General features: G+C 47.4%; 47 protein-coding genes and 1 pseudogene (1 of these 48 running past the window's edge). 24 read left to right on the top strand and 24 right to left on the bottom strand.

Annotated features, from left to right (window positions below; genetic code table 11):
* Positions 1-735 carry the 5' portion of a hypothetical protein gene (locus tag H8K36_RS09660; RefSeq protein WP_186915868.1) on the bottom strand. It extends 96 nt beyond the left edge of the window, so the window shows 735 of its 831 coding nt (coding positions 1-735); its start codon is at positions 733-735; its stop codon lies off the left edge, out of view.
* Between the two features lie 315 nt (positions 736-1,050).
* Here H8K36_RS09660 and proB point away from each other — a divergent pair, with 315 nt between their 5' ends.
* Positions 1,051-2,172 carry a glutamate 5-kinase gene (gene proB, locus H8K36_RS09655; protein WP_186916291.1) on the top strand — a complete coding sequence of 374 codons (1,122 nt, stop codon included), beginning with the start codon at positions 1,051-1,053 and terminating at the stop codon, positions 2,170-2,172.
* 75 nt (positions 2,173-2,247) lie between these two features.
* Here the strand turns inward: proB and rocF are convergent, their stop codons facing one another.
* Positions 2,248-3,168, bottom strand: coding sequence for an arginase (gene rocF, locus H8K36_RS09650; protein WP_186915869.1), 921 nt, complete (start codon positions 3,166-3,168; stop codon positions 2,248-2,250).
* 337 nt (positions 3,169-3,505) lie between these two features.
* Between rocF and H8K36_RS09645 the strand changes: the two genes are divergently transcribed.
* The 7 genes from H8K36_RS09645 to H8K36_RS09615 all read left to right on the top strand — a co-directional run bounded on the left by H8K36_RS09645 (position 3,506) and on the right by H8K36_RS09615 (position 10,106).
* Entirely contained in the window at positions 3,506-3,976 is a 471-nt protein-coding gene (locus H8K36_RS09645) for an Lrp/AsnC family transcriptional regulator (protein ID WP_186915870.1), read from the top strand.
* 153 nt (positions 3,977-4,129) lie between these two features.
* Complete coding sequence (locus H8K36_RS09640) at positions 4,130-4,699, top strand: outer membrane beta-barrel protein (protein ID WP_186915871.1); 570 nt, start codon at positions 4,130-4,132, stop codon at positions 4,697-4,699.
* 265 nt (positions 4,700-4,964) lie between these two features.
* Positions 4,965-6,608, top strand: a complete 1,644-nt coding sequence (locus H8K36_RS09635; protein WP_186915872.1) for an OFA family MFS transporter — start codon at positions 4,965-4,967, stop codon at positions 6,606-6,608.
* A gap of 200 nt (positions 6,609-6,808) precedes the next feature.
* Positions 6,809-7,792: an ABC transporter substrate-binding protein gene (locus H8K36_RS09630; RefSeq protein WP_186915873.1), complete on the top strand. Its 984-nt coding sequence runs from the start codon at positions 6,809-6,811 to the stop codon at positions 7,790-7,792.
* Between the two features lie 87 nt (positions 7,793-7,879).
* A complete protein-coding gene (locus H8K36_RS09625) occupies positions 7,880-8,695 on the top strand; it encodes an ABC transporter permease (protein WP_230404468.1) in 816 nt (271 codons plus the stop codon).
* Position 8,696: 1 nt separating this feature from the next.
* Positions 8,697-9,494: an ABC transporter ATP-binding protein gene (locus H8K36_RS09620; protein ID WP_186915874.1), complete on the top strand. Its 798-nt coding sequence runs from the start codon at positions 8,697-8,699 to the stop codon at positions 9,492-9,494.
* A 15-nt stretch (positions 9,495-9,509) separates the two neighbouring features.
* Positions 9,510-10,106: a carboxymuconolactone decarboxylase family protein gene (locus H8K36_RS09615; RefSeq protein ID WP_186915875.1), complete on the top strand. Its 597-nt coding sequence runs from the start codon at positions 9,510-9,512 to the stop codon at positions 10,104-10,106.
* 9 nt (positions 10,107-10,115) lie between these two features.
* Here H8K36_RS09615 and H8K36_RS09610 read toward each other — a convergent pair whose 3' ends face one another.
* From H8K36_RS09610 to H8K36_RS09580, 7 genes are all read right to left on the bottom strand, one after another.
* Positions 10,116-10,808 (bottom strand): methylamine utilization protein, encoded by a 693-nt coding sequence (locus H8K36_RS09610; protein ID WP_186915876.1) that lies wholly within the window; start codon positions 10,806-10,808, stop codon positions 10,116-10,118.
* A gap of 13 nt (positions 10,809-10,821) precedes the next feature.
* Positions 10,822-11,703, bottom strand: coding sequence for a hypothetical protein (locus H8K36_RS09605; protein WP_186915877.1), 882 nt, complete (start codon positions 11,701-11,703; stop codon positions 10,822-10,824).
* Positions 11,696-14,080 (bottom strand): bifunctional diguanylate cyclase/phosphodiesterase, encoded by a 2,385-nt coding sequence (locus H8K36_RS09600; RefSeq protein WP_186915878.1) that lies wholly within the window; start codon positions 14,078-14,080, stop codon positions 11,696-11,698. The genes H8K36_RS09605 and H8K36_RS09600 overlap by 8 nt, the downstream gene beginning before the upstream one ends.
* Positions 14,081-14,328: 248 nt before the next feature.
* The gene (locus tag H8K36_RS09595) at positions 14,329-15,171 is read right to left on the bottom strand and encodes an SDR family NAD(P)-dependent oxidoreductase (protein ID WP_186915879.1); all 843 of its coding nucleotides are present in this window, start codon (positions 15,169-15,171) and stop codon (positions 14,329-14,331) included.
* Between the two features lie 34 nt (positions 15,172-15,205).
* Positions 15,206-15,907: a histidine phosphatase family protein gene (locus tag H8K36_RS09590; protein ID WP_186915880.1), complete on the bottom strand. Its 702-nt coding sequence runs from the start codon at positions 15,905-15,907 to the stop codon at positions 15,206-15,208.
* Between the two features lie 15 nt (positions 15,908-15,922).
* Positions 15,923-16,993, bottom strand: a complete 1,071-nt coding sequence (locus tag H8K36_RS09585; RefSeq protein WP_186915881.1) for a phosphotransferase family protein — start codon at positions 16,991-16,993, stop codon at positions 15,923-15,925.
* Positions 16,994-17,033: 40 nt separating this feature from the next.
* Positions 17,034-18,287, bottom strand: a complete 1,254-nt coding sequence (locus H8K36_RS09580; RefSeq protein ID WP_186915882.1) for an acyl-CoA dehydrogenase family protein — start codon at positions 18,285-18,287, stop codon at positions 17,034-17,036.
* 130 nt (positions 18,288-18,417) lie between these two features.
* On the opposite strand from H8K36_RS09580, the gene H8K36_RS09575 reads away from it, so the two are divergent.
* The 4 genes from H8K36_RS09575 (at position 18,418) to H8K36_RS09560 (ending at position 25,382) form a co-directional block, all read left to right on the top strand.
* Entirely contained in the window at positions 18,418-19,341 is a 924-nt protein-coding gene (locus H8K36_RS09575) for a LysR family transcriptional regulator (protein ID WP_186915883.1), read from the top strand.
* 180 nt (positions 19,342-19,521) lie between these two features.
* Positions 19,522-21,168 carry a DUF4214 domain-containing protein gene (locus tag H8K36_RS09570; protein WP_186915884.1) on the top strand — a complete coding sequence of 549 codons (1,647 nt, stop codon included), beginning with the start codon at positions 19,522-19,524 and terminating at the stop codon, positions 21,166-21,168.
* Positions 21,169-21,333: 165 nt separating this feature from the next.
* Entirely contained in the window at positions 21,334-23,064 is a 1,731-nt protein-coding gene (locus H8K36_RS09565; RefSeq protein WP_230404463.1) for a VRR-NUC domain-containing protein, read from the top strand.
* Positions 23,061-25,382, top strand: coding sequence for an ATP-dependent DNA helicase (locus H8K36_RS09560; RefSeq protein ID WP_329604220.1), 2,322 nt, complete (start codon positions 23,061-23,063; stop codon positions 25,380-25,382). Before H8K36_RS09565 ends, H8K36_RS09560 begins: the two co-directional genes overlap by 4 nt.
* A 151-nt stretch (positions 25,383-25,533) precedes the next feature.
* On the opposite strand, the gene H8K36_RS09555 is transcribed toward H8K36_RS09560, so the two are convergent.
* Positions 25,534-25,953 carry a hypothetical protein gene (locus tag H8K36_RS09555; protein ID WP_186915886.1) on the bottom strand — a complete coding sequence of 140 codons (420 nt, stop codon included), beginning with the start codon at positions 25,951-25,953 and terminating at the stop codon, positions 25,534-25,536.
* A 389-nt stretch (positions 25,954-26,342) separates the two neighbouring features.
* Here H8K36_RS09555 and H8K36_RS09550 point away from each other — a divergent pair, with 389 nt between their 5' ends.
* Positions 26,343-27,590 (top strand): exonuclease/endonuclease/phosphatase family protein, encoded by a 1,248-nt coding sequence (locus H8K36_RS09550; RefSeq protein ID WP_186915887.1) that lies wholly within the window; start codon positions 26,343-26,345, stop codon positions 27,588-27,590.
* Positions 27,591-27,677: 87 nt separating this feature from the next.
* On the opposite strand, the gene H8K36_RS09545 is transcribed toward H8K36_RS09550, so the two are convergent.
* A complete protein-coding gene (locus H8K36_RS09545; RefSeq protein ID WP_186915888.1) occupies positions 27,678-28,436 on the bottom strand; it encodes an alpha/beta fold hydrolase in 759 nt (252 codons plus the stop codon).
* 14 nt (positions 28,437-28,450) lie between these two features.
* Positions 28,451-29,497 carry a M14 family zinc carboxypeptidase gene (locus H8K36_RS09540; RefSeq protein WP_186915889.1) on the bottom strand — a complete coding sequence of 349 codons (1,047 nt, stop codon included), beginning with the start codon at positions 29,495-29,497 and terminating at the stop codon, positions 28,451-28,453.
* 1,227 nt (positions 29,498-30,724) lie between these two features.
* Between H8K36_RS09540 and H8K36_RS09535 the strand changes: the two genes are divergently transcribed.
* The 6 genes from H8K36_RS09535 to H8K36_RS09510 all read left to right on the top strand — a co-directional run bounded on the left by H8K36_RS09535 (position 30,725) and on the right by H8K36_RS09510 (position 41,397).
* The gene (locus H8K36_RS09535; protein WP_186915890.1) at positions 30,725-32,149 is read left to right on the top strand and encodes a circularly permuted type 2 ATP-grasp protein; all 1,425 of its coding nucleotides are present in this window, start codon (positions 30,725-30,727) and stop codon (positions 32,147-32,149) included.
* A 1-nt stretch (position 32,150) separates the two neighbouring features.
* Positions 32,151-33,101 carry an alpha-E domain-containing protein gene (locus tag H8K36_RS09530; protein WP_186915891.1) on the top strand — a complete coding sequence of 317 codons (951 nt, stop codon included), beginning with the start codon at positions 32,151-32,153 and terminating at the stop codon, positions 33,099-33,101.
* Between the two features lie 102 nt (positions 33,102-33,203).
* Positions 33,204-36,611 (top strand): transglutaminase family protein, encoded by a 3,408-nt coding sequence (locus tag H8K36_RS09525; RefSeq protein ID WP_186915892.1) that lies wholly within the window; start codon positions 33,204-33,206, stop codon positions 36,609-36,611.
* Between the two features lie 43 nt (positions 36,612-36,654).
* Complete coding sequence (locus H8K36_RS09520; RefSeq protein ID WP_230404458.1) at positions 36,655-39,378, top strand: circularly permuted type 2 ATP-grasp protein; 2,724 nt, start codon at positions 36,655-36,657, stop codon at positions 39,376-39,378.
* Positions 39,375-40,286 (top strand): transglutaminase family protein, encoded by a 912-nt coding sequence (locus tag H8K36_RS09515; protein ID WP_186915893.1) that lies wholly within the window; start codon positions 39,375-39,377, stop codon positions 40,284-40,286. The genes H8K36_RS09520 and H8K36_RS09515 overlap by 4 nt, the downstream gene beginning before the upstream one ends.
* 235 nt (positions 40,287-40,521) lie before the next feature.
* Entirely contained in the window at positions 40,522-41,397 is an 876-nt protein-coding gene (locus H8K36_RS09510) for a proteasome-type protease (RefSeq protein ID WP_186915894.1), read from the top strand.
* A gap of 93 nt (positions 41,398-41,490) precedes the next feature.
* On the opposite strand, the gene H8K36_RS09505 is transcribed toward H8K36_RS09510, so the two are convergent.
* The 3 genes from H8K36_RS09505 to H8K36_RS09495 form a co-directional block, all read right to left on the bottom strand.
* Positions 41,491-41,916 (bottom strand): lysozyme inhibitor LprI family protein, encoded by a 426-nt coding sequence (locus H8K36_RS09505; protein WP_186915895.1) that lies wholly within the window; start codon positions 41,914-41,916, stop codon positions 41,491-41,493.
* A gap of 74 nt (positions 41,917-41,990) precedes the next feature.
* Complete coding sequence (locus tag H8K36_RS09500; RefSeq protein WP_186915896.1) at positions 41,991-42,632, bottom strand: response regulator; 642 nt, start codon at positions 42,630-42,632, stop codon at positions 41,991-41,993.
* Positions 42,632-46,429, bottom strand: coding sequence for a two-component regulator propeller domain-containing protein (locus H8K36_RS09495; RefSeq protein ID WP_186915897.1), 3,798 nt, complete (start codon positions 46,427-46,429; stop codon positions 42,632-42,634). The genes H8K36_RS09500 and H8K36_RS09495 overlap by 1 nt, the downstream gene beginning before the upstream one ends.
* Before the next feature lie 364 nt (positions 46,430-46,793).
* On the opposite strand from H8K36_RS09495, the gene H8K36_RS09490 reads away from it, so the two are divergent.
* The 5 genes and pseudogenes from H8K36_RS09490 (at position 46,794) to H8K36_RS09480 (ending at position 52,261) form a co-directional block, all read left to right on the top strand.
* Positions 46,794-47,123, top strand: a complete 330-nt coding sequence (locus tag H8K36_RS09490; RefSeq protein WP_186915898.1) for a hypothetical protein — start codon at positions 46,794-46,796, stop codon at positions 47,121-47,123.
* A 1,337-nt stretch (positions 47,124-48,460) separates the two neighbouring features.
* The gene (locus tag H8K36_RS19490; protein ID WP_255423125.1) at positions 48,461-48,583 is read left to right on the top strand and encodes a hypothetical protein; all 123 of its coding nucleotides are present in this window, start codon (positions 48,461-48,463) and stop codon (positions 48,581-48,583) included.
* 738 nt (positions 48,584-49,321) lie between these two features.
* Positions 49,322-49,724, top strand: a pseudogene (locus H8K36_RS19325) (IS3 family transposase); the annotation flags it as partial.
* Positions 49,725-50,446: 722 nt separating this feature from the next.
* Positions 50,447-50,899 (top strand): helix-turn-helix transcriptional regulator, encoded by a 453-nt coding sequence (locus H8K36_RS09485; RefSeq protein ID WP_186915899.1) that lies wholly within the window; start codon positions 50,447-50,449, stop codon positions 50,897-50,899.
* A gap of 3 nt (positions 50,900-50,902) precedes the next feature.
* Positions 50,903-52,261 carry a type II toxin-antitoxin system HipA family toxin gene (locus tag H8K36_RS09480; RefSeq protein WP_186915900.1) on the top strand — a complete coding sequence of 453 codons (1,359 nt, stop codon included), beginning with the start codon at positions 50,903-50,905 and terminating at the stop codon, positions 52,259-52,261.
* 197 nt (positions 52,262-52,458) lie between these two features.
* On the opposite strand, the gene H8K36_RS09475 is transcribed toward H8K36_RS09480, so the two are convergent.
* The 9 genes from H8K36_RS09475 to H8K36_RS09435 form a co-directional block, all read right to left on the bottom strand.
* Positions 52,459-52,827, bottom strand: a complete 369-nt coding sequence (locus H8K36_RS09475) for a hypothetical protein (RefSeq protein ID WP_186915901.1) — start codon at positions 52,825-52,827, stop codon at positions 52,459-52,461.
* Positions 52,828-52,881: 54 nt separating this feature from the next.
* Positions 52,882-53,223: an immunity protein Imm33 domain-containing protein gene (locus tag H8K36_RS09470; protein ID WP_222611184.1), complete on the bottom strand. Its 342-nt coding sequence runs from the start codon at positions 53,221-53,223 to the stop codon at positions 52,882-52,884.
* Between the two features lie 107 nt (positions 53,224-53,330).
* Positions 53,331-54,026: a DUF1963 domain-containing protein gene (locus H8K36_RS09465; protein WP_186915902.1), complete on the bottom strand. Its 696-nt coding sequence runs from the start codon at positions 54,024-54,026 to the stop codon at positions 53,331-53,333.
* 81 nt (positions 54,027-54,107) lie between these two features.
* Positions 54,108-54,506 (bottom strand): hypothetical protein, encoded by a 399-nt coding sequence (locus H8K36_RS09460; RefSeq protein ID WP_186915903.1) that lies wholly within the window; start codon positions 54,504-54,506, stop codon positions 54,108-54,110.
* Positions 54,507-54,595: 89 nt separating this feature from the next.
* Positions 54,596-54,865, bottom strand: a complete 270-nt coding sequence (locus H8K36_RS09455) for a hypothetical protein (protein ID WP_186915904.1) — start codon at positions 54,863-54,865, stop codon at positions 54,596-54,598.
* A gap of 113 nt (positions 54,866-54,978) precedes the next feature.
* Positions 54,979-55,479, bottom strand: a complete 501-nt coding sequence (locus H8K36_RS09450) for an HAD family hydrolase (RefSeq protein WP_186915905.1) — start codon at positions 55,477-55,479, stop codon at positions 54,979-54,981.
* A gap of 101 nt (positions 55,480-55,580) precedes the next feature.
* Positions 55,581-55,931 carry an Imm8 family immunity protein gene (locus H8K36_RS09445; RefSeq protein ID WP_186915906.1) on the bottom strand — a complete coding sequence of 117 codons (351 nt, stop codon included), beginning with the start codon at positions 55,929-55,931 and terminating at the stop codon, positions 55,581-55,583.
* Between the two features lie 724 nt (positions 55,932-56,655).
* A complete protein-coding gene (locus H8K36_RS09440; protein ID WP_186915908.1) occupies positions 56,656-57,261 on the bottom strand; it encodes a hypothetical protein in 606 nt (201 codons plus the stop codon).
* A gap of 97 nt (positions 57,262-57,358) precedes the next feature.
* A complete protein-coding gene (locus tag H8K36_RS09435; RefSeq protein ID WP_186915909.1) occupies positions 57,359-57,619 on the bottom strand; it encodes a hypothetical protein in 261 nt (86 codons plus the stop codon).
* Positions 57,620-57,671 lie beyond the last annotated feature (52 nt).

Raw genomic sequence — 57,671 nt, 5'->3', positions numbered from 1 at the left:
CGCTCTATATGAATCGAGATTTGCTTGTTTCGTAAAGATGATTTGTTTGTCTTTGACTATCCATTTAGAGCGGTTTTGTATCAGTTCGACCATCATTCCTTCGACCGTGTTCACGATTTCCATTTCCATATCCCACAAGCTATTTGCATCGGATTTCCCTTGAGGAGATGATTTATCAAACCCTGCCAACATCCCTCGTTTAGCTTCAGAGTCTAGATCTCCCCCTTCAATTTCTAATCGCATAGCAAGGAACAAGGAGTCGGTGCCTGATTGATAACGGCGGACGATGCTTTTGGCTTTCCCGATAATGCGAAAGCTTTCGCTAAAATCTTTATCACGCGCGATACGTTCTGGTTCTAGAATGGTTTCCCACTTGGTCGCACTGATCTCTTCTTCATATCGTTTTCTTTGTTCAATACTCGTGGCTAGTATTTTTTGCAGTATGGCTCCCATGCGCGCAGGAGTGGAGTCGCCTTGAGATTTAAATGTCGGAAGTTTCGTTGGACTTTCACCTTTATCAATCGAAGTCTTAATGCTTTCAAATGTGGAGCGGAGGTCGGTGGCCAAAATGCTCTTTTGTTCTAGGTAGCGGTTAGTAGCGCTAATTGAAGCAATGACTAATGAAGCATAGATCAGGCCAAAACCGATCCAACTAAAGCGTGCAGCAAGTTTGGATCTGAACAATAAATGAAGTGCACCAGCGGCAATTGCCGCCAAGGGTAAACTTTCACCCATCTCGTAAGCGGTATTGCCCGAAGAAGTGCGGCCGCCCCAAATGCCATGAATGATGATGCCTGCGCAAATGAAGAAAACCAGCAACATCCACAGTTTGTTGGGGCTTGCCGACTCTTCGTTTTGATCGATATCCATGAGATAAATTTCCCAAATAAGTGTAATGAAATTGTTTAACAAGCAAGCATCTTACCGAGTTCGAGCTATCAGAACAAATAAAATCACATTCAAAATAAAATTCCGAAAATAAAATCGAATTCAGAATAATGTATAATTTACGTGATTTAATTCCGAATGAAACACATTTACTTACCCTTCATGCAATCCCTCGTACAAAGCGCGAAGCGCATCATCATCAAAGTCGGATCCTCCCTCGTTACCAATGAAGGTCGTGGCCTTGACCGTGCTGCCATTGCCAATTGGGCTCAGCAAATTGCCACCCTACGCGGGATGGGAAAAGAGGTAGTACTGGTCAGTTCGGGTGCTATTGCAGAAGGCCGCCAACGTTTGGGGTTTGAGTCTCGACCTACAGGTGTGCATGAATTGCAGGCCTGTGCAGCAGTAGGGCAGATGGGCTTGGCACAGATTTATGAATCCAGCTTTCGTGCACACGATCTGGGTACGGCGCAGATTTTATTGACGCATGCTGATTTGGCGGATCGCGAACGTTACCTCAATGCGCGCTCAACGCTGACCACTTTATTAGGCTTTGGTGTCGTCCCTGTGATTAACGAGAACGACACCGTGGTGACCGATGAAATTAAGTTTGGTGATAATGACACGCTAGGTGCGCTTGTCGCGAATCTAGTGGAAGCTGATGCTCTCATTATTCTGACTGATCAAAAAGGTTTGTATACCGCGGATCCACGTAAAAATCCTGATGCGCAGTTCGTGCATCACGCACGTGCCGGCGATCTTGCGTTGGAGGCGATGGCAGGAGGAGCGGGCAGTAGTATCGGTAGCGGTGGAATGCTCACCAAAATCTTGGCCGCTAAACGCGCTGCGCGTTCAGGTGCGCATACAGTGATTGCATGGGGGCGTGAAGAGAATGTCTTGGTACGTCTGGCGCAAGGTGAAGCAATTGGTACGCAACTGAGTTCGGACATGGCACCGCTCGCAGCCCGTAAACAATGGATGATGGATCACTTGCAGACTTCAGGTCAGCTGGTGCTTGATTCGGGGGCGGTCGGCAAGTTGCGCGATGAAGGAAAGTCTTTGTTAGCGATTGGCGTGGCCGAGGTGCGAGGGGAATTTGGTCGTGGGGCTGTCGTTAGTTGTATCGATCAGCAGGGACAAGTTTTCGCAAAAGGCTTAAGCAATTACAGTAGTGGTGACGCTCGTCGGATCATGCGCAAAGCCTCGAGTGAAATCGAAAGCATCCTAGGATTTGTCGAGGAACCCGAGCTCATCCATCGTGACAACCTAGTTTTGGTGGCCTAGTCATTGCTATCACTTGGACAAAAAAATCCCGCGCTACACTTCTGTGACGCGGGATTTTTTGTTTGGAAGCTCGAATTATTTTGCAGCCATACGAACCAATGTTGATTTACCAAACAAACTCTCGATCAAATCTACTGCCATGATCGCAGTTTGATTGCGAACATCGAGCGCCGGATTGAGTTCGACGATATCGATCGAAGCGAGACGGCCTGTATCGGCGATCATTTCCATACACAGTTGCGCTTCACGGTAAGTTGGGCCGCCCAAAACAGCGGTGCCAACGCCTGGGGCGATATCTGGATCTAAACAATCAAGGTCGAAACTCACGTGTAAATGTGTGTTCTCATCGACCCCTTCCAATGCTTTTAACATCACTTCGCGCATGCCGTGTTCATCGATGTAACGCATATCAAACACAGGAATTCCCATATCGTGGATAAACTGACGTTCACCATCATCCACGCTTCGAATACCGATTTGACGAATTTCATTGGGTTGCATTGCTGGTGTATAACCACCATAAGCGATCAGTTGTTCAGGTCCGTGACCCATCAAACATGCGACAGGCATGCCGTGGATATTTCCAGTTGGGCTAATCGTTGATAAGTTGCTGTCTGCATGTGCATCGAACCACAATACAAGCAATTTCTTACCATTATCTTTGCAATATTTGGCGACAGCACTAATCGAGCCAATCGCTAAGCAGTGGTCGCCACCGAGCATCATTGGAATATGACCGAGTTTCAATGCATTGCTAACTTCATCATAAACCGCTTGATTCCAATCGATTGCTTCATTCAAATGACGCAGACCATTGACTGGTGCTTGCCAAGGATTGGCTGGGCCATGCAAATTACCATGATCGACTACCGCCAGATCACGCGCTTCAAGTGCTTGGGCTAAGCCTGCAACGCGCAAAGCATCTGGACCCATGCCAGCACCTTTGACACTTGCGCCAACATCGGTTGGTGCGCCAATTAAAGAGATTGTCTTCATAAAGTATTCTGTCGTTTAGAAATGATTTGATGAAATAAATTGTGAACCTTGGTGGTGGTACCGCTAGTGAGTGTAATGTCAGTCAACAGCACTGGCGTTGTCATTAACACTATGACTAGAACCAATTTGTGGATGGCATTTTACTGTTTGCTCGCACTCGTTACCAGCACGCCTTTGAGCCGCGTCCTTGCAGCAGCGATTATAGACAAAATGGTGAGAAAATAAATTTCTAATTTGTTGCGCGTATCGATTAAATATGAAATTATGTTTCTTGTTCTGGATAATTTTGTGTCTTTTATTTCTAAATTGGCGATTTTTTCAAACTATGAGGTTTTCAATGGATTCCTACGATTTTAATATTCTTCGTCATTTGCAGAATGATGGTCGCATGAGTAACTTGGAATTGGCGGAAAAAATTCATTTGTCTCCTCCACAAACATTAAGACGGGTGCGTGCTTTGGAAGAGGCCAAGGTGATTCGTGCATACGCCGCACAAGTTGCCCCCGAGGCTGTCGGTTTAGGCGTGATGGCATATGTGAATTTATCTTTAGATCGAGAGCAATTTCGCAACGTGCGCGAAGTTGAACGAAAAATTATGGCTTTCCCCGATATCATTGAATGCCACACGATTTCTGGCGATTTTGATTACCTTTTGAAAGTGGTCGCAACGGACTTAAAAGGTTTATCGCAGTTTCTAACCGATAAACTGATGCAAGTTCCTGGTGTGGCAAACTTACGATCAATGGTCTGCATGGAAGAAATTAAACCTGTCAGTGGTTTGCCTATTCCATCGTCGATGGGGAACTAGACGCACTGGCTTGTGCACAACGCTTTACGAGAAAAAGCTGCTCATAGGTATCATCAGCAGGTAGAATCTAGGTTTATCGTAAGGCATGCTGCGGTTTTGCGGACCTTTAGACTCGATCTCAGCATTTTTTTTATTCAAATTTAGGTGAACTGTATGTTAAAGAAAAATATTTTTGCGGCGGCTTTCGCCGTAGTTTGTGCGTTGGTTAGCGCTCATGCATCTGCACAGGCTTATTTGGGTGGCACAGTTGGACGCGCAAAATGGAACCTCGATTGCGTAGGTACCGATTCTTGCACCACCACTGCATCTGGCTACAAGTTATATTCTGGTTACGATTTTACATCCTTCGTTGGAGTTGAAGCGGCTTACGTTTCTTTGAACGAAGCGACTGCCAGATTTGGTGGCTTGAGTGCTAGTTTTACTGGTAAGGGCTTAGATGTAGCAGCCGTGTTTAAGACACCTGCATACAAAAATTTCCAAGGTTTCGGTAAAGTTGGTGTGGCATACATGAAGGGTGAATTGACAGCAAGCTTCGCTGGAGCATCTGCTGCCGACAATAGCTACTCCACTCAAGGTTTGATTGGCTTTGGTGCTTTGTACCCTTTGAATAAAGACTTATCTTTGCGCGCTGAGTTTGATCATCGTCGAGTAAAAGTGTCTGGCTTTAATGACAGCACATCTAATGTCAACATGTTCTCAGTTGGTATTCAAGCTGTGTTCTAATCCTTTTGATTAGATTTCCCAAAAAAAACGACACCGAGGTGTCGTTTTTTTTCGTCTTTAGCAAATAAAACGAAGGAAAGGGTCGGCATCTCACTTTTATTTGAGACAAAATCTCCCTGTCTCAGGTGATGGATTCTGAATTGGATTAATATCGCAAAAGCTTATGTTGTTTCGCAACGCGATCTTACAGCCATTTATGGATCCGAGCGGCAGATAGGTCTAGGTATCATCAAGTCTTTCAATAATAATGATTAAGGGGATAGTGATGTCAAACGCAACGAGTGGTTTGCTCGATAAAGAGCGCATTATTGCAGGGCCAGGCTTTAATCGTTGGCTAGTGCCGCCAGCAGCATTAGCCATCCATTTATGTATCGGTATGGCGTATGGTTTTTCTGTTTTTTGGTTACCTTTGTCGAAAGCACTCGGCATCAAAGAATCTCTTAAATGCGGTCCCGACGTGGGCTTGTTGGGACAGTTAACCACCACTACATGTGACTGGCAAATCTCGACGCTGGGATGGATGTACACCTTGTTCTTTGTTTTACTCGGCACCAGTGCTGCGACATGGGGCGGTTGGCTGGAACGTGCAGGGCCGCGCAAGGCGGGCGTGGTCTCAGCGGTATGCTGGTGTGGTGGCATGCTGATTTCAGCACTTGGTATTCATCTGCATCAATTCTGGATGATGATTCTCGGTTCGGGCGTGATCGGCGGGATCGGCCTAGGGCTGGGTTATATTTCACCGGTATCAACTTTGATCAAATGGTTTCCAGACCGCCGCGGTATGGCAACCGGTATGGCGATTATGGGTTTTGGTGGTGGTGCGATGATTGGCTCACCACTCGCTGCCGATTTGATGAAGTATTTCGCGACGCCGGATAACGTCGGCGTTATGCAGACTTTCGTGGTAATGGCGCTGATTTACTTCGTGTTTATGATGGCAGGTGCATTTGGCTATCGTGTACCTGAAACAGGATGGAAACCAGCAGGGTGGACACCGCCAGTTGCGCAAACTGAGAATGCGATGATCACCAATAAACATGTGCATGTAAAGCGTGTTTGGGGGATCCCGCAGTTCTGGTTGATCTGGATGGTGCTATGTATGAACGTTAGTGCTGGTATCGGTGTGTTAGGTATGGCTTCTCCGATGCTGCAAGAGGTCTTCGGTGGTAGTTTGATTGGTGTCGCTAAAAAATTCACTGAGCTCGACAAAGCGCAACTGGCATCGATCGCGACGGTGGCGGCGGGCTTTACTGCATTGCTCAGCTTGTTCAATATCGGTGGTCGATTCTTCTGGGCCAGTTTGTCCGATAAACTCGGCCGCAAGATGACTTATGTAGTGTTCTTCGTACTCGGTGGAATTATGTATTTCAGCGTACCAAGTAGTGCCGCTGCTGGAAGCGTAATCTTGTTTGTTACCGCGTTCTGTGTGATCTTGAGTATGTATGGCGGTGGTTTCGCAACTGTACCAGCATATCTTGCTGACATTTTCGGAACGCAGATGGTGGGTGCGATCCATGGTCGTTTATTGACTGCCTGGGCAACGGCGGGTGTGCTTGGCCCTGTGGTGGTGAACTATATGCGCGAATATCAATTGAGCCTTGGTATTCCACGTGAACAAGTCTACAACCAAACTATGTATATCTTGGTTGGCATGTTAGTGGTCGGCCTGATTTGTAATTTGCTAGTGAAGCCACTTGACGATAAATGGTTCATGAGTGATGCAGAGTTGGCAGAAGAAAAACGCTTGGCACATGAAAAGGCGGCGGCCTCTGAATTGCATCGTGATGGCGCAGCAGGCGCCGATAGTGTCAGTCCCATCGTTGTCGCACTTGCTTGGTTAGCCGTTGGTTTGCCACTTGCTTGGGGTGTCTATCGTACCTTGCTGAGCGTAGCAAAATTCTTGTCATAAACTTCAACGCTAGAAGTTTCTTCTGACCCAATAAGCCCTTGCCTACTTAAAGTTGGCAAGGGCTTTTCATTTTTGACTTCGTATGTTGCGGAATTGGCGCAAATACGCTTTGAGTACGTGATTTCCGATATATCCTGTTGCGAGGTTAGAGTGCACACTGATTCGTTAGTTTTCATTTTAAAAATAATGAGGAGATAGCTATGTTGAAGAAAATGGTAATCGCAGTCGGCTCAGCAGTAACAGGATTGGCAGTGTTGGCCGCACCGGCGCAAGCAGCGGATGATGTGATCCGTCTTGGTAATCTCAAGTTGGCGCACTTCGGTGCCATCTCCTATATCAAAGAAATCGCGCCCAAGTGCGGTATCAAGGTCGAAGAAAGTACCTTCGCTAAGGGTTTGGATGTGATGCAAGCGATGATTGCAGGTGAACTAGATGTCGGCGCAACCGCCTCAGAGGCTGCTATTTCTGGTCGTGCCAAAGGTGTGCCGATTTACATCGTTGCCGGCTTTGCTACAGGCGGTGCTCGTCTCGTTGCGAGACCTGACGCGGGCATTAAAACCGTGAAAGACTTGAAAGGCAAAAAAGTCGGCGTCACTCGTGGCAGTATTCAAGAACTCTTGTTGGCCGCTGAATTAGGACAGCATGGCTTGAGCTCATCTGATGTTCCCGGTAAAGATGTGCAGTTGATTTATCTCGGCTATCCCGATTTGAATCAAGCCTTACTCGGTAAGAACTTGGATGCCATCATGCAGACAGAACCGCAATCTTCTCAAGCTTTGAATAAAGGCTTTGGTGTCGAAGTGATCAAACCTTACGACACACCAATAGGGTCCCCGATTCGTACCTTGGTCATGACGGAAAAGTTCTACAAAGAACGCCGCCCTGTCGCCGAGAAGTTCATGCGCTGCTTTGTCGAAGCAACTAAAACCTTCATCGATAATAAAGCAACGGCACAAAAGTATGTAACTCAAACGATATTTAAAGGTCAAATCACGGCGGATGATTTTGATGACGCGATTGGTAATTCAGCTTATACCTACGACATCACGCCAGCTCATATTCAGGTAACTACTGACGTGATGGTGAAACACGGCATTGGTAAGATGGCGGCACCTCCTGTGGCGACAGATTGGGTCAAAGTAGATTTGCTCGAGCAAGCAAAAAAATCCTTGAACATCAAATAAGCATGATCGTTGAAAACATAAACTAAGTGCGACCGTTTCACATGAAATTGAAATCGGAGCTCGAGGAGTGAGACATTGAATACAGTAATGAAGCGATGGCGTAGCGTACTCACCGGCATGATCGTGCCGGTGCTACTGATCGCAATATGGCAGACCGCGTCCATGCGGGAATGGGTGAATCCGCACGTCTTACCTTCGCCGTCGGCGGTGGTACAACGTTGGATTACTTATCTCTTACCACAAACCAGTTTTGCCGAAGCCGGGGGCAGTTGGTTCGCTTGGGCCATGTCGGGTGAGTTAATTGTCGATTCCATGGGTAGTATGTATCGCGTGATGGTCGGCTTTTGCATTGGCGCGGGCTTAGCTCTTCCTTTAGGTTTAGTGATGGGGGCAAGTCAACGTGCTTTTGCTTTGTTTAATCCTCTGATGCAAGTCTTAAGACCGATTCCACCAATTGCCTATATACCGCTATCGATTTTATGGTTTGGTTTAGGTAATCCACCCGCGATTTTTTTAATCGCGATTGGAGCTTTTTTCCCAGTATTGATCAATACCATAGCCGGTGTGCGTCAAGTGGACGGCATCTATATCCGCGCTGCACGCAATCTTGGTGCGAATCAATTTACTTTGTTTTCGCGAGTGATCCTGCCAGCAGCGGTGCCTTATATTTTGTCCGGCGTACGCATTGGCATTGGTACCGCCTTTATTGTTGTGATCGTCTCTGAAATGATTGCGGTAAATAACGGCTTGGGATTTAGGATATTGGAGGCGCGTGAGTACTTTTGGTCGGACAAGATTATTGCCGGCATGATCACGATTGGATTGTGGGGTTTAATTATCGACCTTGTCGTCTCGCGTTTGAACAATTATTTACTGCGTTGGCATCGCGGATTGGAGCATTAAGATGAGTGCAGCCAGTATACAAATTCAGGATGTGAATAAAATTTTTGCGAGCGATGATCGTGAAGTCGTGGCACTGAAAGACATCAATCTGGAGATCGCGAGCGGACAATTTGTGTGCCTGCTTGGCCCATCGGGTTGTGGTAAATCGACTTTGCTGAATGCCATTGCGGGCTTTTCTCTACCAAGTAGTGGAACAATTGCAGCTGATGGTAAAGTGGTCAGCGGGCCTGGGCCAGAGCGCGGCATGGTGTTCCAAGAGTATGCTTTATTTCCTTGGATGACGGTCGAAAAAAACATCGCTTTCGGGCTTGAAATTAAAGGACAGTCGAAAGCGCAGATTGAACAAACAGTGAGTACGCTGTTGCAAAAGTTAGGCTTAAGCGACTTCCGTCAACGTTACCCCAAAGACCTCTCAGGTGGTATGCGTCAACGTGTCGCCATCGCTCGTGTCTTAGCTTTGGATTCCCCCATACTTTTGATGGATGAACCTTTTGGTGCGCTAGACGCCTTGACCCGCCGTAGCCTACAGGATGAACTGTTACGGATTTGGTCTGAGCTCGGTAAAACAGTTATCTTCGTGACGCACAGTATCGAAGAGGCGATCTATTTGGCTGATCGCATCATTGTGATGACTTACCGTCCTGGCACGATTAAACGTGATATGTTGATTGACCTGCCTCGTCTACGTGATCCAGCTTCTGCGGAGTTTAATGCTCTGAAACGCGAGTTGGGGATGCTCGTTATGGAAGAGCAACAACGTCATCAGCAAGCCGAAATGGTGGCGGCAGCGGTTGATTGAGATAGGGAATTCAATATGAGTCAGACAGAGAGCCCTTTGCACAACTCGACATCGGTGAGCGGTAGACGTATTCCCCATCAGGATGATGCTGCGCTCGGACCGGCCGACGTGGTTGATGCCATTCGCCAACGTCGTGGTGGTCAGTTGCTAAATCTTGATCGCATGCTCTTAAATAGCCCAGCCTACGCGACAGGGTGGAATCATTTTCTGGGGGCGGTTCGTAATCGTTTATCTCTGAATGCAGAGTGGCGTGAGTTAGCCATTTGCGCAGTGGCGATTTTGACGAATGCCCCGTATGAATATTCCCAACATGCACCCGAGTACCTCAGTGCGGGCGGTACACAAGCCAAACTTGATGCTTTACATCGTTGGGCACATGTTGAGCCTCAGTTAAAGTCGGAGAATGGTGCGTTGGAGTTTACTGAAGCGGAAGCGAGTGTCATCGCTTTGGCCCGTGAAATGACGTTGCAAGTGCAAGTTAGTGATGCGAGTTTTCGGCGTTTGCAAGCTGTATTGCCTGACCCAACACAACAGGTTGAGTTAGTGGGAGTGATTGCTGCTTACAATATGGTGGCCCGGTTCCTAGAAGCTTTGCAGGTGGCTCCCGAGTAGAAATCTTGCTTAGTATCCGTTATTTTGTGTTGGTGTTTTTCTTGGAATTCGAATGATAGGTTTGACCGCAATTGTCCAATCTAGTTTTTGGCTTGTGTTGTCTTGGATAGAAACATGATTGCCTAATTCCCCTGACATCATTCCCATACTCGGGTGCCAAATCTTTAGCGTATATTCACCGCTTGGTAACTCGCTCAGATGGGTGTTCCCATCCTTGTCCGATTTTGCAAAATAGGGTGTCTCGGCGACATAGATATAACTCAACATCCAGTCGTGAATATTGCAGCCCAAAACGACGATGCCGGCTTTGTCTAATACCACAGGTGGCGCAGTCTTCCCAGAGTAAAGTTGTAGCTCGAAGGTTTTCGCTGTTGAGAACGAATAGACATGATGGCGAACGTCATCTTTGTTCGGAAAGAATACTTTCGAACCGACAAACACCGGTTTGACAAAGGGGACGAATTCTTTGTCGATTTGATCGATTACCTCGTCTTTGATTTTCGCTTTCGAGATTTTACTGAGGTCCGTTGGCGTCGCTAATACTATGGCATCTTCCACAGACTTCCCTTTTTGATCGAGTACTTTGATTTTCAAATCACCAGCGTACGCGTTCAATGAGTACAGGAACCACGCGCATATACCTAGGCTGTTGTAGATGTAGGACTTCATACTTCGTTTCGACCAAGCGATACTCGTTGCCATGAACATGACCGTTTTAAAATTGGTAACGCGCGGCTAAGCTATACGCGTGTCGATCATACTTAACGCCGTTGACTACGGTCGACTGGTGCTGTTGCCTATCGAGCTGTAATTCCCATCGAGCGGTTAAAGGATAGGTAAAGCTTAAGCCAAGAGACTTAATTTCTCCTTCCACTTTATAGGCGTCGCGATCGGAGCCAAAGGCGGGATCGGGACGAATCGCTTTCGCTACATTAATTATCGCGGCTGAATTGGTAATCGTCGATACCACTAAATCACCGCGACGAATACTGTATTGCAGCGACAAAATACTGTTTGCCCAACAGGTGTAATCTGCGTTTAAGCTAAGTTGTCGATTGCTGCCGTCGTACACTGCACCCGATAGCCCTGGTTTTACACTGTTATTGTCCGCTGCATGTCGCCGCTCAGTGGAAGCGTGTATGCTCAGATTTAATTCATCCCATACGCGTTTACTAGCGCGTAGCTCGAGCACTTGCACGTTCAGATTCTTATCTTCCTGCTGAAACTGTTGACGTTCAAAGTTGATGTTCGCCGCGACGATGGGGGCATAAGGCCCTAGACCCAATTTCTTTTTGAGATCGACGCCTACGCCCACAGCAAGTTGGTTCAGTCCATCTAAGCGATGATAGGTTTGATTGTTGAGCTTGCCATTGAAAGTTAACAGATACGGATCTTCACCGATATCAATAATGCGTCCAAATCGAAGCGTGTTGGCGACAACAGTATCGGTCACGGCATAACGAACCCGCGAATTGCCGACGTTGTCGTCATGTTTGATACGACTTTCAAAATTAGCGAAATCGTCAGCTGCTGCGTTTGATATTAAAGTGAGTGAACTAGTCGCCAGTAGCGTACAGATGAGACGAAAATTAGGCATGATGGTCTTCTTTAAATTTCCAATGCGAGGTTTGTAACCAGTTTTCCAACGTCTCGGCCGCGAGCGGTCGGCTGACGAAATAGCCTTGAATCGCATCGCAACCCATGTGGGCTAAGGCATCCCAAGTTGCTTGATTTTCCACTCCTTCAGCAATGACAGTTAATCCCATATTATGTCCAAGGTCAATGGTCGAACGTACAATGACAGCATCATCAGGATTGTTCTCCATGTCGGTAATGAATGATTTATCAATTTTAAGCTCGTTGACGGGGAGCTTCTTGAGATAGGCCAAAGAAGAGTAGCCTGTACCAAAATCATCGATAGACATGCGCAGGCCTTTGATACGTAATTGATTCAATACCTCCAAAGCACTCTTAGGGTCGGTCATGATTGCGCTCTCGGTAATTTCTAAGCTTAGCCAATGCGGCTCAGCTTGGTAACGATTCATTAGTTCAGAAAACACACTAGGTAGTTTAGGATTGAGTAAATCGCGCGCAGAAATATTGATCGAGATCGTTAATGGCAGTGCTTTTTCTTGCCACGCCCGGCGTTGGTGTAATGCTTGTTGAATCACCCACTCGGTGATGATGCCGATAAAGCCAGTACTTTCAGCGAAGGGAATAAATTGATCAGGTGGTATCACGCCACGTTTGGGGTGGATCCAGCGGATTAACGCCTCGACTTCGCTGATCGTATTGTCTTTAAGCTTCACTTTCGGTTGGTAGTAAAGTTTAAGCTCATCGTGTTCAATCGCATGGCGTAATTCCGCAAGAAGCGAAAGATTTTGTTGTGTATGCGCTTTAAGCGCAGGGTCGTACACCACATATCCACTATTACTGCGTTTAGCTGTATACATGGCTAACTCAGCATGGCGCAATAATGCGTTCTGCTGATTTCCATGCAAGGGATAGTGGACAACACCGATACTTCCACTGGCAATCACTTGATGACCTTCAAGTAGGATAGGGCGGTCTAATGCTTCGCGAATCTGCGCCGCTAAACCAATGGCACGTCCTGGTTCTTGGCCGCATAAGAGCATGCCAAATTCATCACCTCCAAGCCTAGCAATCAGATTGAATTCGGTGCTAACTTCGTGCTGCAACCTTTGTACAATTTCTTTAAGTAACATGTCACCAATATGGTGGCCTAAAATGTCGTTCACATCTTTAAAACGATCAATGTCCATCAGCAGAACTGAGAATGCGTGCGCATTGCCAACCCGTCGCTGTGCGTCGTCGATCGTTTGATCAAGGGTTTGAGAAAATGCTGTACGATTCGCGAGGCCTGTCAAACCATCGCGATAGGCTAATTCACTGATGCGTTCCTCGCGAACCGCAATCCCTTGCGCCATGTTGTGAATGGCCGAGGCTAGTTGACCAATTTCATCATCGGGTGCCAGTACTTTGCTTTGTTTGTAGTTACCTCTTTCAATATCTTCCGTCACGGTGCTTAGATCGCGTAAAGGGCGGGTAATATTGCGTGCGATCCGGAAAGAGGCAGCCAGTGTCGCACCGAGTGCCAGCACGCCGAGAAGTATTAAGATCATCTGCAGACGACGTAATGGCGCTAAAACGATATCGAGTGATTGCTGAAGTACTGTCACCGCTTCGATATCTGCACTTAATTTGAGGCGCGAGATCCGGGTCAGATAATCTTCATTGGCTAATGAGGTCACTTTCACATAGGCATCGATATCCCCAGCCACCAATGCGATATCGCGAGGGAGAGTTGCCGCGCTGTCTGTCGGCAGGGTGCTTGCCAATAATTGGAGTTTGCCACCCACGGCATTGGGGGCCATAAATGAGACTTCTAGGCCTGTCAGTGATTTCAAGTTTGCCGCGAACTTGTCGTCAATGACAAACCCTAATGCTAGCCATGCCACTGGTAAGGGGGCCATCACAGGTACGACAACAAGTTGATACAACTTACCATCGAACATGACGACCGAACTTGTTTGTCCATTTTGTTCAGCCAATTTAATGAGCTGAGGGAATGCAAAAGCTTGACCTGCTCGGCTCTGTTTGAGGGTGTCGGCGACCAAGGTATTGTCAGTACCGACCAACATCGCGATATCCGCATTAATCCGCCCGCCGTGATTTTGTAGAACAGAAACGATGGTGTTACGATCGCCAGTGGCGACAGCTTTGACGAAAGCGAAATCTGAAGTGAGGATCCCGGCCGACTGTGTCAGCCATTTGGTGTTATCGGCGCGGATAGAATTGAAGATCTTTTCACCGGATAACAAATTGTGTTCGATATCTTTATTGGCGCTCTTCGAAATAAAGCTATTCACAAATACGAGCGAGACCACCTGCACGATTAAGAGCAAGGCCGAAAAGGCAATGATGATCCTTGTTTGTAAATGCCGAATACGCACGATGCTTATCCTGGGAGACGTAGGGAAGTGCCAGACGGAAAACCACAGATACAGCAATAGGTATCATAAGGCAGTTTCTTACTTGCTCTCAAGAATCGAGCTCAGAAAGTGCCAATACAGCACTGATTCGGTGAAATTCAGCGCCGTTAACGTACGTTTTTTGCAAATATTGAGGAAATAGTATTTCAAGAATCGCTCTTCCCTTGTCAAAGAAAAGAGCTTTGAAAATGAAATAGAAGTTATTGATGCTAAATCGGCATCAAGCTTGGCTGCCGGTTTAATAAGATGTCTTGAGCGCGTACATTGACGGCCGCATGCGAGTCTGCGTGCGTCAAAATATAGAATTGATTGGCTTGCACTGCATCGATAACTTGCTTTGCCACCTCTTCAGGCGTTAAGCCATTTTGCACTGCTTTCATGATGTTCGCGCTGGCTTTGGCAGAGATGCGTTCGAGCTTATCGACATTTGTGCGTTGCGATGCATCGCGATTGCGTTCGGATTCGATGATGCGCGTGTTAACCCAACTTGGGCACAGTACGGACACACCGAGTTTACTTTGACGTAGTGTGAGATCGTGATACAAGCCTTCCGATAAGGTGACGACACCAAATTTACTGACGTTATAAGCCGCTAAAGCGGGGGCGGATATCATGCCTGCCATCGATGCCGTATTGACGATGTGCCCTTCTTCTCCGTTTGCTAGCATACGTGGAATGAAGGCGCGCAGTGCGTGTGTCACACCATACAGATTGACGCCCATAATCCACTCCCAATCTTGGGCAGTGGTTTCCCATGCGGCTTTGGTGAAGGCGACGCCAGCATTGTTGACCAAGAGATGAACATTGCCAAATTCGTTGAAGGCTTGGTGAGCGAGATGCTCGATTGCCGCTTCGCTCGCAACATCGGTCACCACACCGATCACTTCGGTGCCATTTGTTTTGAATTCTTGTACAGTGGCGTCAAGTTTGCTAGCGCTGATATCGGCCAATACTAGTTTCATCCCTTGCGTGGCGGCAGCGACGGCGATTGCTTTGCCGATTCCTTCTGCTGCACCGGTAATCACGGCGATTTTATTCTTGAGGTCTTTCAATCTGTGCTCCAATACTTAAACATAAAAAGTGGGGTTATCGGTAACTGAGCAGCGCAGGCGCTTGATGCATTTCCAAGTGCGTGTTGCTATTTAAATAACTTAAACTGATCTTGCTTGGACGATAATGCAGACGCGTCACACCTGCATTGATCAAAGTGGCGTTCAAATCAAAGATGCGCTCGTCACTTATGCCAAGCACTTGCTGTAAAAGCGCAGAAATGGTGCCGCCCGAAGTGAAGATCCATATCTTGCCTTCCGTGGCACAGGCACGTTCCAATGCAGCGCGGCATCGTTGCTGAAAGTGAATCCAAGTTTCACTATAGTCGGCATACTCACCACTGATCCAACGATTGACCGCTGCAGTAAATAGTTCCTGAAAAGCGCGTCGTGGATGGGTTTGTGCGGCAACGAATTGTTTGAGTTCGGCAAAGTCGGCAAACTGCGGGCATTGCTTGAGCAAGACTTCTTGATGATCAAATTCATCAAAGCCAGCATCGATGAGCCAACTCTCTTCGGGGTGCTGATTGAGGTCCTCGCGCCAAGCTTGTAGGCAGGCTTGCGCCGTTTGCTTGTGGCGCTTGGCGCTGCCGCAGATTATGCTATCGGGTGCATAGCCCATGCTACGCATCCAAGTGCCGAGCAAGCGTGACTGCTCTATGCCCAAAGGCGAGAGCTGATCATAGTCATCCGCATCAAAACTCGCTTGACCGTGACGAATCAGATAAATGCTACCCATCGTTGCCCTCGTGTCTTATAAACGAGATGCTGCGATCAAACGCAGGCAACGCTGTTCAAGGTAATTGCTCATTTTGCCGAAATTGGCAAAAGCTGGGTTCGTGGTTTGGCCATGGAAGAAGCGGTAGTAAATTTGTTGCACGATCACGGCTAAACGGAATAAGCCGAAGATCGCGTAGAAATCAAAATTGTCGACACGATAGCCGGTCTTCTCACCGTAATAGGCAATCACTTCCTCGCGTTTTAGCATGCCCGGCAAATGTGTCGGTTGACGGCGCACCGATTGAAATACCGCATCATCATCGGCTTGCACCCAGTAGGCCAAGGTATTGCCAAGATCCATCAGTGGGTCGCCCAAGGTCGCCATCTCCCAATCTAAGACACCGATCACTTCGCTACTGTTGTCGGGATTGAGCACCACATTATCAAACCGGAAGTCATTGTGGATTAAGCAGGTAGCGACATCTTTAGCAGGCATTTTCGCTTGTAGCCAAGCGATCACTTGTTCAAAGTCACCTACGTCTTCGGTTTTGGCTTTGCGGTAGCGCTCGCTCCAGCCATCCATTTGTCGTTGCACGTAGCCTTCACCTTTGGCGATGCCTGCTAGGCCTGCCGCTTGGTAATCGATTTGGTGTAACTCAATCATCTTATCGATGACATTGAGGCAAAGGCGTCGCGTTTCTTGCTCGCTGAGCACCATGCCTTTCGGCATATTGTGGCGCGGAATAATGCCGTGGATACGTTCCATTACATAGAAATCGCAATCCATCACGCTCGCATCATCGCAGCTCGCGATCACCGCAGGAACATAAGGGTAGACAGGCTTTAATGCCTGCATGATTTTCGCTTCGCGTAACATATCGTGCGCCGATTTAGCGCGATGCCCGAATGGTGGGCGACGCAAAATCAAATCGCGATCGGGGTAGCGCAGTAAGTAGGTCAGATTTGAGGCGCCACCCGCGAATTGTTCGATCTCCGGTGTGCCTTGTAGTCCAGTGACATGCTGTTTGACGAAGGCATCTACCTTGTCGATAGGAAGCTCTTCGCCGGCACGTACAGCGCTAGCTTGGTCGTTCATGGCATTCATAAAAGTACTTTGTAAGAATCGTTCAAAATAGGACCGAGCTTTAGTGTGTTGCTAGCGCTGCGTTTGCGCGAGCTGCTTGATTTTTTAATTCGATCTTCGCGATCAAACCACGATGAACTTCATCCGGGCCATCTGCAAGACGCAACACCCGCGCATAGGCATACAGCGCAGCAAGTGGGAAATCATCGGAAAGCCCCGCGCCACCGTGCATCTGCATCGCAGCATCGATGATCTGAGTCGCGATATTCGGCGCTATGACCTTGATCTGTGAAATCTCACTCATCGCGCCTTTCACACCCACGGTATCCATCATCCAAGCAGCTTTCAATGTCAGCAAACGCGCTTGTTCAATTGCCATCCGCGCATTGGCGATGATGTCGGCATTGCCACCTAGTTTCGCCAAGGGTTTGCCGAAAGCCACGCGACTGAGCGAACGTTGACACATCAATTCGAGCGCATATTCCGCTGCACCAATGGCACGCATGCAGTGATGAATTCGACCGGGTCCAAGTCGCCCTTGTGCGATTTCGAAACCCCGTCCAATGCCGCTGATGCCATCATCACCGCCAATGATGGCAGATAGTGGAAGACGTACGTTAGTAAAACTCACTTCACCGTGACCAAATGGCTCGTCCAAGGTATGAAAGACCGGCAGCATACGTTCAATTTTTACGCCAGGAGTGTCAAGCGGCACCAAGACCATAGAATGCTGACGATGTTTGTCGGCAGTCGCATCGCTTAAACCCATGAAGATCAGCACTTTGCAATTGGGATGGCCAATGCCAGAGCTCCACCATTTGCGGCCATTGATCACCACCTCATCGCCTTCGACAATAGCGGTCGCTTGCATATTGGTTGCATCACTCGATGCGACGTCGGGTTCAGTCATGCAGAACGCAGAACGAATTTCCCCATTCATCAAAGGTTTAAGCCAGCGTTGTTTTTGTTCTTCGGAGCCATACTTAACCAAGACCTCCATATTGCCGGTATCTGGCGCATTACAGTTGAATACTTCGGGCGACATCATCGATCGGCCGGTGATTTCGGCTAGAGGCGCATAGTCCACATTCGCTAAGCGCGCGCCGTCTTCCGGCAAAAACAGATTCCACAAACCCGCAGCTTTGGCTTTAGCCTTAAGCTCTTCCATGATGGCCGGTTGCTGCCATTGGGCCCAGTCACTACCGCCCTTGAGTTGCTGGTAGTAAGTGGCTTCGGCAGGTAAAACCTCTTCCTGCATAAACTTTTGCATACGAGCGATGAGATCTTTGGCGATGGGAGAATGGTCGAAATTCATGCGGTGCTTTCTTCGATTGGGTCAAAATCGTTGCCCAGCTTAAAGCGTGGAAAACTTGGTCTAAACCGCAGCATACGGCTGGCCATAAAATAGATCAAATGAATGATATGCATGTGGCATAATTCATGCTATGCATATCTCAAGAACTGATCTGAACCTCTTCGTCGTCCTCGATGCCATCTACAGCCAAGGCAGTATCACACGCGCCAGTCAGGTCTTAAACTTGAGTCAGCCAGCTTTGAGCCATGCTTTGGCGCGCTTGCGTACGATGTTTAATGATCCGCTTTTTGTGCGTCAAGGCTCAGTGATGGCGCCGACCGCCTTTACGCGTAGCATCATCATGCAAGTACGTCAGGGTTTGCAATTGTTTGAATCCAGTTTGCAAGCGGAGCAGAGCTTTGATGCGAGTAAAGCGCAGCGCAGTTTTCATCTCGGCTTACGCGATGTGTTTGAGGCCACGCTTTTGCCTCAACTGATGCAGAGAATTGCCGAGCAAGCGCCGGGGATGTTGATTTCCAGTGTGCGTGTAGATCGCACTGATATCGAAACGGAACTCAGTAGCGGCAATCTCGACATGGTGCTCGATGTTCCCATGCCTATGGCGTCTGGCAGCGCTATCCGTCATCAACGAGTGACGCGAGACCGTCTGATTGTCTTATCACGTAAAGGACATCCTGCATTTCCCAAAAAGAAGGGCAAGCTGCTCGATCTCGATACTTATGTGCAGCAAGCCCATGTCTTAGTGTCCTCGCGCCGTAAGGGTTTGGGTTTGGAAGACACAGAATTGAACCGTGAAGGTTTGCGTCGCCACATCGCCTTGCGCTGTCAACACTACTTCGCGGCCTGCCGTGTGGTGTCAGAAACCGACTTATTACTGACGATGCCTGAGCATTATGCCAATATCGCTAATGCGCAATTCCAAAATCGCATCGATGCTTTTCCCCTCACAACACAACCGATTGACGCGCATCTGTATTGGCATGCGAATACCGACAACGATGCGGCGGCAAGGTGGTTGCGACAACAATTGGTAGAGGTAATGCGAGGGGAGTAAGTGAGGTTGAACGTATTGCTCGGTGACTCCGTTTCGCTGGAGAGTGGATGCAGTATCGACAGGTCTTTAGAAAATAAACTATGCAAATGCTTGAGAAAGCATGCCCAATGAGCAATAATTATTGCTCAATTTGAATTTATTTTTCAAAACTTTGATCTGGCCTAGCGTAAGGAGATACTCGTGCGACCAAGCAGTAGAATTATTTTTCTGGGAATATTGACCGGCCTTTTGAGCTCTTGTGGTGGCGATACACGTGATACCCATCCGCAAACGCAAGTAGTGTCGGCACCCGCTCCACAACAAGCAGAGATCGTCATCGACGGCTTTCGTTCAGACTTTGTCGTGAAGAGATCAGCGCAAGGTATCGTACTCTCGGAAAAAAATACATCCATCGAGAAATCCTATAGTGGCTTCCCTATTTTTAGATTTAAGGACAGTATCGTCGACACGGCGATGGTGACTAAGTTACAGGGACTGACGGATAAAGATGTGAATGCGCTTCTCGAATTGTATGTCGCGTTCTTTAATCGTGTGCCAGATTCACAGGGGTTGTCATACTGGGCGAGCAAACTGAAGCAAGGTGTCACCATTGACCAAATCGCAGCGAGCTTTTATGAAGCTGCAGTCTTGTACCCCGAGCTCACTGGTTACACGACAGGAATGTCAAATACAGCATTCATTCAAATCATTTACCGTAATGTGCTTGGACGACAAACTGTAGACCAAGCGGGATTAGATTACTGGAACGCCGAGCTCTCGAGTGGACGTTCGTCGAGAGCGCGATTGGTATGGACGATACTCAATGCTGCGCATACCTTCAAGAATGACGTGACCTATGGAGCCGTTGCCGACTTACTCGACCGAAAAATTGAAGTGGCACGCTATGTCGCTATCGATGAGGGGGTGTCTTATACCAGCGATGCCGAGAATATACGTAAAGGTATGGAGATTGCAAAAGCGGTGACCCCCACCGACTCATCGACAGCCAAGTTAGCTGTCGGGTTTAGTGACGTAGGCGTTCAAGCAAAATTGCTTAGTTTGAGCGTAGACACTTCAAATCAGTTTCTCACAGTCGCTGGCGAACAAGGAAAACTGGGGTATCTATACAATGGTAACTACTACCTCAAAGGCGCGACCTACACGCTGTATACAAAAAACTTTGGAAAGAACGCTCTCTACGAATATGAGGTCGCGACGGCTGGATGGAATAAGGCTGAAGCTTTAAAGAACTTAAATGCCTTCGGTGCGCGTGGATTTTACTTTTACGGAACCTACTTATTTGGAGATGGCACGAAGTCTCTCTTTATCCATAATAAGTCAGACCCTCGAGTTTTCAAGTATCGGTTGGAGGACGTATATTCCACTTCAAAAGAGACGCTCACTAAACTCGAGAGTTTAGGAAAAGACGGCTATCAATTTACTGGCAGTTTCATCTTCTCTGATGGCACAGTGGGCATTTATGTTGACGAAAATGCTAATGGAGCGACCTATCAGTACAAATTGCTACCAGGCTCTGGTAGTGTCGATAGCGAAGTGAGTCGCTTAAACGAGTTAGGAGCGCAAGGCTTTCGCTTCGCCGGCAGTATCGCTCAGAGCGATGGTATTTTTACGATCTACCAAAAAAGGTCTACCGATACACAGTCCTACAGATATGCAGCACTTGCCAACGTCGACGACTATTCGGGCTGGTTAAGTCAATTGAATTCACAGGGAAATCGCGGGTATCGCTTCCTCATGTCAAGCGCCTTTGGAGTGGGTGCAACTTATAGCACTGCAAATATTTATGTGCAAGGTGATTCCATTCGTCATTCACCATTTGGCTTTTGAAAAAAGTCAGTCCGAGCCAAGCACGATGAGCGTTCAAAGTGCTTGGCGCAAAAAATGAGATAGGGATTGGATAAAGCCTTGTAGTAGGCGATCGATAAAATCGATATACTGTGCAAACATACAGTATTTTGATTTTCGCTCATATTTATCGATTCATTCGCTTCAATGTCGTCTCATATCAATTCCATGCTCGAATCCGATGTCGCATCGGAGGCAGGGCTTCCAATTCTGGACCCCTTGTACTACCTCGACAATTTCGAGCTTGTACTCGACTGGGTACGCTCGCGTTATGACGATGTGCTCAACGCGGAAGAGAAGCAATTCATCGACCAGTTTGCCGAGTTACCGCAAGCCTCGCGTGCTTTGTTTGTGCGCATGGTCATGCGGAAAGGTGAGCTATTTCGTCGCAGTAAACTGCATTACGACGAGATAGGCGATACCGCAATGGCAATGCAAGTCTTGATCGATGTGGCATGGGTGGAGGAAGATCCGCAATTAAGCTTAAGCGAATTGTTTGACTTGCTATTGAAGCCTGAATTGACAACAAGCTTCGCTTTAACGTCAACACAAAAGCAATTAAAGAAGGCTGATTTACTCGCCTCTTTGGCTGAGCAAGCCGAGTTTCAAGATGCCGATGGTGGTGAGCTGGTGCAGGCGTTTTCTTCGTGGTACGCCAACGCAGATGAACAAGTGTGGCGGATCAAAATCAAAGATCTGTGTCATCGCTTGCGCTTGATTTTTTTTGGAAACAGCCATCAAGATTGGTCAGAGTTCGTCTTGTCTGACCTCGGCATCTATCAATATGAAAGTATAGATTTTTCTCCTGAAGCTCGTGGCTTTCAGTCGCGTCGTGATGTCGATGACTATCTTGCCTTGCAAAGTTGTCGAGATACCTTTGATCAATGTGCCTCGATAGAAGAGGTAGACCATGTTCTCTCCCAAGTACAAGAACTCAATATCTCCAATGCATGGATAGAACGGCGGCGTCATAAACTCTTATTTCATATCGGCCAGTATGCGGAAAAACAGCAAACATGGTCACTCGCTGAAACAGCTTATCTTGCAAGCGGCTATCCCGGCGCACGCCAGCGATGCATTCGCGTGCTTGAAAAAATGGGCGCAAGTGCTGCTGCATTAGAACTCTTGAACCAAGCAATAGCGGCGCCAGAAAGCGATGCCGAATTACAGCAATTAATGCGAAGTGCCCCGCGCCTAAACCGTAAGCTGGGTTTGCAAAAGCCTGAGAAAAAAGCAGCGATAGAGATTCATACTTTGCATCTCGAATTGCCTTACCCAAGTGAAGATTTTTATGTGGAACATGTAGTGCGCGAGCATTTGCATCAAGATGACGCGCCAGTGTTTTATGTCGAAAACGCTTTACTCAATTCCCTACTCGGCTTGCTGTGTTGGCCTGCTATCTTTAAAGCTTTGCCAGGCGCGTTTTTTCATCCCTTCCATCGTGGCCCCGTTGACTTAAGCAGCGAAGACTTTGTGCAAAGACGAGCAGACGACTTTGCCCACTGTTTCGCGCTATTGGAATCCGACGTCTATCGCGATCGCATTCGTCAGACCTATGCTGAAAAATACGGTAAACAGTCACCCTTCGTGTTCTGGGAAACGTTGGATGAAGATCTGCTGGAAATGGCATTGCACTGCATCCCAGCGCATGATTTGAAACACTGGTTCACGCGCATCTTGTCCGACATCAAAAGCAATCGCAGTGGTTTCCCTGATTTGATTCAGTTTTACCCAGAACGAGAGGCTTACCAACTGATCGAAGTCAAAGGTCCTGGAGACAAGCTACAAGACAATCAATTGCGTCTGATCGAATTTTGTCAGCAACATGCATTGCCGATTTCAGTATGCTATTTGCGTTGGCAAGAGGATGCGCCGTGACGCTAGTCCTTACTGCCAAAACTGATGCAGAGGCGACGACTCTAGCCAACTACACTATCGGTGTTCGTAGCCTGTGCGAATTCACTGCCAAACAAGGTGATCTCGATTTGCGCTTCACGCCGTCGCCAAGCGCACAAGAAGGCATTGAGGGCCACGGGCAAGTGGTGTCGCGACGTCCCGCCAGCTACGAATACGAAGTTGCTTTACAGGGGGGCTATCAAGAATTGCTAGTGAAGGGCAGGGCAGACGGTTATTGGCCCGAGCGCAAACAAGTCGAAGAGATCAAGACCTATCGTGGAGATCTTGCCAATATCCCTGAGAACCACCGTTGTTTGCATCTGGCGCAAGCCAAGATTTACGCGCATTTGTTATGTGAGAAGCTGCAGCTTCTACAAATTCGCGTCAGCTTGATTTACTTTAATGTTGATACCAAGGCCGAAACTGCAGTAAGCACGAATCACAGTGCCGAAGAATTGCGTGTGTTCTTCGAACAGCAATGTACGCTGTTTTTAGCTTGGGCAAAGCAGGAGATGCGGCATAGACAAGAACGCGATGCCGTGTTGGATGCCCTGACTTTCCCGCACGCCCAATTTCGGGTCGGGCAGCGCGAGTTGGCGGAAGCGATGTACAAGGCCAGTCATCGTGGCTGTTGCCTGCTGGCGCAAGCACCAACAGGCATAGGCAAAACCATGGCCAGTATCTTCCCTATGCTAAAAGCCTGCAAAGAACATAGCCTCGATAAGATCTTTTTTTTGGCCGCCAAAACATCGGGACGGCAATTGGCATTAGACGCCATCACAACGCTGGCGCCGCAATTAAACACGGCAGATACGGTGCAGGGTGTTGAACCCATGCGCCCGCTGCGTGTGATTGAACTGGTCGCCAAAAGTAAAGCGTGCGAATATCCCGATAAAGCTTGTCATGGTGATTCATGCCCCCTAGCGAAGGGTTTCTACGATCGCCTTCCTGCTGCGAGACAAGCCGCGTTGCGGGTGCCGGTTTTAGACCAAACCAATTTACGTCAACTCGCCTTGGATCATGAGATTTGCCCTTATTACCTGAGCACGGAAATGAGCAAGTGGTCAGACATGGTGGTAGGCGACTACAACTATTACTTTGACTTGAATGCCATGTTGTTTGGGCAAACGTTAGCGAACGAGTGGAAGGTCGCACTCTTAGTCGATGAAGCGCACAATATGGTGGCGCGCGCTCGGGCCATGTATAGCGCCGAGTTAGCCTATCGCGACTTCAAAGCCATGCGCAAACTCGCGCCTGCTGATCTGAAAAAACCGTTCGAACGCGTCGCGAGGCAATGGCGCCAGCTGCACAAAGAACAAGAAGATGAGTATATCGCTCATCAACAGTTACCTGAAAAATTTCTACTCGCTCTAAGTAATGCTTGTGCCGATGTGGCTAGCTACTTCAATCAACATCCAACCGCTGTATTGCCAGAGCTGCAGAGTTTTTATCTCGACGCTTTATTGTTCAGTCGCTTGTGTGAAAGCTTTGCTGAGCACTCCTTGTTCGACGTAAAAATTGAACGCGGCGAATCGATACTCTGCGTGCGCAATATCGTTCCCGCGCCTTTCCTCAAACATCGCTTCGCGGCCAGCCATTGCAGCGCCTTGTTTTCTGCCACATTGAGTCCGTGGAACTATTACAGCGATTTGCTAGGCATGCCCGATAACACCGCATGGATCGATGTGCCCTCGCCATTTCGATCAGAACAATTGTCCGTGCAGGTACTTGACCACGTCTCTACACGTTACCAAGACAGACAAAAATCCCTACGCCCCATCAGCGAAACGATTGCAAGCCAATTCGCCGCAAAGCCGGGCAACTACCTCGCATTCTTCAGCAGCTTCGACTACATGGAACAAGCGCGCGAAGATTTGCAGCGCTGCTACCCCGATATTGCAATCTGGACGCAAACGCGCAGCATGGACGAGTCTGCGCGCAGACAGTTTGTTGACCAGTTCACCGAACACAGCCAAGGCATAGGCTTCGCCGTCTTAGGCGGTGCCTTTGGTGAAGGCATAGACCTGCCAGGCGCACGCCTGATCGGTGCCTTCATCGCTACGCTCGGATTGCCACAACTGAATCCCATCAACGAACATATACGCCAACGCATGCAAGACATTTTTGGCGCAGGGTATGACTACACCTATCTTTTTCCCGGCTTACAAAAAGTAGTGCAAGCAGCGGGCCGTGTGATACGGACACCGGAAGATCAAGGGGTGATTTACTTGATGGATGATCGGTTTAATCAAGCGCAAGTACGTGCTTTGTTGCCGTCTTGGTGGAGAGTGAGAAAATGAGATTGATGATGACCGAATACGTTGGCCTGTCATTCTCGCGAAGGAATTGGCGAGGGTTTCGATTAGCATGCTGATTGCTCGGCGATTGACTCGTGTTTGCAAACACGGGCGTACCCTGCAAGGGTGAATCCAGTGTCTTTCGTTCTTTGTTTCATTGGCTTTTGGTGATTATTAAAGTTAGTTGGCCGGGTGTGGCCCGGCGGCCACTCACTTTCTTTGCTTCGCCAAAGAAAGTAAGCAAAGAAAGGCGACCACACTGCCACTGGCCTTCGGCTTCCCAATTGTGCGAGTCAAAAATGGGGAGAGTCAGAAACTCGCTTCGCTGAGACACCTGACTCTCTTTTTCCCATTTCTGCCTCACACAATTGGCAGTGTCAGAAGTGGATGAAAACCAAAGCCAAAACCAACGATTCCCGACGGATAATTGAAAGCAGAGCGAACGTCGAGATTGCTTGTTTTGGTGTTGTCGTTGCTTTTGAGCTTTACGCAGCTCCGCTTCTAAATCGCCAATGGTGCGCAACAGAAAATGGAAAAAGAAAGTGTTGCTGTTTGAGCCGAAGGCGAGTTTCAACACTTTCCCATTTTTTGTTATGCACCATTGGGCACCCGAAGGGCGATTTAGTGCGGTCGCCTTTTTTAGGTTACCTTTTTTGGCGAGACAAAAAAGGTGACTGGCTGTCGGGCCACCCCCGACCTACAGTCGCTCGTTCAACCCAGTTGGACCTTCGTACCAGTGACGATTGAATCGCTAATCGCTTGGCGTTTATAGATGGGCGTGTACCCACCCTGCAAAACTACGATACAAATCAACCCAGAACAAACACTCGAAATTGTTGTTTCGGCATCGCTATTCCTGCACACAAAAGCTAAGCTCTGCACATTCTCGGCTACAATCGCACGCCCAGTATTCAACGCACGAACAAATACAAACTACAATTCGACGAATGGAGTCAGCATCACATGCTTAACCTCACACAAAAACTCGCAGCACGTAGCATCGCTTTCGCATTAACTGCAATGGCTTTTAGTGTCCCAAGCTACGCTCAATCTAAAAACAATGAAGTCGGTATTGCTTCATTCAACCTCGCTTGGGCAAGTACCAAGGCTGATTTCAAAACCCATCTGGCCGTTTGCTCTGCACCTGAAGTAAATTGGTGCGACACGCGTCCGCGTATTGCTCGTGGTGCTTCTGAGCCCACCAAAGAAGAAGCAGACCGCGCTAAGCAGTGCCAAAACAATATTGAGACCGCTGCCGGTGGTTTCGAAAAAAGTATGTTGGTGGCGCCTTGTAATGCCTACCGTTTGAATGCCAGTAACTGGACCATGGGTGAATCTTGGTACGATGAAAAAATGGCGGGCTTGACCAGCACTATCGACAAACTAGTCACGGAACACGGTATTGACATCATGGCTTTCCAAGAAGTCAAAAGCCGTGAAACCATACAAGCTATTCTCGGTAAGCACGTCAATGACTTCGAGACCTGCGTTGCTGATCACAATGCTTTCCAAACCGTAGGCTTCGCTTGGAAAAAATCCTTGAGCGCCAAACCGGCACAATGCAAAAGCGAAGAAGCCTTAGCGATTAAAGACAACGAAGAAGAAACGCAAAAGGTACGGAAGTTGCGCCCAGGTGTAGAGCTGAAGATCAATATCGGAGGTGTCGATCTGAGCGTACTCAATGTTCATCTCAAATCCTCATGCGCCAATCTGATCACCACAGATCGCTACCCAGGCCATGTGCTAACCGATGATGATAAAGCCTGCAAAATCTTGAATCGCCAAGTCGCACCATTGGAAAATTGGATCGAACGTGTCGCCGCTAAAACGCCCCTGTTCGTATTGTTAGGTGACTTCAATCGTCGCTTAGATGAAGAAGCCGCTTCCAATCCAAGTAAAGACCAAGTGCGTAGTGACGGCAGCGACCCCGCTAGCCACAACAAAACAGGCCAATACGGCGAAGTTAAAACCCGCTTAATGTGGCAAGAGATTTCCGATGGCAACCCAGGCTTGGTGCAAGTGCCATTGGCTGAAGGCACAGGCGCTTGCAAAGGATTCGTTGGTTTGGATCATATCCTCTTGAGTGATGCGCTCAATGCTAAACAAGCAGGTGGTGCGAGCTCGGTGAAAGTCGGCGTTGATCAACTCAAAGGGCAAAAGATTATTTCTAGCGACCACTGCCCACGTATCACGACTTTGAAGTTGCGTTGATTGCCTACGCTAACATTTTCTCGCAATAAGTTAGGCAGCACACAGTAATCACTGATTAGCAATTCGCAACACCACAAGCAAGAGTGGCTAAAGCACTCGCGTATGCCACTCTTGTATCATCTTAATCACCCATGCACTATCGTCCAAAGGCAAATCGTGGCCGGCGTGCTCGTGTACTTGCAACTCCACCTCCCACTTTTCAGCAATCTCTTGTGAGCATTTCACACTGACTAAGTGATCCTGCTTCGATGCCAACATCAGCACCTGCGTCGATGGCGCATGATCGGGCGCCCGAAACTGCGAAGCTGCGCGTAGCTGCCTTAAGATATTGGCGCGGGCAATCGGAAACTCGCGCGCATAATGCACCCATTCGTCAACGATGCTAGGCGCTGCCGCTTTTGTTGTTAGATTACTCGTGAGTTTTAAAATCAACGCCTCCCGTTTGCGGCGGTTACCAAATAATAAGGTGCGCAATAGTTGGGGATAATTCTGCGGGCGTAAGCGTTGGTAGAAAGGGTTATACGGCGCAAGGCTGGTATTGATCAGCGTCATTGATTTGATGTCGTCTGGATGCGCGTCGGCCCAAGCCACTGCCACCATGGCACCGAGTGATATTGCCAAGACGTGATAGGGGCCCGTGCATCCTTTTGCTTGTAACTGTTGACGACAATGTTCCGCCATCTCTGGCACGCTGGTCAGGCTATGCTGCGCGTTAAGCGGGCCATTCCCTGGAAAGTCGATGCACACAATATCACTCTCCCCAATCACTCTTTGTAATTGGTGTGGGAAATCACCCCAGTGACGTGATTCGCGCATCAGCCCACGTAAAAGTACCCAAGTCGTCATCGTCTTGCACCCATTTATCGATACCAACGAGCGACGGCTTGCTCTTGCATACGGCAGCGCTGTGGCCCCGTACTCATCCAATTGTGGTGGGCACAACTGGCACGCAACAAAAAATCAAACCAAGACGCATGCCTGCGTAATACACGATGCAAACGATGTTCCGCCGTGGGGTTAAACATGCCGTGGCGGGAGAATAACTGGCGTGGATTTTTCTTAACCCACAGCCAAGAGCCCATTTCTAAAGTTAAGGGCAAGAAGGTTTTTGACGGCGCAGACGCCGCACCGTTTAGCGCAGTACCAGCGCCAGCAAGTTCTTCGTGGCGCAGGTACAAATAGTCCCACACATCGCCATGCGTTTTGTATTGCCGACTTTGCGGTTCAAACACGTAACGATGGTGGGGATGTGTCTCGCGAAATAACTCTTCCAAACGCAAGATGTCGGCTAAATGGGGAATAGGGTGGGGGCTGTGCGCATGCGGAAACCATATTCTATCGACCAAGCCAAAGCCAGAATGGCAGTCGATCGCCATACTAAAATCACGCGTGAGCAACTGCTCTTGCACCACTTTGCACAGCGCTTGATTCTCGATTTCCATCTCGGCATTTTCATCGCCACGATACCAAGGTAAGTGGCGGCTAATGCGATGACCTCCCAATAAGAAAGGCACTTTACCTTGTGCTTCAACCGGTGCATTGCGCATCAGGTCAACCCCGCTAGGGTTGGCACGCGTAGCCTTCCACATACCACCAGGGTTGATCAAGGGCATAAATACCAGGCGCACCTCTTGCAATAACTGCTGCAAGCTTTTGTCCCATACGACTTGAGATAACAATCCCCGCAAATAACTGAGTAACACTTGTGTGCCGATGCGCTCTAGGCCATGAATGCCACCAAAAAAACCAATCGCCGGTAAGTGGGGATCAGGGTTGCCCAGTGCCAGTTGATATACAGGAAAACGTTTATGGCGCACCCCCACTTCGCACATCACATTCACTTCGAGATGATCTTTCCCTAAACGAATCAGACGCTCGAGTTCTTGTAATTCGGGGAGTGCAGGCATAGCAGTTGCGGACTTTCAGAGGTAGAGAAATACCAAAGCAGAATTGCAATACAGGACGAGCGCAAGTGTGCCACAAAAATGGGCGGATACTGGAATCCATGACAAGAAATACTGTCGTTAATCTGCATCAAATCAATGTCTGCATAGGTATTTGAAGAAATAGAAGAAGAGAATATCGATTTGGTAAAGAGAGTGTGAGAGAAGGTTAAAAAACAGAAAAAGTATGAACAATCCCTTGAACCATTCTCGGCAAACTGTCTATGTTGGAATCATTGTCATGACAAAGTGAGCCCATCATGCGCGCATTTTCCCTCGTCGTTCTCATCGCATTCGTTAATTCTCATGCGGTGCAAACCGCACATGCCAAAGGCGATAGCGATTGCTATCAGATTAACGACGCGGACAATAAAAATCTCTGCCTAGGTACAAGCAAGAACGAAACCAGTTACTGCTACCAAATCAGAAATAGTGATACCAAAAATACATGTCTCGCAAAGATAAAAAACGAAACTAGCTATTGTTACCAAATCAGTAATTACGATAGTAAAAACACTTGCCTCGCTAGCGTCAAGAGAGAAACCTCGTACTGCTATCAAATGAACGATAGCGACGGCAAAAACGCTTGCCTAGGCGAGACTACCAAAGAAACCTCTTACTGTTACCAGATTAGGGACAGTGATAATAAGAATTTTTGCCTAGGTAAAGTGAAACGAGAAAATAGTTACTGCTATCAAATCAGGGATGGGGATTTGAAGCGGCGGTGTTTGGGGTAATAAGAAAAATCCGCAGTAATCTCATCTTTCAGACGAAGCGATTCTCACGCAGGATATCACTTCAACCACTCCTTAGTCTGCTGCTCTGTTTTTGGGCCAAACAGATCAGGCGCAGCGTGCAGCGTATTGTACAAATACCATTGAGGGCGTATTCGCCGCCCTAGTTTGGGGCATTTTCCTAAAGAGCTGTTTATTGTGGTGCGTTTGGTGATACTTCCCACATGTTGGTGCACGGCCGTTACGGGCCGAACAGCAATGAGGTTAAGTAAATATCTGACAAAAGCTGCTTTGACCTAGCCCTTTTTCCCCCGCCCTCAAAAAAAATACATTTTCTTCCATGATTAGCTACAAATTTAATGTGAAATTTGAACTCATTTTGATCTCTCTGAGGCCAGCTTAGAGCTGGCTTACTTCTTGCTGAATAAACTTTGAGAACAACAACGAGTGCCCCACTATGGTCAAATTTTTTAATGAAATGAAGGCTGAGGAAACTGGCTCGGCAAATTCGATACGCGAACATTATCGCGAGTTCAGCACATGGCTCCAGCAGCAAGCGCCGGAGACCATACAAAGAAAAAAGGCAGAAGCAGATTTGCTGTTTCGTCGGGTAGGCATCACCTTCGCGGTGTATGGTGACGACGCTGGTACGGAGCGTTTGATCCCCTTTGACATTATCCCGCGCATTATTCCAGCGGCTGAATGGTCGCAACTGCAAGAGGGCTTAGTACAGCGCGTGACTGCTTTAAACATGTTTATCCATGATATTTATCACGATCAAAACATTATTAAAGCGGGCATCATTCCAGCGGAACAAATTTACAAGAATGCGCAGTACCGTCCCGAGATGAAGGGCGTCTCGGTAGCGTCAGATATCTATGCGCATATCGCTGGTGTCGATATCGTCAGAGCTGGGCAGGGGGAATTTTACGTACTCGAAGACAATTTGCGCGTACCCTCCGGCGTGTCTTACATGCTGGAAGACCGCAAAATGATGATGCGCTTGTTCCCAGAACTCTTCGCCCGCAATAAGATTGCTCCCGTCGATCATTATCCTGACATGTTGCTCGATAACTTGCGTTCGGTCGCGCCCGTCGGTGTCGAAGATCCTACTATCGTGGTCATGACACCCGGCATGTATAACTCAGCCTATTTTGAACACGCCTTTTTAGCGCAGCAAATGGGTGTCGAACTGGTCGAGGGCAAAGACTTATTCGTCAACGACAACGCCGTGTATATGCGTACGACGCGTGGCCCCAAGAAAGTCGATGTGATTTATCGTCGTATTGATGATGATTTCATGGATCCTCTAGCGTTTCGCGCTGATTCTACTTTGGGCGTGCCGGGGTTGTTGGAAGTGTATCGCGCTGGTCGAATTACCCTTGCCAATGCAATCGGTACCGGTGTGGCGGATGATAAATCGATCTATCCTTTTGTTCCCGATATGATCAAGTTTTATTTATCAGAAGCTCCGATACTCAATAACGTTCCCACCTATCAATGTCGCAAGCCAGACGATCTGGCTTATACCCTCTCGCACCTCTCCGAACTTGTGGTGAAAGAAGTTCACGGCGCGGGCGGCTATGGGATGTTGGTGGGTCCGGCTTCGACCAAACAGCAAATTGAGGAATTCCGCCAGCGTATTTTAGCCAAACCCGATGGCTACATCGCCCAGCCAACTTTGGCATTGTCAGCATGCCCTACCTTTGTTGAGAGCGGGATTGCGCCTCGTCATATCGATTTACGCCCCTTCGTCCTCTCTGGCAAGACGGTTTCCATGGTGCCCGGCGGTTTGACACGGGTGGCGTTGCAAGAAGGTTCGCTAGTGGTCAATTCGTCACAAGGCGGCGGCACAAAAGACACTTGGATTTTGGAGGAATAATATGCTTAGTCGTACCGCAGATCATTTGTTTTGGATGGCGCGTTATACCGAACGCGCAGAAAATACCGCCAGGATGTTGGATGTGAATATTCAAACCTCCATGCTGCCACAGTCGGCGATCGATGCGGCGCAAGGTTGGCGCGCGATCTTGGGAATTTCTGAGTTGCAGTCGGTGTATGACACACGCTACAACGAGGTAAACGCCAAGAATGTCTTGGATTTTATGGTGCGAGACCCAGCGAATCCATCGTCTATCGTCAGTTGTTTAACGGCCGCCCGCGAGAATGCACGAGCCATCCGCGGTACACTCACCACCGAAGTATGGGAGACGCAAAATACGACTTGGCTTGATATGCAAAAACGCCTTGATCGCGGTTTGTTGCAAACTGATCCTAGTCACTTTTTTGAATGGGTTAAATATCGTTCTCATCTGTCGCGTGGTGTTACCTTGGGCACCATGCTCAAAGATGAAGCAGTCTACTTCATTCGCCTTGGCACCTTTTTAGAACGTGCGGATAACACCGCACGTATCCTTGATGTGAAGTTTCATGGCGGTAAAAAGGGAAGCCATGCAGAAGAACTCACCCAACGTGATTTCTACTATTGGTCCGCGCTGTTGCGCTCGGTGTCGGCCTTTGAAATTTATCGTCAGGTATATCGCGATGTCATCACCCCTGAGCGTGTTGCAGAGTTATTGATACTACGCGGCGATATGCCACGCTCACTATTGGCGTGCATGGATGAAGTGGTCGCTAACTTGGCTTTAGTACGCAACGATGTTTCAGCCGAGACGGAACGTTTTGCAGGTAAGTTGCACGCCGATTTACGTTTCGCCAAGATTGAAGAGATCTTGGATGCCGGGCTACATGATTCTCTGACTGAATTTCTCGAACGTATTTTTGAACTCGGTAACTTGATTCGACGTGACTTCTTAGTTCCATTGGTCGCTTAAGTAATTTTCTGGAGTGCGATGAAATACTCGCACGTCCTCATCAACACGCTTCTCTGAAGTTGACGATTTCGTCGATGACACTTCATCAAATAGGTTCGCATTATGGCCATCCGCGTTGCCTTGCATCATAAGACTAGCTACCACTACGATAAACCAATTAATCTGTCGCCGCATGAAGTCCGTCTACGTCCGGCACCGCACACGCGAACACCCATTCTGTCGTATTCGTTGACAGTAACGCCGTCTGATCACTTCATCAATTGGCAGCAGGACCCCTATGGTAATTACATTGGGCGTTTTGTGTTTCCCGAGAAGTCGCCCGTCTTGGAATTTACGGTGGATCTGGTGGCCGATATGACGGTGATTAATCCTTTCGATTTTTTCGTCGAAAGTTATGCCACCCATTTCCCGTTTGACTACACGCCCCAATTGCGCTTAGAGCTGGGCCCCTATCTGCACGTTGAAGAGCCAGGTCCGTTGCAGGAAAAGTGGTTAAGTAAATTGAAGGCCGAGTTACTGGTCGAGAAAATTACGACTAATGATTTCTTGGTGGCGATCAATCAGCGCCTGCAAAAAGACATTGGGTACTTGGTACGCATGGAACCGGGAGTGCAAGAACCTGAAGAAACTTTGCAGAAGCAAACCGGATCCTGTCGCGATAGCGGCTGGCTGCTCGTACAGATGCTGCGTAATATGGGTTTGGCAGCGCGCTTCGTTTCCGGCTATCTAATTCAATTGAAAGCAGATCAAGCCGCCTTAGACGGCCCGAGTGGCACCACGGTCGACTTCACCGATTTGCACGCATGGGCCGAAGTATATGTGCCAGGGGCTGGTTGGATAGGGCTAGACCCCACGTCAGGTATGCTTGCCTCAGAAGGACATATTCCCTTGGCTTGCACGGCGATGCCGTCGTCAGCGGCACCGGTCTCTGGCTTTGTCGATAAGGCTGAGGTCACCTTTTCCCACGAGATGACAATCACGCGTATTCATGAAGACCCACGCGTTACCAAACCTTATAGCGAACAAGATTGGGACAAAATTAACGCCCTAGGGCAGCAGGTTGATGTCGACTTGAAGCAACAAGACGTGCGCTTAACCCAAGGTGGCGAGCCGACATTCGTCTCAATTGATGACATGGATGGAGCCGAATGGAATACCTTGGCGCACGGCGATAAAAAGCGGGAGCTGGCGGGGCAGCTGATGCACAGGCTCAAAAATCATTTCGCACCGGGTGGCATGCTGCATTACGGACAAGGTAAATGGTATCCTGGTGAACCATTGCCACGCTGGGCCTTGAATATTTATTGGCGCGTAGATGGACAGCCAATGTGGCGCGATATTAGTTTGTTTTCGGATGAGAATAAAGCCGAGGGCTATGGCGATCCAGAGGCCAAGGCTTTTGCGTTGGAACTAACACAATCATTGCTGTTGTCGACGAATAGTCTCATTCCGGCTTATGAAGACGTGGTGCAGTTAGCGCAGCGAGAACAGGCTTTGCCAGTTAATCTTGATCCGCTCAAAGCGGATCTATCGGCATCTGAAGAACGGCGTCGCATCGCACGATTGTTAGCGCGTGGCCTCGGTGAAGTGGTGGGCTATGTGTTGCCACTCAAACCGCAAGAACTCGACGCCAGCACAGCCTTAGGAAGTAGCTGGAGAACTAGCCCATGGCCGTTGAAACGCGAACACCTCTATCTATTAGAAGGTGATTCGCCGATGGGCTTACGGCTACCTTTGGCGTCGCTACCTTGGGTCTTGGAAGCCGACAAAGTGCAAGAGTTTGATGTTGACCCATTCGCCAAGAAGAGTGATCTGCCAGCGATCAACACTGCTAAGGATGCGGGTAAAACGGTCGTTACTTCCGTGTTAAAAATGGCGAATAAAGAAGATGCCAAGCCAGAGACAAAACATGCTGGGGCAAGCACAAATGTAAACGCTAACGAATCCAAGTCAAATTCAAAGATAGATGCGATGCTCGTGGTGCACGAGGTGATTCATACTGCCTTGTGCGTAGAAGTGCGTGAAGGTCGTTTGCATGTGTTCATGCCGCCTATAAAGCGTATAGAAGACTATCTCGCATTGGTGAGCAATGTGGAAGCGACTGCTGCCAAACTCAAACTTAAAGTAAGAATGGAAGGTTATCCTCCACCCCGTGATCCTCGCGTGAAGCTCCTCAGCGTGACACCTGATCCGGGCGTTATTGAGGTAAATATTCATCCGGCTGCGACCTGGAATGAGTTGGTATATAACGTGACGACGCTGTATGAGGAAGCGCGTCTAACACGCTTGGGTACAGAAAAGTTTATGGTCGACGGTCGCCACACTGGCACCGGTGGTGGCAATCACGCTACTTTGGGCGGCGCAACCCCAGCTGATAGTCCCATGCTGCGTCGGCCTGACGTGTTAAAAAGTTTAATCACCTATTGGCAAAATCATCCTGCTTTATCGTACTTGTTTTCTGGTACCTTTATTGGTCCAACAAGTCAGGCACCGCGGGTTGATGAGGCGCGCGACGACAATTTGTATGAGCTGTCTTTGGCCTTTCAGCAAATGGATAAAGTGCTACCCAACTTGCAAGAGAGCGAGCGCCCTTGGATCGTGGATAGACTGCTGCGCAATCTCTTGGTTGATCTCACCGGTAACACGCACCGCTCAGAATTCTCTATCGACAAATTGTATTCACCTGATAGTCCCACTGGGCGCCTCGGCTTAGTCGAATTTCGTGCTTTTGAGATGCCACCGCATGAACGGATGAGCTTGTTACAGATGCTGCTGCTGCGCGCCTTGGTGGCGAGTTTTTGGCGTAAGCCCTACACCTGTAAATTGGTCAATTGGGGTACTGCTCTCCATGATCGTTGGATGCTCCCACATTTTGTGGCACTGGATATTCGCGATGTAGTAAAAGATTTGCAAGCCGCTGGCTACGCCTTCGAAGAGCATTGGTTTGACCCCTTTATTGAATTCCGTTTCCCGCGTTTCGGCACGGTGGTGTATGACGGCGTGGAGATGGAGTTGCGTCAGGCGATTGAACCTTGGAATGTATTGGGTGAAGAAGTCAGTGGCAGCGGCACCGCGCGTTACGTCGATTCGTCGATAGAGCGCTTACAGTTACGGGTGCGTGGTGTCACCAACAGCAGGCATATCGTCGCTTGCAATGGGCGCCCATTGCCACTACATCCGACCGGTATTCCGGGCGAATTTGTCGCCGGTGTAAGATTCAAAGCATGGAACCCATGGTCTGCCTTGCATCCAACTATCCAGAGTCACGCGCCGTTGACCTTTGATTTGGTCGATACTTGGAGTGGCCGCGCCATTGGCGGCTGTACTTATCATGTAAGCCACCCGGGCGGACGCAGTGAAGAAAATGCGCCAGTTAACGCGAATGCTGCAGAAGCGCGTCGTTTTGCACGATTTTGGGATCACGGACACACGCCAGGCCCTATAATTGTTTATCGAGAAGATTTAAACCCGAATTTCCCGATGACGCTTGATATGCGTTGGCAGCCCTAGTGGCAAAGGCCGAACGGTGTGAACACCATCCTATGTGAAAAAGTTGAATAAGAATTTAAACCAGCTGCTATCGTCCTACCCCGTCACTCGCGAGACCTTCGATGAGATGCTTGAGCCATCGCGGGCGCCCCGTGCGCATTGGCGTCGCTTAATGGAAAGTCTGGCGCAAGAGCCAGAAGGTGTCATGCAGCAGCGTGCAGCAATCGTACAACGAAAAGTGCGCGAAAACGGCGTTACCTATAATGTGTATGATGATACTAAGGGAATGCAACGCCCATGGGATCTAAATGTCTTGCCCATGATCTTGCCGCATGAGGAATGGGAAGAGATTGAAGCTGCGGTAGTACAGCGCGCCACTTTATTGAATCGCATTCTGATCGACATTTATGGTGAGCAGAGCTTGTTGGCCGAGGCAGCTTTACCCGCTGCACTTGTCCACGGCAATGCAGGCTTCTTGCGACCCTGTCATGGCATTGAGCATCTCGACGAGATTGCGCTGCATTTTTATGCAGTCGATTTGGCCCGTGCACCGAATGGTCAATGGTGGGTGGTCGGTGATCGTACCCAAGCACCGTCGGGCGCGGGCTACTCTTTAGAAAACCGTTTCGTAATCGCTAGCGCTTTTCCTGAGCTTTTTCGAGAAATGAAAGTCAGGCATCTAGCTGGCTTCTTTTCGACGATGTTAGAAAGTATGACGCATTGGGGGCGAATGTGCGCGAACGGTGGCACAAGCGCGCCCAACGGTCAGCGAACCTTGGCTGAAAATGAAGACCCTCTGATTGTTTTGTTGACGCCTGGCCCGTATAACGAAACTTATCATGAGCAAAGTTTTTTAGCGCGTTATCTCGGGGTGCCGCTCGTCGAAGGAAGTGATTTAACCGTGCGCGACGGCATGGTTTGGTTGAAAGCATTGTCCGGCTTGCAGCGCGTACATGTCATTATGCGCCGCGTTGACGATGAATTTAGCGACCCACTAGAGCTAAGAAGTGACTCTGCCTTGGGTATCGCGGGCTTAACTGATGTTGCACGTCGTGGCAACGTGGTCATCGCAAATAGCTTGGGTTCTAACTTATTGGAGTCAGGCGCCTTGCTCGGATTTTTGCCTAGCTTGAGCGAAAAGATCTTGGGTGAAGAATTAAAAATGCCTTCCGTGGGAACTTGGTGGTGTGGCGAGCCAGCAGCTCTTGAAGAAGTAATTGCGCGTTTAGATCAACTGATTGTTAAACCGAGTTTTCCGCAATTACGCCAATATCCAGTTTTTGGCAAAGATTTGAAAGGAAGTGCGCGAGCCGAATTCATCAAAAAGATGCGTGCCCATCCAGAGAATTTTGTTGCTCAAGAATTAGTGCATTTGTCGCAGGCACCGATCTGGCGTGCACAAGTAGCTGAGCAAGTTCGTACAAAAAATGACAATCCAGTGGCAGAGTCATCGAAGCCATCTCAGCCTCTGAAGAATTCTCTCACGGCATCGGCAATAGGTTTGCGTGTGTATGCTTGTGCGACTCCATCAGGTTATGTTGTGATGCCCGGTGGTTTAACTCGGGTCGCGACGGGGCCAGACGACCGCGTATTAGCGATGCAGCGTGGTGGTGGAAGTAAAGATACTTGGGTGCTTGCCAATCCTCAGGCCGAGCCCGAGAGTATGGTACGCAAACAACCGAACGCTAAAGATTTGATACGCGACGACACTCATTTGTCTAGCCGCGTTGCCGAGAACCTGTATTGGTTTGGGCGCTATTGCGAACGATGTGACAATATCGCACGACTCATGCGTACCGCGATAGTGCAAATGATTACCATGCCCGCGGAGATGCGTCGAGATGAATGGCAAACCATACAGGCATTGTGTGCTTGGTCTTACTTGATTACTTTGCCAGCGATCGAGACTGAGGCGCAATCACAGTCACAGACGCAATCTGGCATACCAAGCCAAAGCCAAAGCCCACAATCGAATACACCAGCGACCGTACCCATACTGTCCGACCAGCAGCTTGAGAGTGAACTCATGCTTGCAATGGTCTCCCCCTCTTTACCAGGTATCGCCAATCAATTACAAAACCTGTATCGCATCGCCAGCCAATTGCGTGAACGCGTTTCACTCGACAACTGGCGCACCATCAATCAAATGATGCAGCGCTTCGGTAACGGTGAAACACCGCCCACAATTTCTGAAGCTTCGCTCATGCTTGATGAAGCAATTAGTGATTTGATGAACCTCACAGGATTTGCCTTAGATGGTATGACGCGAGATAAAGGCTGGCGCTTTTTATCGATCGGTAGACGCATCGAAAGGCTCCAATTTATTTGCGCCTTGCTACAGCACGGTTTGGCCATGCGTGCCAATAGCAAACTCGACTGGCTCCTTGAAACGGCCGATAGTATCGTGACCTATCGCTCACGATATATGGCTAGACCCGAATGGATGTCAGTGCTCGACCTATTGTTGCTCGACGAAAGTAATCCCCGCTCAGTGGTGTTTCAATTGGAAGGCATACTCACTTATTTGAGTAAATTAGCGCGCAGTTATGGCGCTTGTGGCACAGAACTTCTCGCGCCCTTATTGCAGGAATTATTAGTGCTTGATCCGGCCCATGATTTTTACGCCGGTAATCCTGCTTTGATCGATCTCTTGGGGCGAATTAGTCGCGCCAGTGCCGAGGTTTCTGATAGGCTGAGCGTGCGCTTTTTTAGTTACACTGGGGTATCTCCAAACCTAGATAAGCCCGGCGCAGCAAGTGGTTCTTCGGTAATGGGTACTTCTTCATGAACACATTGCTTCGTCCAGTCGTCGCACATTATCAGGTCGTGCACCAAACGGATTATCAGTATCAGAATCTGGTAACCTTGTCGCAGCAATATTTGCATCTCTCGCCACGTAGCTTTAAGTTTCAAGAGGTGTTAAATGATTCCATCACAGTCGCCCCGATTGGAGAAGAACGCACCGAAGGCCTCGACTATTTTGGCAACAAAGTGCAAAACATGACGATACTCGAACCGCATCATGCCTTGTCTGTGCGCGCCGAGTTTGAAGTGGTGCTGCGAGCGCGATACAGCTTCGCTGAATTGAGTCACTCGACACCATGGGAAGCTTTGCGTGACACGCGTTTTGTGTTTGACCCCTTGTCTAGCGATGAACCCCAACGTTATTTATACGCTTCACCCCATGTCAACTGGAACGAAGAGCTTCGAGAGTATGCATTGGCCAGTTACACGCCGGGCCGGCCGCATTTAGAAGCAGCATTGAGTCTCACCAAGCGCATCTTTGATGATTTTGAATTTGATGGTGAAGCGACTGATATTTCCACTCCACTTGAACAAGTCTTGAGAGGGCGCCGTGGTGTGTGTCAAGATTTCGCACAATTAATGATAGGTTGCTTGCGTAGCTTAGGCTTGGCAGCGCGCTATATCAGTGGCTATATTCTCACGCACCCACCAGAAGGCGAAGCTCGTTTGATCGGCGCTGACGCCTCGCATGCCTGGGTGTCAGTCTATTGCCCAGAATTCGGGTGGGTTGATTTTGATCCCACAAATCGGTGTCTAGTTCAGCATGAACACATCACCTTAGGTTGGGGTCGCGATTTTAGCGATGTCACGCCTATGCGTGGCGTGGTACTTGGTGGTGATCAACAAAATCTCGCAGTCAGTGTGACGGTAACCCCAGTGCCAATAAAGTAATTGTTTGGATAAATTTTATCCGACGCCGTGTCTTCGTTTCTGAGTATTAAAGCATTTCAATATAATATTTTTCGAGAAAATATTTCTCTTGTACCCTTTAATTTGCACCAAATTGGCACATCGCTTAACTTATAACAGCGCACTGCAAACAAAAAACTTGAATCTCCTTTCATTGGCTTATTCGGCAAAGTTCGCTAGTGTAAAATAGTGCTTTACCCAAAAAAACTGATTCGCAATGACTTACTGTGTTGGTATGCGCCTGGATGCAGGGCTGGTTTTTCTTTCTGATTCACGCACCAATGCGGGCGTTGATCAGGTCGGCACTTTCCGTAAAATGAGTGTGTTTGAAAATGCGGGTGACCGTATGATCGTACTACTCACAGCAGGCAATCTCTCCATTTCTCAATCCATACGTGAACTGATCTCCGCACATGTTAGTGCTGATGGTCAAAGTATTTGGACCGCATCCAATATGTACGAAGCCGCCCGCATTGTCGGTGACGCTGTGCGCAGTGTGTTTCATCGCGACGCCAAAGCGCTTGCCGAATTCGGTATCGATTTTAATGTCAGCATGATTTTAGGCGGCCAAATTAAAGGCGAACGCTGCCGCTTGTTCCAAATTTATTCCGCCGGCAATTTCATCGAATCGCACAACGAAAACACCTATTTTCAAATCGGTGAAGCTAAATATGGCAAGCCAATTTTAGATCGCGTCGTCACACCAGCAACACCACTCGACGAAGCAGCCAAATGTGCCTTGATTTCCATGGATTCCACCTTGCGATCAAATATTTCGGTAGGCTTGCCGCTCGATTTATTAGTGTACGAAACTGACCGCCTGGCAGTCACGCGCTTCGTTACCATTGACGAAAAAAACCAATACTTCCAAATGATACGCAACACTTGGGGTCATCAACTCAAAGCGGTATTCGAAGCCATCGATGATCCTATCTGGAACGCTACTCCTGAGATCGTACAGAATGTGCTTTCCTCCACCAATATGCACAGCAAACCAGTACGTGTTTTACCGCCACTTGGTGTGCAATCAGACTTGAACTTTGCTTCTGGATTGCAAACATTAGCACAAAATTTTGGTGACTCGCAGCAATGAAGAATTAAGCGAATCAAGACGAGTTAAAATCTTAAGCGCTGTTTATGTTTCTGATTTCCAAATTGTGCTAAAAGTAATCAAAAGAATGTGATCTCACACCGGATCCCAGTTCAACAACTCTTTTGTCCGCTGTTCAGTTTTTTCTCTTAAACAGCTCAAGTGCACGATCCCACGTATGGAGCCTTGTTCGTAGAGTGTGTATTTGGCGCTGCAGTCGGCGTCGCGGTATTTGATCCAGTTTTTCTGTGCTTCGATTAATTGCTTTTTGACCTCGGCGTACTTGGTGTCGTCAGACTTATCTGCGGGGGCGAGTTTTTTCATGAGTTGTTGATAAGCAGCGTTGAGCTCTTTGTCTTTCTTGGCCAACTCTTGTTTTCCGCACTCGTTAATTTCTAAGGTATTCGCTTGCGTTTTGCACGGATCAGCAGATTGTTCTGCTGCTAAACCGTTAATCGATGTCAGACTTAAAGCTGCACCAAAAGCAGCTGTGATGACGATGGTGAGGAGCGATTTTTTCATGATGGTCTTTCTAGTTTGGGCGACGTTGATATTCTACTAGTCTTACTCAACAGGGCGGATTGCCTAGATAAGCTTCACCAATTACGCGAAGGTAAATGAATAATCCCTCGCTTTAAAGCAGTGACAACGGCTTCGGTACGATCTACCGCATCGAGCTTATCGAGAATCGCATTTACATGACACTTGACTGTGCTCAGTGAAAGACCGAGTTGATCTGCGATCTCTTGATTGCGTAAGCCTTCGGCGAGTTTAGTCAGCACTTCTTGTTCGCGTGCACTTAGGTCGCTGCCATCGGTAGCGGTAAGCAGGGCGGCAATCTCATCGGTCACCCATTCGCCACCAGCACTCACGGCACGCACTGCATCTAAAATTTCTGTGCCGGGAGATCCTTTAAACAAAAAACCATTCGCTCCCGCAGCCAAGGCATTACGAGCGTCGGCGTCGCCATCGAAAGAGGTGATGGCGATTAGACCCGCTTTTGGGTGTTGGGCGCGGATAGCGCGAATCGCTTCGATACCGCTTTGGCCCGGCAAGCGCAAATCGATCAGAGCGACATCTGCGCGGATTTCATCAAATTTGGTGACGGCGCTAATGCCATCGGCCGCTTCGCCGATGACTTTGAACTCAGGATGTTGGCTAAATAGCGCTTGCAAGCCTTCGCGTACCACAGGGTGGTCGTCTACTAAAAACACGGTGATGCTGTGTTCTGTATTCATTATTCTTCCTCGATGAATGGAATGCTGGCGGTCACTTTCGTGCCCTTACCTATGCCAGTCGCAAGATGAAATTTACCAGACAATGCAGTCACGCGCTGGCGCATGCCAAATAAGCCAATGCCGGGATTGAAATTAGGTGAGTGGGCATCAAAACCGCAGCCGCTATCTTGTACTGTGAGCACAACGTGGTCTGGCTGAAAAGCAATTGTCACGCGTATCGTCTTAGCACCACTATGTCTTAAGGCATTGGTTGCTGCTTGTTGGGCGACGTTGAGTACTGCCGATTCAACCTTGGCTTGTAAAGGAATCGGATGGCCACTTTGTTCGACTTTGATTTTGATTGGTGTCCCCGCTACCAATCGTGCTAAATCTCGTCTTAAAGTGTCGAGCAAGTCAATCGCGGTCGGCTTAGTCTGTTTTGTACGTAGCTGCTTGAGCATGTAGCGTGTCTGCGTAATGCCGTCGCGGGCAAGTTCAATAGCGCGGTCAACATAAGGTAAGCCACGATGGCTGAGGTCGTTGGCCGCTGGGTTGCTGTTTGTTGGTGCTTGCGTTGTGCTTTGACCGGCGTCTGCTTCTTGCGATAGGACGGTGCGTGCCGTGTCGAGTTGCAGCAAGATACCTGTCATCGTTTGAGAAAGATTATCGTGCAAGTCGAGTGAAATTTGCTGGCGCTCGACTTGAATCAATTTGGCCTGTGCAGTTTTGAGATCATGCAAGGCATCAGCGAGTTCTTCATTTGATCTGGCCAAGCTGCTATGTGCGATTGAGTTGGATAATGCAATGGCTGCATAACTTGCCAGGATACGTAAGAGATCGATTTGCTCTTTACTATAGGCATCGATTTGATGGCTTTGTACGCTTAAACAGCCTATGACTTTATGGCCCGCAAAGAGCGGCAAAAAGATCATGGTTTCTGTCTTTGTGACATCTCCGGGGATCGTAATGTCGCCAAGGTAATTGCTCAGTTCATGCCGCTGTTTGGTGATCATATCCTCGTGAATTTGCACGCACCATACAGCAGGGTGATGCAGCTCATTGAGCTTGATGGCTGCATCGGGTAATCGACGGCCACCCTCCATCTTGTACGCTAAGTTCAATTGGGCGCGGCTCTCGTCGACGATGCCAATAAAAAACACGTCGACTTGAAGTTTGGATGAAATTTGACGATATACACGGTCAAAAGCCTGCCCGGTATCGAGCGTCGATGTGAGCTCACGACCAATCGCGCCGATATCCAAAATGTCTGCGGTACTTGCGTCGATCAGAGTTTGCAGATGCCTAGCTTGTTCCTGTAGGCGTTGCTCGCGCCAACGTAGTAAGGCGGCAATGAAGCCCGCAATGAGAATCAAAATACATGCCACGAACCACCAAGATTGCCACCATGCAGGCAAGACGCGAATGGGAATGACCAATTCTTGACTAATCCATTCGCCATGCCGATTGCTGGCTCGAACGTGCAGTTGATATAGACCTGGCCATAAACTGGTGTAAGCCGCATTGCGATGATCTGCATCGGTTTCTATCCAATCTTTGTCATAGCCTTGCAGACGGTACTGGTAGCGATTTTTTTTGGGTTCGGCGAAATCAAGAGCAGCAAATTCAATCGAAAAGTCACGTTGCGAAGGGGAGAGTACAAGTTTAAATTGCTCACCTTGCATGGAGTTCGCCAAGTTGCCCGGGGCGATAGCATGGCCATTAATCTTGAGTTCAGTGATGGCTATTTGGGGCAGCGGTGCCATGGAAGTAAAACGATTGGCATCAATGATGGCGATACCCTTTGTACCCCCAAACATGAGTAGACCATCGCGTGTTTTAGTACAAGAACCGTTCCAGCTGGTGTGGGCATCGATACCATCGGCGCTACTCAAAAAGCGTATCTGCATTTGTGCAGGGTCAATCACTGCATCTTCAGTCCAAATGCGACCTTGCTGGTCTTCGAGCAAATTGCTGCCAAGATTTTTGTCGGCTTGATTGAGTAAGCCGCTCACATAGTCAAATTGCGCGACTTTTCCATCCCAGGATTTTAGTCGATGTAGGCCTTTGTCGGTGTTCACCCATAGCTGACCAAGGTGGTCGAGCAGTAGGCCTTGTACGTAGTCTGAGACGAGTCCAGTCGCGCTATTGTTTGCTACGCGCTTTAAACTTCGTTGACCTCGTGTTTGTATCCACAAACCTTGGTCTGTGCCAACCCAAACATGTTGTTCCTGATCTTCGATAATAGCAAATACCGTGACAAGGATAGGTTTTCCTTGTTCATCTTTGAGTACGTCCACGGTATTGCCAGCACGCCAACGTGCGATACCATGATCGGTTCCGATCCAGAGGCTGCCATCGTGCGCGCTAAAGAGACGGCGTACCTGTTGATCGGGCAGCCCTGTGATGGTTTCCCATTGCTGTGACTTTGGCTGTAGGCGCAATAGTCCAGATTCCTGTGTGCCGGCCCAAATGCTACCGTCTTTTGTTTGTGCTAATGCGGGAATAACTTTGTCGGGCAAACTTAACGCCGCATTTTTATCATTTGTATCGCGTGAAGAATGGGTGCGATAACCGCCGATGAGCCCAAGCTTACGATCAATGATGTCTATCCCATTGCCACTGGTGCCTATCAACAACCTGCCGTCTTGAAGTTCTATCACACTGGAGACGTCAGGGTGACTTAAGCCGTTACGGCGATTCGCGCTGTACTTGAGGGTGCGAATTGCCATGTTCTGCGTGTTCACTCGCTGCAAGCCTATGCCCCAAGTTCCTATCCATAACCACCCAGCACGATCACGCAATAATGGTTTTAGGTCATCGTAAAGCAAACTTCCAGGTGAACTGGTGTCGAGCCGAATAGTTTGTAGAAGTTGCCCGTCTTTAGCGGATACGATATTGATACCGCCGCCATAAGTTGCTAGCCAAATTTCTTCCGCACGTCCTTCAGAAATGGCCGTGATCCATTGTGAGCTTAGTTGTTGCCCTTTCAGGCTGTGACGGTCTAGCCAATGTAAATGCACGGTATCAGTATCGGCACTATTTGCCATGAACCAACCAGCGCCATAGCTTCCACTACCTACCCAAATTTTGCCATCGACAGCTTGATATAAGGCAGTGATATCTTTATCCACTACGATATTCTCAAATAATTTACCATCACGACTTAAACGCTGTAAGCCTCGCCCACTGCCTAACCACAAGCGACCCTCTTTATCGATAAGGAGGCTTGCCACGCTATTGGCTAGCAAACCCATATTGGGCGAAGCGTTTGCTATATTGCGTAGTTGTTTGTTTTCCTTTTGATAGAAGTGCAGGCCGGTCTCAGTTCCGATCCAAACATTGCCAGCTCGGTCTTCGACGAGAGCCCTCACCATGCTGACACTCAAACTATCTTTGTTAGTACTGGTCTCGTAATCGAGCTGTTCAAAGGTTTCGGTGCGCGGATCAAAGACGGAAATACCATCACTACGTGTCCCAATCCAAATCCGCCCATCACTCGCAGCTAATAAGGAATACACATAATTGCCAACCAAAGAATTCGATTGCTTTGTCTGGTGGATAAATTTCCGGTAGCGATAGCCATCGTAGCGAATCAATCCATCTTGTGTTCCTATCCAAATAAAACCGCGCTTGTCTTGCGCAAGGGCAGTGATGATTTGATCGTCAATTGTCTCCGCGTCCCGCATTAATTCAAAACGGGGTTCAATAAATGGAAAATCTTGCGCTGGACTTTCTTGTAGCGGTAGCAGCGTGCACAGCATCACAAGTTGAAGGCGTGCCAAGAGCTTCACGCACCAAGCACCTTGATGCGTTAACACTGATTGAGTTGGATACAAAAACCTGTACATGCTGAGCGTGTGAGAAGAAAGAGGGCAGATCTTGGATGGCGTGCGTTAGCGTTAAGACAAGCCAACATGAGCCTTGTTTTATATGAAAAATTGTACCGCGATTAATCGCCATTTCTTGCTGCTGTTGTTTTGTAAGAGCCTAGTGTGACAGAACTAATGTTGATAGCAAAAGGGCATCTTCAGAGGAGAAATCGAGCAGGGTAATCAAAAAGAAATGATAAATCATACTTTCGGACGATTGAGGCACAGCATTGCTTTCTATATATTCACCACGGCTTCATGTAAAAGCGTTGACGTATCGTTAATTTTGATTTTGTGGACCGATGAGAAAACCATGTTAGTAGCTTTAGTGCCCTACCTAATTATTGGCGTGTTATTGGTGGTGATCGCCATGCTTGTGATGTCTTTACGCATTTCACGCAAATTAGTTGCGCGCTTGCTCATCGACGAAATCTATTATCACGAATGTCGCAGTAATTTATTTTTTAAGAACATTGATAACGCCACCGTAGAGCAGCGTCTTCACGGCAACTTGCATCGTTTAGTGGACAACAAACACATGCAATCTGTTGCATGGTGGGTGGCAATCAAAACCGAAGGGAAACTACAGAGGCCTCAACGGCCCGTTCGGGTATTGAAGCAACGAGACTTATCGTTGACCTAAGTTGGCCAAGCCTCAGTCGAATCGAGCGGGGCACCGGATCAGCGTAGTCGCCAACAAAATGAATACCCCCTGTTTAGACCGGACTCGTTCCGGTCTTTTTTTGCGCTCTTGATTCAGCTAACTCGATGCGAAGAGTGACGATGCCATATGAATACCTATGTCAGCGTAAGTATGTGAACATGACTGTCTTCACACGAGATATCAATTAAGGGGCAAATTTGAGTGCGCGCCAACAGCTCTCGATATTACTTGTGGAATTGGTCGAAATCGACTTTGTAAAGGAGACGATATACCACCACACTTTAAGTCCGGTCGCAAGTTACTATTTCCGTTGGCGGCATTTGAGGAGTGGGTCCAAAAGAAAATGACATATCGTTGATTTTCTCTTTAGCGAAGTAAAGGGACTAAAAGGCCTCGCGCCTTTTGGTCCCTGTAGATTAAATTGGTGTTCGTATCTTTTAGAGCTATTGGTATACGTAGCTACTGATTCTGACTACGTTCGCTCTCAATAAGTAACGCATAGCAAGATACTGCTACACCGGTTATGATGAGATAACTAGTTGACTCTATGACGGAGAACGCAATTCCAACTCCAGCGAAAGCTCCGCTAATGAATTTTGCTATGCTGATCAATTCATGATCTAGATTTTCTTTGCTCATTTTTGTGTCCTTGTATTGATTTTTTGAAAATGAATACACAGTTGGTTCTGCTATGTGTCTTGAACCCTCAGGATATCGATCTTGAGAATTTATTTACGGCCTGTGAAAGAGTCGCCCTCATTATTTTCATTTGAATCAACAACCGTGTATTTGCTATTCTTCATGGCAAAACATGCGCCTTTCACAAAGCCTCTCAAAGGGCTAAAGTAAGCTTGACCTGATGCCTCAAGAATATTTTTAAAGCCTTTCTTTGAATCCAATTCAAAAACGGATTTGTTAACTTCGGTAGTGGCTCCTCACACAGACGCTAATACAATGTCGATCAAAAACTTTGAGTATTTTTTAATGTGGTTTTCCATGTGGATATAATGGATGTACCCGCTACTGTTTTTTCTAAAGCTTGAATCATTTTACGGTAATCGAAAACTGTAGTTAGATTTCTTTTGTGTTTGCGAGTTGGATGTCAAAATCGTACTTTATAACCTTTGCGATATGGCACCTTTAGTTTTCCACAAATCGATCTCGTGTCAAATGAAAGAGAACTCTCTGCTAATAAACAAGTAAAACTACAAATGTAATGGAGAAAACTGAATCGATAATCCTCTATTTTTCGTAGCCCATTTTGCTGCTTGCAATTCCATTGGCTTGAACTACATTGATATCTTTAGGAGATAAAAATGACTTATAACATCCCGCTCGTACTTTATTTCACTGTAATGGGAATTGCAGTGATCTACGCTGTCTATCTGTGCGTAGGATTTATGCGAGGTATTTTGGCTGAGCGAGAGAACTTTCAATAAGCCTTTTCATATCTTTGTTTTGTCATTAGTTTGTTTCAGAGTAAATCCGAACAACTCTGATAATGAGCTTTATTTGCGATTATTACTTTCACTCTCCAATCCTTGATCTAGGTTGAAGGGAATAGTTGGCTGTATATTTAGTGGCTTAGTTGCTTTCGCTTGGATAAATAATCGAAGCGTGTTCGGTGCTTATTAGGTGGCTTTTGGCTGTGATAAATTTCGTACAAATTTATGCTAAATCTGGCCAAAGTCATTTTTCGAAATTGCTATCTACAAAGATTTCGTTCAAGGGTATTCCAAATTTATGCCAAGTATTTTTTTTGGTTTTGGTGTGTCGATTGTGTCAAGACTGCGGTGACTTTCAAGTTTGAAAGTCATATGAAATTACGTCAAATATGACATTTTCTGGGTGCGTAAATCTGGTTATTGGTTGGCCTGTCGTTACAAGAATTTTTTTGCGAGGAAAATAGCATCTTTTAGAGAGCGCAATGCCCCAAATTAGTCGTTGCATTTAGTCTTAAACGTAGCCACTGTATTCCGCACTAATAATGGTAAGCAGAATTTTTAATAGAAACAGTGAATTACTAAGTTAAAGAGTGAGGTGGTGAAGACATTGATGAATATTGACCCTTCTGGGATTTTCAAAGAGTTTTTCGTACTGAAGACAGTTTTAGACACATAAATCCGAACACACAAAGCAATGTAGAACCGGACGTGAAATTGCCATAAATTGTGTTGAGAATGGGAGGAAGAGAGAGACTCAAAGCTGAAATTGTGGCGGAGAAATTTCAAAAAAAGTGGTAAAACCATCCTGCAGGCGACAAATGGCACGATGAGTTTGGACTACAAAGCTGCTTCGATATCGTTAGCTTTTCAAGCTTTTGGTATCAGTCAAACCTGCTTTCACTATCAAACAAAATTATCGACAGAAAACGAGATCATCGCCGGCTAGTTAATCGGATTAACCACTTCACAAGGCAATTAGGGTTTTTGACTCTGTTTCTTGTACTTGCGCAACGTCAAAGGCTGCGGTGGGAATCACAAGCGTGTCTATCGAACCTATCGGAGTTTGGAATTGAATTTGCGAATCAAACCCAAAAAGCGTTTGGCAAGGGAACGGCCCGAATATTTGCGCTGGCCGCATAGCCTCTATTTTTGAACTCTGTTAAAAATGGGGGGGATCACCATTAATTAGTCGTATATAGTTATTTATCGCTAAAACTTCATTTAAATAGTGATATTTAACTAAATACGACGCTCTTTACCTAGTCATTTAGGTCAACCGATCACTCGCTCTCTGGTTGAATTTCGAGATAATTTTCCGCTCAGACTTAGGTTGGTGTGAAATATAGGGCAGGGGTCGATTTTGGGGTGATTATTCATCAGAATCGATGAAAAATAGCGGCCTCCCAAGAGCCTACCAAAGCACCAAGAACAAAAAGGGTTAGTGCCTACTACGGCTCTAACCCTTTATGTTTTTGGTGGCCCGGGGCGGAATCGAACCACCGACACAAGGATTTTAAATCCTCGATTAAATTATTTAAAAACAATGGGTTAGATATATTTTTTCTACGCAATTCGATATTTTTCATGAAAATTCTTGCCCCGAGAAATTGAATTGTTCTTAGAATGGCGGAGCGAAAAAGTGGTTGAAATTTTAGCTTCAAGTGGGTATTTTTGGCCGAGAAATGTAGGTTTTTTAAGTCTCGCTTTTTGGTGAAGGCATTTTCGTTTAACAACTCTTATGTTGTAATTTTGATTTACAATTCATAGCTTGTAATTTGTTAATACAATCTTTATGTTGTATTGTTGAAATACAATGTTAAACTTGTAGATAGTCTACATTGCCAGCAGGAGGCGCATATGGAATATCGAATTCAAACGCTCAATCAACTTAAGCCACTTGTTCAAGGATTTAGGCGAAAATCGGGTTTGACTCAAGCCGCAATGGCCGAGCAATTAGGTGTGTCTCAACAAGCTTACGCACAGATTGAATCAAATTTATCTAGCACAAGTGTTGAACGACTTTACACAATTCTTAGGCTATTGAATATCGATATTAATTTTACGAGTCAGGCCGGGGCTCAAGCCATAACGGGAGATATTACTAGCGCCTCTCCCCAAAAGTTTGTCAGCCCTATCAAAGTTAAAAAGTCACAAGATGTCAAAGTAGAACAAAGTATTGGAAAAAACGTCACGAGAGAAAAGCGGTCAAGCACTTTATCGAAAGCAGAAGAAGCAAGCGTAAACAACAAAAGACGAGCCTTGGCATCACCTGTAAAACTAAGCAAGCGTTCAGACACGACGAAATGGTGATTCATGACAAGCAGAGCAAAGCACAATACGCTAAATGTTTGGCATAACGGTATTCCTGTTGGTCAATGGAGAAATAAAGCCAATTCTTCCACTTTCACTTACTTTAATGAGTGGCTAGAGGATGAGGGGGGACGGCCATTGTCATTGTCGATGCCATTTACGGCAAACAATGATGCCTATTCTGGTCAGGTAGTCATAAACTATTTCGATAATTTATTGCCAGATAGCGACATCATTCGACGTCGGCTCGCCATGCGTCACAATACAGGTGGCACATCTCCATTTCAACTGCTTGGGGTAATAGGTAGAGATTGCGTGGGCGCAGCTCAAATACTCCCTGAAGATATGCAGCCCGAAGACTTGTTTTCCATCCGTAAGCGTCCATTAGATGAACGGGCGATAGCTAAATTATTGCGTGATACTACCAATTCAAATGGGTTTGGACACACAGATGATGATCAAGATTTCCGCATTTCCATTGCTGGTGCTCAGGAAAAAAACGCTCTTCTATACCATCAAGGACGTTGGTACTTACCAATTGGAAGTACACCAACCACACATATATTGAAATTGCCGCTCGGATTGGTCGGAAGTATGCGTGCGGACATGAGTACCTCGGTCGAAAATGAATGGCTCTGTTCTATCATCCTTGAAGAATTTGATCTGCCGATTGCGAAGACAGAGATTCTGCAGTTTGAAGAACAAAAAGTGCTCGCTGTAGAAAGATTTGACCGGAAGTATTCAGACGATAAAAGTTGGATTGTTCGACTTCCTCAAGAAGATATGTGTCAAGCCTCGGGATGTTCACCTCTCAATAAATATCAGAGAGATGGCGGACCAGGGATTGACGCAATTATGCGGCTATTGTTGGGCTCCGAAAGGGCGGCAAAAGACAGACGAAATTTCTTTAAAACCCAAATCATCTTTTGGTTGCTCGCGGCAACCGATGGACACGCAAAAAATTTCAGTATTTTCTTACTGCCGAAAGCTCGATATCGGGCAACGCCAATTTATGACGTGTTATCTGCACACCCAGTTATTGGTACCGGACGCAATATGATTTCACCACAAGACGCTAAACTAGCTATGGCAGTCCGTGGAAGCACCAACTACTATCATCTCCAGCGTATCCAACGCCGACACTGGTCTAGTATGGCAAAACAGGTAGGCCTAGGCGCGACCAATGCTGAAGAAATAATCGAAGAGGTACTTGGACAGGTCCCAAAAGTTGTTGAGTCTGTGTATGGAAGATTGCCCGCAAACTTCCCTCCATCCCTTGCCGAGTCGATAATTGAGGGGATACAAAAACAGGCCGCCATTCTTGCTAGTCAATCGAACCTCGTTGCAACGGCAAGTTGTTGACGCGCATCCAAAATTTTAACCGCACCGCCGGCTAGTCAAATTTGAGAGCGCGCCAACATTCGTGCCGGGATGATTGTTGTGAGTTTCATGATTTCTCGAAGTATTTTGGAAGCGGTAGTAGCTCGTCGAATATGCTGACTACATACTCAGGGGAAGACCATTCATCCTCGAATGTAATGTTAAGTTCGGTCATCGTCTCACTCTCCTGGTATGTAACGAATAACATTGCCATCTGAATGCAAAATAACTGTAACGTGACCGCCGGGGGAAGTTAAAGGACGGCCATTTGAGTAGCCGCGGATAAATATAGCAAATACTTCAAAGCCCTCGTTCGTCTGCTTAACTCTGTAACGTGCATCGACCGACTTTTGTGTGTTCTTCTCAAGGTAGGCTTGCACGCGCCAAACAATACGTCGCTCCTCAGCGGAAAAGTGTGGATCGTCAGGCCTCAGCATGTCGTCAAAAGACTCGGATGTAGCATTTGACGGGAGAGGCGTGTTGGTAGATGCTTGTTCTGTACATCCGAGCAACGCGATAAAACTCAACACAGCGAGAAGAGTACGCATAGAACTTAACGTTTGAGTTGTGTGGCGTCGCAGCCGTCCGAAACGAATGACCAGTTATGCATGGAGTAATGTCTCGTCATACCACACATCTTCATAATTATTTCCATCAATTAGAAACCTATATCCGGGTGGAAGTGAAAGATACTCTTTAATTCCCGCCAAATAGGTATCTATATGTTCAACATGTAACGGTGAAAAAGCATCATCTTCGAGAGGCATTTCCGTTCCGCACCAGATGTACCAGCCATTTGTCCCATTTTCAGGATTTTGGCGAAGACCATTTATTGGTTCCTTTCCGAGTGTGCCTAATGCTATACCTAGCTTTGATTCAGGCAAAGGTATGTTGGGCTCCACATTTTGCCACTGGCACACTGTCTGTTCAATTAACTGGCGCATGATTCCTTGATGTATAACGTGGAATTGACGGGCAGCCGGAGCGAAGCGCAGGGAGCCACAAGCGCAGCTTGTGACTGTCCCACTCGACTTTCGAGTTACGCTGATGGCTAGTAGAAGTCATAGTAGATAGCCCACTCTCCTGATGTGCGGTGTTTCCAAAACATCAGGCTTCCATTGTCGACTACGTTCAAGTTAATTTTTGAGTCAGAGGACACCTGAAACACGAACTCGAATCCATCGCCTGGATCAACCCCTGATTGACAGAAAGAAGGATACCCACCGATCTTATGCTCATAGGAGTGCGTAATTAGATCGTAGTAGCTTTCGATTTCTCCATCTTTCTCTAAGCGAAGAACTTCTCTTTCAACATCGTAGGGAACTCCGCCGCCGTCCCATAGCGGGTAGTCCTCATGCACAAGTTCCGCTTTTAGCGGAAATGGCTTTAGATACGAGCTCTCTACACGCACTTCTTTTCTGACAAGGACCTCTTGGTGAGAGTACTCACGTACCACCCAGTTGCATCCCATTTTTTCAAACTGCTCCGGAAACGGCTCAGATATGAATACGGTTAAGACACGCACATCTTTTAGGCAGAGGGGAACAAAAGGAAGACTTGGGAGGTGAAATTGCGCCAACGGCAGAAGTGATTCTCCCGCGTCATTTTTTGGAATGGACTCATCCTCTCTGAATAGAAAGACATGGCCAAGCCAGCTCTCGTCCTCGCTATGCGTTGGCCTAAACCCACCGGCTGAGAATTTTGTCGCCGGCTTTGCCAACTGTTTCTTAATCTCTGCGATTTCCATTCGAACACAGCCTAACGCAAAATTGAGCGGCACGCGCTTGCGCGTCCGGCGGAGCGAAGCGGAGCAAACTCGAATATCTTGTTATGCATTTTTAATGAAGTCAATTTGATTTAATACACGCTCGTATATTTGTGTGAGTTCTTGCACCTCAATTGTAAACGAACACTGATTACCGTTTCTTAAAGTAAATGAAATTTTGGCCGTACCGTCATCGATCGATATTTTTCCTGAAACATCATCAGTAGTTGGCCCATGTACGAAAAAAGGGTGATCTTGTTGCGTTGTCGCAGTTCTTAGAAATGAATATTCTCGCTGCATTGAGTAAACAAAAGAAGGAATATGGACCTGATTATCAAAGTAAGTCAGATGCTCGTCACAAGCCCAAATATTTACCTCTAATAATTCTCCATCGATTGATTCTGCAATCTCGAATGCAAGACATCTACGGTTGCCAATGGATTTTAATTGAGCACTATGCATAACGTAACGGTGAACGGCTGGCCGCCCACAAATTTAATAGATATCGCGCCGCATCACGGCTAGCCTGATCGACCATCCTGTTAGGTATTTTACCCACCAGATTTAACTTCTGATATAGCTGCTTGAAGCAAGGCAATCAATTGTTCTGCTTGATCAATACTCATTTCAAGCTCTGTATTTCCCTCAACACTTTCATCAGATATTTGGTCATCAGAAATGTCAATATTAGAAATATCTGTTTCAGGGTGAACCGACCAGGTTTCTATATTAATATGGCCTTGATGGATATTGGGCAGTATTTCTATAAACCCTTGTCGATATCCAATGCTATTACATCGTATTTTATTAAACGGATGCATACGGATTTCAATACCTAACGCTGATTTGAAAGGCGCGCGCGCCAATCAATAAGTTTTAAAAAAGAGCCTATTCGCGCATCATTTTCTAATGCCATATTAGCGCAATGTCCTTATTAGTATAAATGCAAATTCAACGTTTCAAGGGCTTCTTGCACAGCAATCAAACCAACGTCGTCACATTCTCCTTGGTAGGGTTTAACTAGCAAATGGCTTCGAGGTTGCCGTACTATTTTCTCAGGACTGTCATCAACAATCGTAATATTCTCTACGATATATCCTTGGCTCTGAACCTTCCGCAAGTCTTTTACGTAGACATAGCTATTTGTCTTCGCATCGACCTTTTGAACACATTTTTCGATTGACCAAGCAAATTTGAGTGGATACGTTTCGCCGAATATTTGCTTTGTAACCTCCATCACATATTGTGGGCTTGATGAAGACCACACGGCAATATCAAATCGATTCGCAGTGAACTTCAGAAGTTCATGAACATAGGGACGCAAATAAATGAAGTAAGGCTCAACCACGAAATTGGGCTCATACGATAATTTCGTCTCAGTCGCATGAACTAACGTCTCGTCAAGATCAAATATGATAAGCCGGCGTGAGGTCATGGAATGGGCGCTAACGTTGAAATGTCGAGATTACTACGACGGTCAAGAATTTATGCGACATTGGCATCGGCGTTTCTCTGTCGATAGTCCCGTTAGCGACTTCAGCGGTCGACGGATTGGTAGTTGTCAAATTCCCACTCCAAATAGCTATTTAGTCTTAAAGCTGCATCTTCCCATGAACTTGCAGAAATACCCGAAATCAACTTTTCAAGCATACGCTCGACTTCGTTCCAGGAAAATTCCGGCAACAATAAATATCCTCTACCCCATCGAACTTCTGGGTACTCTAAAAGAAACTCTGGAGTAATCGCGTAGAAATTAAACTGTTCAGACGCTTCTTTACCACGGATACCGATTTGCGCCCTGATGCTCACGCAGCAGCATTTCGGCGATTCGGGTTCTTCTTCTTTATCCAGTTCAATACTGAAAATTGATTTAATTTCGAGGTGCATAAAGATTGAAAGCTAACGTTTATTTGTAAGGCGCGCACGCGAATCTGTAAATTTAAGGGAGACGCCTATTAGCGCGCCATTTTCGAAAGTCTTGTTGAACCGATCCTAAATAAATATCTAGCCCTTTGATTCTCTCGCGTCGATAGCAACTGAGATCGAATCTTCTCAAGCCGATCGAATGACAACTCACTTTACACGATGAGTATAACGTAGACCAAACCAAATGCTAGTGCCACAAAGTGCTATTGAAACGGCAAGCCAGATTTCGCGCCAGGGCGTGATAGTAGGATGTGAAAGCTCTGAAGCAAGTCGAGAGAGCGAAACAAGAACCAACGCTAGTATCGCAAGCCCAATGCTCGCTGATTTGCGAGAGGTTGGAGCAATCGGTGTCGCGAGCACAATTATTAGAAATGGAACGAACGCAGCGTTGATTATGTTGGCTAGCCAATTTAAGCTCTCTGTGCTGCCAACATTAAGAAACGAAAGTATAAAAAGAAGAATAAGTTGTGAGGCTAAAGCAATGCAAATAACTGCCGGGGCGATCGCCAGCCATCTTAGGACAATTTGAGGGGAGCTCGGAGTTCTGAACCAACGCGCAATTACCTCTGCTGGGGTTTCTTCTTTCATTTGATACCTTCCGTGTTTGCGATTCAACGCAGAGCTAAAGGGCTTGCCGCAGCGTAGCTGAGGCCAGTCTGATCGACCATTCTGTTATACCGCTGTATTAATGGAAGACAATGCGTATCAGCTTAGGCTGCACATGTGCCATGTATCCAACTGGCGGTAGTCCCGTCATAAAGATGCATGCTTCTCGATAAGGGTACTGTTCGACAGGTACTTCCTTTGTCTTGTCGCCCGGAAGATAAAGGAGAATAGTTTCTATTTTTCTGGTTGCTGTCAATCGGTCTTCAGCATCAACGACGAAACTCTGGAAGCTATGAATGTCGTCATCCTTGCGCTCCGACCAGGTATGAGCGCTACTCATATCTGGCGTGAGCGTACCGGGAGTGTTGATGCCGATATATGTGTTTTCAGAAGGCGAGGCGCTCTCCGCTGCAATGTTTGTCGAACGTATCAGCGTCGAGATTTGAGATGGACTTTTCAACTGTTCCAGGCCTTCACACGAGGTTGCCGCGACGATAGCATAGCCCATAGTCTTTGGCCCTGTAAAATTGATGTCGAAGGGCGCCCGCTTCAGTTGAACATTGTCCAGCTTACGATAATTACGTGCGTTCTGTTTCACTTCGACTGCCCAATCTTGTTGAGCTTGAGCTGAAATACCTACGTGGGAGGCGGCGATCAAAAAAAGTACGATAATGGAAAATTTCATGGTGGGGATTGAGGTCTAACGCCGAGATGACTAGATCGCCATGACGGTCATAAATTTAAGTGTAATAGTCATTGGAGATTCTCCGTCGATTGACCTGTTAAGCATTACGTTTTCTTTGTTCAAATAGATAGTTCTCAAGGAAAATTTTAAACTCTTCGTCCTCGACATTAAATAAGTCAAATCCTATTCTTGGGTAGGCTCTATCCACGCGTTCTTCTACCTTTCCAACATCCATATTTTTCTGAGAAAAGCTCGATTGCAATGTGTAGAGTAGCTGCATGTATCTCATATCTGGGTTCTCATTCCAAATCTCTCTAATGAGATCGGAAATTTCATCGATTCGCTCTAGTGGTCTCATTTGATTTGATGCCTAATGTTGAGCTGCCCGGATCAACGGCGCCAACGTTGAT

Source organism: Affinundibacterium nitidum, assembly GCF_014284155.1.
GTDB classification, from domain to species: Bacteria; Pseudomonadota; Gammaproteobacteria; order Burkholderiales; family Burkholderiaceae_D; genus Undibacterium; species Undibacterium nitidum.
The sequence above is the reverse complement of the archived record's forward strand: the minus strand, read 5'-3'. Positions and strand labels throughout refer to the sequence as shown.

Bases quoted from the DNA above. Each gene is read 5' to 3' on its own strand.
- H8K36_RS09450 (WP_186915905.1), bottom strand. From the start codon at position 55,479: ATGACCTCACGCCGGCTTATCATATTTGATCTTGACGAGACGTTAGTT.
- H8K36_RS09605 (WP_186915877.1), bottom strand. From the start codon at position 11,703: ATGCCTAATTTTCGTCTCATCTGTACGCTACTGGCGACTAGTTCACTC.
- H8K36_RS09610 (WP_186915876.1), bottom strand. From the start codon at position 10,808: ATGGCAACGAGTATCGCTTGGTCGAAACGAAGTATGAAGTCCTACATC.
- H8K36_RS09500 (WP_186915896.1), bottom strand. From the start codon at position 42,632: ATGAATACAGAACACAGCATCACCGTGTTTTTAGTAGACGACCACCCT.
- H8K36_RS09440 (WP_186915908.1), bottom strand. From the start codon at position 57,261: ATGAAATTTTCCATTATCGTACTTTTTTTGATCGCCGCCTCCCACGTA.
- H8K36_RS09505 (WP_186915895.1), bottom strand. From the start codon at position 41,916: ATGAAAAAATCGCTCCTCACCATCGTCATCACAGCTGCTTTTGGTGCA.
- H8K36_RS09480 (WP_186915900.1), top strand. From the start codon at position 50,903: ATGACAAGCAGAGCAAAGCACAATACGCTAAATGTTTGGCATAACGGT.
- H8K36_RS09625 (WP_230404468.1), top strand. From the start codon at position 7,880: ATGAAGCGATGGCGTAGCGTACTCACCGGCATGATCGTGCCGGTGCTA.
- H8K36_RS09470 (WP_222611184.1), bottom strand. From the start codon at position 53,223: ATGCGCCAGTTAATTGAACAGACAGTGTGCCAGTGGCAAAATGTGGAG.
- H8K36_RS09435 (WP_186915909.1), bottom strand. From the start codon at position 57,619: ATGAGACCACTAGAGCGAATCGATGAAATTTCCGATCTCATTAGAGAG.
- H8K36_RS09590 (WP_186915880.1), bottom strand. From the start codon at position 15,907: ATGGGTAGCATTTATCTGATTCGTCACGGTCAAGCGAGTTTTGATGCG.
- H8K36_RS09460 (WP_186915903.1), bottom strand. From the start codon at position 54,506: ATGCATAGTGCTCAATTAAAATCCATTGGCAACCGTAGATGTCTTGCA.
- H8K36_RS09565 (WP_230404463.1), top strand. From the start codon at position 21,334: ATGTCGTCTCATATCAATTCCATGCTCGAATCCGATGTCGCATCGGAG.
- H8K36_RS09530 (WP_186915891.1), top strand. From the start codon at position 32,151: ATGCTTAGTCGTACCGCAGATCATTTGTTTTGGATGGCGCGTTATACC.
- H8K36_RS09515 (WP_186915893.1), top strand. From the start codon at position 39,375: ATGAACACATTGCTTCGTCCAGTCGTCGCACATTATCAGGTCGTGCAC.
- H8K36_RS09630 (WP_186915873.1), top strand. From the start codon at position 6,809: ATGTTGAAGAAAATGGTAATCGCAGTCGGCTCAGCAGTAACAGGATTG.
- H8K36_RS09510 (WP_186915894.1), top strand. From the start codon at position 40,522: ATGACTTACTGTGTTGGTATGCGCCTGGATGCAGGGCTGGTTTTTCTT.
- H8K36_RS09475 (WP_186915901.1), bottom strand. From the start codon at position 52,827: ATGCGTACTCTTCTCGCTGTGTTGAGTTTTATCGCGTTGCTCGGATGT.
- H8K36_RS09585 (WP_186915881.1), bottom strand. From the start codon at position 16,993: ATGAATGCCATGAACGACCAAGCTAGCGCTGTACGTGCCGGCGAAGAG.
- H8K36_RS09540 (WP_186915889.1), bottom strand. From the start codon at position 29,497: ATGCCTGCACTCCCCGAATTACAAGAACTCGAGCGTCTGATTCGTTTA.
- proB (WP_186916291.1), top strand. From the start codon at position 1,051: ATGCAATCCCTCGTACAAAGCGCGAAGCGCATCATCATCAAAGTCGGA.
- H8K36_RS09535 (WP_186915890.1), top strand. From the start codon at position 30,725: ATGGTCAAATTTTTTAATGAAATGAAGGCTGAGGAAACTGGCTCGGCA.
- H8K36_RS09445 (WP_186915906.1), bottom strand. From the start codon at position 55,931: ATGCACCTCGAAATTAAATCAATTTTCAGTATTGAACTGGATAAAGAA.
- H8K36_RS09545 (WP_186915888.1), bottom strand. From the start codon at position 28,436: ATGACGACTTGGGTACTTTTACGTGGGCTGATGCGCGAATCACGTCAC.
- H8K36_RS09620 (WP_186915874.1), top strand. From the start codon at position 8,697: ATGAGTGCAGCCAGTATACAAATTCAGGATGTGAATAAAATTTTTGCG.
- H8K36_RS09580 (WP_186915882.1), bottom strand. From the start codon at position 18,287: ATGAATTTCGACCATTCTCCCATCGCCAAAGATCTCATCGCTCGTATG.
- H8K36_RS09455 (WP_186915904.1), bottom strand. From the start codon at position 54,865: ATGCATCCGTTTAATAAAATACGATGTAATAGCATTGGATATCGACAA.
- H8K36_RS09635 (WP_186915872.1), top strand. From the start codon at position 4,965: ATGTCAAACGCAACGAGTGGTTTGCTCGATAAAGAGCGCATTATTGCA.
- H8K36_RS09525 (WP_186915892.1), top strand. From the start codon at position 33,204: ATGGCCATCCGCGTTGCCTTGCATCATAAGACTAGCTACCACTACGAT.
- H8K36_RS09485 (WP_186915899.1), top strand. From the start codon at position 50,447: ATGGAATATCGAATTCAAACGCTCAATCAACTTAAGCCACTTGTTCAA.
- H8K36_RS09640 (WP_186915871.1), top strand. From the start codon at position 4,130: ATGTTAAAGAAAAATATTTTTGCGGCGGCTTTCGCCGTAGTTTGTGCG.
- H8K36_RS09575 (WP_186915883.1), top strand. From the start codon at position 18,418: ATGCATATCTCAAGAACTGATCTGAACCTCTTCGTCGTCCTCGATGCC.
- H8K36_RS09550 (WP_186915887.1), top strand. From the start codon at position 26,343: ATGCTTAACCTCACACAAAAACTCGCAGCACGTAGCATCGCTTTCGCA.
- H8K36_RS09465 (WP_186915902.1), bottom strand. From the start codon at position 54,026: ATGGAAATCGCAGAGATTAAGAAACAGTTGGCAAAGCCGGCGACAAAA.
- H8K36_RS09615 (WP_186915875.1), top strand. From the start codon at position 9,510: ATGAGTCAGACAGAGAGCCCTTTGCACAACTCGACATCGGTGAGCGGT.
- rocF (WP_186915869.1), bottom strand. From the start codon at position 3,168: ATGAAGACAATCTCTTTAATTGGCGCACCAACCGATGTTGGCGCAAGT.
- H8K36_RS09490 (WP_186915898.1), top strand. From the start codon at position 46,794: ATGTTAGTAGCTTTAGTGCCCTACCTAATTATTGGCGTGTTATTGGTG.
- H8K36_RS19490 (WP_255423125.1), top strand. From the start codon at position 48,461: ATGACTTATAACATCCCGCTCGTACTTTATTTCACTGTAATGGGAATT.
- H8K36_RS09645 (WP_186915870.1), top strand. From the start codon at position 3,506: ATGGATTCCTACGATTTTAATATTCTTCGTCATTTGCAGAATGATGGT.